Origin of the sequence: Corallococcus terminator (assembly GCF_049194865.1) — a bacterium.
Lineage (GTDB): Bacteria > Myxococcota > Myxococcia > Myxococcales > Myxococcaceae > Myxococcus > Myxococcus terminator_A.
The window spans coordinates 1-41828 of record NZ_JBLZWL010000100.1; the positions used below are offsets into that span (position 1 = coordinate 1).

The 41828-nt window shown below is 67.6% G+C and carries 28 protein-coding genes; 13 read left to right on the top strand and 15 right to left on the bottom strand.

What is annotated here, in order from left to right; genetic code table 11:
* Positions 1 to 909 (top strand): lamin tail domain-containing protein (locus tag ACN469_RS30575; RefSeq protein WP_498773564.1); only part of this gene is annotated, 909 nt, incomplete at its 5' end.
* Positions 910 to 1191: 282 nt separating this feature from the next.
* Here ACN469_RS30575 and ACN469_RS30580 read toward each other — a convergent pair.
* Entirely contained in the window at positions 1192 to 1437 is a 246-nt protein-coding gene (locus tag ACN469_RS30580) for a DUF1272 domain-containing protein (RefSeq protein WP_498773615.1), read from the bottom strand.
* Positions 1438 to 1603: 166 nt separating this feature from the next.
* Between ACN469_RS30580 and ACN469_RS30585 the strand changes: the two genes are divergently transcribed.
* Positions 1604 to 1894, top strand: a complete 291-nt coding sequence (locus ACN469_RS30585; protein ID WP_498773566.1) for a helix-turn-helix domain-containing protein — start codon at positions 1604 to 1606, stop codon at positions 1892 to 1894.
* A gap of 8 nt (positions 1895 to 1902) precedes the next feature.
* On the opposite strand, the gene ACN469_RS30590 is transcribed toward ACN469_RS30585, so the two are convergent.
* Positions 1903 to 2451 (bottom strand): hypothetical protein, encoded by a 549-nt coding sequence (locus ACN469_RS30590; RefSeq protein WP_498773568.1) that lies wholly within the window; start codon positions 2449 to 2451, stop codon positions 1903 to 1905.
* Positions 2452 to 2671: 220 nt separating this feature from the next.
* Positions 2672 to 3184, bottom strand: a complete 513-nt coding sequence (locus ACN469_RS30595) for a hypothetical protein (protein ID WP_498773570.1) — start codon at positions 3182 to 3184, stop codon at positions 2672 to 2674.
* Between the two features lie 593 nt (positions 3185 to 3777).
* On the opposite strand from ACN469_RS30595, the gene ACN469_RS30600 reads away from it, so the two are divergent.
* Entirely contained in the window at positions 3778 to 8607 is a 4830-nt protein-coding gene (locus ACN469_RS30600) for a lamin tail domain-containing protein (RefSeq protein ID WP_498773572.1), read from the top strand.
* 57 nt (positions 8608 to 8664) lie between these two features.
* Here ACN469_RS30600 and ACN469_RS30605 read toward each other — a convergent pair whose 3' ends face one another.
* Positions 8665 to 10134, bottom strand: a complete 1470-nt coding sequence (locus ACN469_RS30605) for a hypothetical protein (RefSeq protein WP_498773574.1) — start codon at positions 10132 to 10134, stop codon at positions 8665 to 8667.
* Between the two features lie 32 nt (positions 10135 to 10166).
* On the bottom strand, positions 10167 to 10484 hold the full coding sequence (locus ACN469_RS30610) for a hypothetical protein (RefSeq protein ID WP_498773576.1): 318 nt from the start codon (positions 10482 to 10484) through the stop codon (positions 10167 to 10169).
* Positions 10485 to 10717: 233 nt separating this feature from the next.
* Here ACN469_RS30610 and ACN469_RS30615 point away from each other — a divergent pair, with 233 nt between their 5' ends.
* Positions 10718 to 12529, top strand: a complete 1812-nt coding sequence (locus tag ACN469_RS30615) for a dermokine domain-containing protein (protein ID WP_498773578.1) — start codon at positions 10718 to 10720, stop codon at positions 12527 to 12529.
* A gap of 130 nt (positions 12530 to 12659) precedes the next feature.
* Here ACN469_RS30615 and ACN469_RS30620 read toward each other — a convergent pair whose 3' ends face one another.
* Entirely contained in the window at positions 12660 to 13067 is a 408-nt protein-coding gene (locus tag ACN469_RS30620) for a MarR family winged helix-turn-helix transcriptional regulator (RefSeq protein WP_498773580.1), read from the bottom strand.
* Between the two features lie 93 nt (positions 13068 to 13160).
* Here ACN469_RS30620 and ACN469_RS30625 point away from each other — a divergent pair, with 93 nt between their 5' ends.
* Positions 13161 to 14246 carry an aldo/keto reductase gene (locus tag ACN469_RS30625; RefSeq protein ID WP_498773581.1) on the top strand — a complete coding sequence of 362 codons (1086 nt, stop codon included), beginning with the start codon at positions 13161 to 13163 and terminating at the stop codon, positions 14244 to 14246.
* A gap of 49 nt (positions 14247 to 14295) precedes the next feature.
* Here ACN469_RS30625 and ACN469_RS30630 read toward each other — a convergent pair whose 3' ends face one another.
* Positions 14296 to 14814: a DUF2780 domain-containing protein gene (locus ACN469_RS30630; RefSeq protein ID WP_498773583.1), complete on the bottom strand. Its 519-nt coding sequence runs from the start codon at positions 14812 to 14814 to the stop codon at positions 14296 to 14298.
* A gap of 203 nt (positions 14815 to 15017) precedes the next feature.
* On the opposite strand from ACN469_RS30630, the gene ACN469_RS30635 reads away from it, so the two are divergent.
* Positions 15018 to 15896, top strand: coding sequence for a hypothetical protein (locus ACN469_RS30635; RefSeq protein ID WP_498773585.1), 879 nt, complete (start codon positions 15018 to 15020; stop codon positions 15894 to 15896).
* Here ACN469_RS30635 and ACN469_RS30640 read toward each other — a convergent pair.
* From ACN469_RS30640 to ACN469_RS30650, 3 genes are all read right to left on the bottom strand, one after another.
* Complete coding sequence (locus tag ACN469_RS30640; RefSeq protein WP_498773587.1) at positions 15883 to 17565, bottom strand: LVIVD repeat-containing protein; 1683 nt, start codon at positions 17563 to 17565, stop codon at positions 15883 to 15885. The two genes, ACN469_RS30635 and ACN469_RS30640, sit on opposite strands and share 14 nt — an antisense overlap.
* A 241-nt stretch (positions 17566 to 17806) precedes the next feature.
* Positions 17807 to 19912: a hypothetical protein gene (locus tag ACN469_RS30645; RefSeq protein ID WP_498773589.1), complete on the bottom strand. Its 2106-nt coding sequence runs from the start codon at positions 19910 to 19912 to the stop codon at positions 17807 to 17809.
* 379 nt (positions 19913 to 20291) lie between these two features.
* A complete protein-coding gene (locus ACN469_RS30650) occupies positions 20292 to 21212 on the bottom strand; it encodes an alpha/beta fold hydrolase (protein ID WP_498773617.1) in 921 nt (306 codons plus the stop codon).
* Positions 21213 to 21947: 735 nt separating this feature from the next.
* On the opposite strand from ACN469_RS30650, the gene ACN469_RS30655 reads away from it, so the two are divergent.
* Both ACN469_RS30655 and ACN469_RS30660 read left to right on the top strand, forming a co-directional pair.
* A complete protein-coding gene (locus ACN469_RS30655; RefSeq protein ID WP_498773591.1) occupies positions 21948 to 22595 on the top strand; it encodes a hypothetical protein in 648 nt (215 codons plus the stop codon).
* A gap of 26 nt (positions 22596 to 22621) precedes the next feature.
* Positions 22622 to 23614: a hypothetical protein gene (locus ACN469_RS30660; protein WP_498773593.1), complete on the top strand. Its 993-nt coding sequence runs from the start codon at positions 22622 to 22624 to the stop codon at positions 23612 to 23614.
* Positions 23615 to 23674: 60 nt separating this feature from the next.
* Here the strand turns inward: ACN469_RS30660 and ACN469_RS30665 are convergent, their stop codons facing one another.
* Positions 23675 to 25192 carry a beta propeller repeat protein gene (locus ACN469_RS30665; protein WP_498773595.1) on the bottom strand — a complete coding sequence of 506 codons (1518 nt, stop codon included), beginning with the start codon at positions 25190 to 25192 and terminating at the stop codon, positions 23675 to 23677.
* A 707-nt stretch (positions 25193 to 25899) separates the two neighbouring features.
* Between ACN469_RS30665 and ACN469_RS30670 the strand changes: the two genes are divergently transcribed.
* From ACN469_RS30670 to ACN469_RS30685, 4 genes are all read left to right on the top strand, one after another.
* The gene (locus ACN469_RS30670) at positions 25900 to 27759 is read left to right on the top strand and encodes a Hint domain-containing protein (protein ID WP_498773597.1); all 1860 of its coding nucleotides are present in this window, start codon (positions 25900 to 25902) and stop codon (positions 27757 to 27759) included.
* A gap of 531 nt (positions 27760 to 28290) precedes the next feature.
* Positions 28291 to 29127: a MopE-related protein gene (locus ACN469_RS30675; RefSeq protein WP_498773599.1), complete on the top strand. Its 837-nt coding sequence runs from the start codon at positions 28291 to 28293 to the stop codon at positions 29125 to 29127.
* 103 nt (positions 29128 to 29230) lie between these two features.
* Positions 29231 to 35461 (top strand): RHS repeat-associated core domain-containing protein, encoded by a 6231-nt coding sequence (locus ACN469_RS30680; protein WP_498773601.1) that lies wholly within the window; start codon positions 29231 to 29233, stop codon positions 35459 to 35461.
* A gap of 9 nt (positions 35462 to 35470) precedes the next feature.
* Positions 35471 to 35971 (top strand): hypothetical protein, encoded by a 501-nt coding sequence (locus tag ACN469_RS30685; RefSeq protein ID WP_498773603.1) that lies wholly within the window; start codon positions 35471 to 35473, stop codon positions 35969 to 35971.
* Between the two features lie 72 nt (positions 35972 to 36043).
* Here ACN469_RS30685 and ACN469_RS30690 read toward each other — a convergent pair whose 3' ends face one another.
* The 3 genes from ACN469_RS30690 to ACN469_RS30700 all read right to left on the bottom strand — a co-directional run bounded on the left by ACN469_RS30690 (position 36044) and on the right by ACN469_RS30700 (position 39686).
* Entirely contained in the window at positions 36044 to 36739 is a 696-nt protein-coding gene (locus tag ACN469_RS30690; RefSeq protein ID WP_498773605.1) for a hypothetical protein, read from the bottom strand.
* A gap of 58 nt (positions 36740 to 36797) precedes the next feature.
* A complete protein-coding gene (locus tag ACN469_RS30695) occupies positions 36798 to 38663 on the bottom strand; it encodes a S8 family serine peptidase (protein WP_498773607.1) in 1866 nt (621 codons plus the stop codon).
* A gap of 291 nt (positions 38664 to 38954) precedes the next feature.
* The gene (locus ACN469_RS30700) at positions 38955 to 39686 is read right to left on the bottom strand and encodes a hypothetical protein (protein WP_498773609.1); all 732 of its coding nucleotides are present in this window, start codon (positions 39684 to 39686) and stop codon (positions 38955 to 38957) included.
* A 192-nt stretch (positions 39687 to 39878) separates the two neighbouring features.
* On the opposite strand from ACN469_RS30700, the gene ACN469_RS30705 reads away from it, so the two are divergent.
* Positions 39879 to 41279 carry a hypothetical protein gene (locus ACN469_RS30705; protein ID WP_498773611.1) on the top strand — a complete coding sequence of 467 codons (1401 nt, stop codon included), beginning with the start codon at positions 39879 to 39881 and terminating at the stop codon, positions 41277 to 41279.
* 71 nt (positions 41280 to 41350) lie between these two features.
* Here the strand turns inward: ACN469_RS30705 and ACN469_RS30710 are convergent.
* On the bottom strand, positions 41351 to 41828 hold a 478-nt coding region (locus ACN469_RS30710; RefSeq protein ID WP_498773613.1), incomplete at its 5' end, for a Vps62-related protein.

Sequence of the window (41828 nt, forward strand, 5' to 3'; positions counted from 1 at the left end):
CCGCCGCCCGCGATGCTCCGCGCGCTGACGCCTTCGACGTCGACGGTGTTCTTCAACACGACGCAGTCGTTCACGGTGACGTTGGATCGACCCGCTCCGGCGGGAGGAGCCTCGGTGGACGTGGCGCTGACGCCTGCCTCGAACCTGGGCTCGCTGTCCTCCGCGACGGTGGCCATTGCCGCGGGCCAGACGAGCGGCCAGGTGGTGTTCACGGCGGGCCAGACGGCCGGCGGCATCCGGCTGACGGCGACGTACGGAGGCGACGAGCTATCGGCGGAGCTGACCGTGACGAGTCGCCCGGCCATCGGCCACCTGGTCATCAACGAGGTGGACTACGACCAGCTCAACACGGACACGAAGGAGTTCGTCGAAATCTACAACCCGACAGGTGGCCCCGTGTCCCTGGCGAACACGTTCCTGGTGTTCGTCAATGGCGGGGTCAATCCTCCGGCGAGCTACCAGAAGCTCGACCTCGCGGAGGTCGGCACGCTGGGCGCGGGTGAGTTCCTGGTGGTGGGCCCGGCAGCGGTCGTCGGTCCGTTGGCGGGTCGTCCCGGGGTGAAGACGCTCCAACGAGGGACCACGGACTTCATCCAGAACGGCGGCAGCGCGACGAGCCCCGCGGCGGACGCCGTGGCGCTCTACGACGGGGTCCAGGACGTGCTCATCGACTCGCTCTCCTACGAAGGCACCATCACCCAGGCCACCATCGCGGGGTCCGCCAAGAAGTTCGACATGCAGGAGGGCACCACGAGCACGGCGGCGGTGGCGGACAGCAACGCGGTAGAGGGCTCGGTGTGTCGCGATGCACAGAGTACGGACGCCGACGACAACGGGGTGGACTTCAAGTTCACCACCACCGTGACGCCGGGCGCGGTCAACGCCCTCTCCTCGGCTCCCGCGCCGTGATGCACGCGCGGCCCTCGCGCCGCGTGACGGGATGAAGCAGTCAAACGGGCGGCTCCTGGAAGGTCAGGAGCCGCCCGAGGCCGTCCCGTGCCGCAGCTCAATCGAACCAGAACCGAGGAGCGCGCGCGCCGAGTCTTCGGAGGCACATCGGACAATGGCCGAGGCGGCGCGGCAGTAGATGCTGAAGCCGCCGGCGCACCTGGGGCAGCGTCCAGGGAATCCTCCTCCGGGGGAAAGTGCTCGACGGAGCACGAGGAAACCATGGGCCGCCATCTCGTCGATTCAGTCCACGGGATGCGGAGCACACCCTTGCGGCTTGAACACGCGCTGCGTGGACGGAGGGTATGCCGCGAGCTTGCTGGCGGGCCGACGCGGGCGCGTCGTGAGCTCGCCGCCGCAGTTGGGGCAGATGCCCTTCAATCGCTCCGTCGCGCAGCTCACGCAGAACGTGCACTCGAAGGTGCAGATGCGGGCCTCCGTCGAGTCGGGTGGCAGGTCGCGATCACAGCACTCACAGCCTGGACGCATTTGCAGCACGGAGCCTCCTTGGATGCTGGTCCGAAAAAACCACGGCGCGCTCGCTGCGCGCAATCTTCTCGGTGAACTGGAGATCATCTCAAGTCCAGCCTCGGCCTAGAGCGCCGAACAGGTTAGGTCACGCGGCGAGCTGGTAACGCGCGGCGACCTCGAGGTTTTGGGCGAGCGGATCCGCGAGCTGGGAAAAGCGGGCGGCCTGACACAAGAGCAAGCGGCCGACTTCGCGAAGCTGTCGGCCAAGCACTGGCAGGACCTTGAGGGCGGCCGGAGCAACCCCACGCTGTCGTCGCTCGTTGCAGTGGTGCGCGCTCTCTCCCGGTTCGTTTGCACGTCCGAAAGAGAGCAGCCGGATGCTCGGTGTCGATGGGTCAGCGCGTCGAACCTTCGGCAGCAGCACACGGAAATCTCGCGAGATTTCACGTCCCGACTTCCGGCGAAGAGCGAGTAATCGGTCGCCTACTCCGAACCGAAGACCTGCGCGAGATAGTGCTTCGAGAACGCCGTCCAGTCAGGACTGTCGAAGAATGCTGCCTCGACCCAGTGGTGTATGAAACGCATGGCAAAGCCGCGCTGCAAATAGTCCTCGACGCCCACGGGCAGCGGCCTGATCTCTCCGACTCCGTCGAGGGGCACGCAATGCAGCCGGTCGAGGACCCGGCCCGATTCCATTTCGAGGCAGACCGCGAACTCGCCCTCGCAGTAATCGAAGGGCGCGAGGCGGTCGAGCAACTCACGCGCCTCCGGAAAGGAGCCGTACGGGTCGAGTAGTTCCGCTCCACGTCGGCCGTCGATGCCGTCGACGCATGTGGAAACAGGGAGGACGTTCGCCTCTCCCCCAACGATGTCGATCTCGCGGTCGAGGTACTCGATTGCGGCGCCTTGTTGCAAGCGCCATCGGATCTGCATGGAATCAGCCTGCCCGTAGAAGCGCTCGAGTGCCGCGGGCAGTGTCAGAGTCTGTCGTACGCGGGCGAGATCGGCGCCATTGTGGCCATACGAGAGCACGCACCTACCAGCTTTCGCCACCGAGGAAGCCGCGAGGGGCGCGATGCAAGCATGGTATCGGTCCGAGACCGGATTATCGCTCATCGATGGATGATACGCGAGGAGACGCGTTTGTCGCGCTGCGACCCAACGGCGCCATTCCGTTCACCGCGACGAGCCTGTGTCAGGGCGTCGTTTCGACGGTCGTCCCGGGCTCGATCCCCTCCCGCAAGCGATCGAATTACTGGAGCAAGGCCTTGATGGCGTAGCCGAATCCGGCAAGCCCCGAGCCGAAGAACAGGACCATCAGCAACCACATGCCCAACAAGGACAGCCTCTCCCGCCAGCTCATGGGAGCATCCGACGGATCGAGCGCGTCCGCCTCGGTGACGGGATATCGCGGCGTATCCGTCAAGGCGTCGACCACGAAGGCCTGGTAGGCGACCACCCCATAGCCGCCCTTCCACCGGTTGAGATACACCTCCATGACCCTTGCCGTTGCCAGGACGTCGGCCGCCGTCGGGAGGAACCCGCTCGGCGGCCCCGAGTAGCCCCCCTCCCCGACGCAATTCACCTCGAAGGTGACGCTCGAGGAGAGCACGGCAGGGTCGCCTCGGAACACCCGTGCGACCCTCCCTTCCACCACCGCCTCACCTGGCATGACGGACGGCAGCACGACACGGTCGACCTCGACTTGAACATGCAGGTCCGCGTCCAGCAGGTCGCGGGCGTAATAGTAGAAAGGCACGGCCATCGCCCCAGCCTATCGCAAGATGCAACATCGCCTGGAGGATCCATCCAGACGATGTGTTCGATTCGTTGATCGCCAAGCTCCGTGAGCGAGGGCTCCAGCACTGGACCGACCCGCGTGGCCATCGCTCCGGAGAGATCAACACCCATGATGGCGGCCGAGGCGTCTATTTCCAGGACCCCTCGGGCCATTTCATGGAAGCGATTACGGTCCCCTACGGAGGCTGGTGAGGGATTCTCCGCCCGCGTGGTTGTCATTCCAGGCCTCGATAAATCTCCTCGACCCGGGCGAGTCCGGCACCACCCACTTCGTCCCGATGTGCCCTCCCCCCAGTCTGCGCGTCACAAACGAGGAATCGCAGGACTCCAGTTGAGCCGCAATGTTCCGGTCCCACGGTCGTTGGCGCGGTGAATGTCTGCTAGAAAGCAGAGGAACCCCGCCCGGGCAGTCGCTGCCACGCGGGGGCGGCCCGCAGGACGGAGTCCTTCATGTCCCCACGTTTCGAAGTGCTCACCCGCTGTCTGGGATTGAGCGTGCTGTGTCTAGGTCTGTCACTGGGCTGTAGCGATTCCGGGAGTTCACCGCGGCCTCCCCCCGTGGTGGAAGCCCCAGTGGACGCGGCGGCCTCCTCGGTGGCGGTTGACAAGCCCACGGGAGTGCTCGCCAACGGCACGGAGCAGGCCGCCGTCACGGTGACGGTGGTGAACAAGGACGGCGCGCGGATGGCCGGGCGCGCGGTGACGGTGACGGTGGAGGGCGAGGGAGCGTCCATCGCGGTGGCTCCGGGGCAGACGGGAAGCACCGGTGAGGCACGGGCGCAGGTGATATCGACGGCTCCAGGCGTGAAGACGGTGAGGGCCTCGGTGCGGGACGTGAACGGTCAGTCGGTTCCGCTCACCGCCACCGCCACCGTGGAGTTCGTCGCGGTCGTCCCCACGGCCTCACGGCTCGCGTTCCGACAGGCCCTGCCGGATGGCGTGGCCGGTGTCCCGCTCGCCGGCCTGGAGGTCGTCCTCCAGGATTCCAACGGAGCCCCCGTCTCCAACGGCACCGCGGAGATCACCCTGTCCTTGGCCTCCGTCGGTGTCGTCTTCCCGGAGGGTCAGCTGACGGTGACGGCGGTGGACGGCGTGGCCCTCTTTCCGGAGGTGGTGCTGAAGAAGGCGGGCGACAACTACCAGCTCGTCGCGAACGCCCCGGGGTTCGAGCCGGCCACGAGCTCCTCCTTCAAGGTGAACCCCGGCGCTCCGGCGGCCGTGGGGCTGAGCACGCTGCCGGAGTCAGCGGTGGCGGGCGTGGCGCAGGACCTCCAGGTGACGGTGCAGGACGCGTACTTCAACACGGTGACGAGCTACACGGGCACGGTGGCGCTGACGTCCACGGACGCGGCCGCGAGCCTGCCCGCCGCGCATGCGTACACCACCTCGGACGCGGGACGGTTCACCTTCGAGGGCATCACCTTCAAGACCGCTGGGAGCCAGCGGTTGATGATGGACGACGGTACGAGCGCCATCTCGTTCACCTTGCATGTGAATGTGAGCGCCGGGCCCCCCGCCCTCCTCGCCTTCACCCAGCAGCCCACGCGCGTGTCGACGCGCGCGGCCCTCGGTGACGTGCAAGTCACCTTGAAGGACGCCTTCGGCAACACGGCCCGGGTGAGCGCGCCGACGGTGAGCCTGTCGCTGCCTCAAGCAGCCTTCACGCTGTCTGGCACGACGGCGGTGGCGCCGGTGGACGGCGTCGCGACGTTCAACACGCTGAGCGTTGCGGGCCATGGAGTCACTCGCCTGACCGCCTCCGCGGACGGACTGTCGGGCGCGAGCAGCGCGGACCTCACCGTGGTGGATGACGTGGCGCCCGCGAAGCCGGTGCTGACGCAGACGGCGTCGACGGAGACGGGCCTCACCGTGCAGTGGACGGGCGTGGGCGATGACGGCACCCAAGGGCCTCTGACGGCGCAGGAGCTGCGCTACGCCACGACGCCCATCGACTCGGACGCTGCCTTCGAGGCCGGCACGCTGGTGGCCACCGAGAGTCCGGTGCCTCCCGGTACCGTGCAGAGCGCGACGCTGACGGGGCTCGCGGCGGGCGCCACATACCATGTGGCGCTGAAGGTGACGGACAAGCAGGGCAACACCGCTCGGTCGGACAGCCTGACGGTGTCCACGGCCCATCCGCAGGTGACGCAGCTGGCGTTCGTGACGCAGCCGGCGGACGGCACGGCGGGCACGGCGCTCGCGGACGTGCGCGTGGCGCTCCTGGATGCACGAGGCGACGTCGTCACCACGGCCACCTCCGCGGTGACGCTGGCCTTGACGGACCAGGCCTTCTTCCCGGCGGTGACGGCGTCGGCCGTCAACGGCGTGGCCACCTTCCAGGGGCTGCGCATCGACACGGCGGACGCGTTCACGTTCACCGCCACGGCGGGCGCATTCAGCCAGCAGAGCCAGTCCTTCACCGTGCGCTCGGGGCCGGTGTCGACGCTGGTGCTGTGGCAATTCTCTTCGCCGGTGGACGCGGGCCAGGCGCTCGAAGCGGGCGTGTCGCTGACGGATGCCTTCGGCAACCTCGCGCGGGACTACGTCGGGACGGTGCACTTCACGTCCACGGACGCCCAGGCGGTGCTTCCTCCGGACACGACGTTCACCGCGGATGACCATGGCCAGAAGTTCATCACCGGGCTGGTGTTCAAGACGGCGGGGACGCAGTCCCTCACCGCCACGGACACCGTCACGGCGGCCCTCACCGCCACGGTGGACGCGGAAGTTCGCTCCATCGCCGCCGCGTCCTTCGAGGTCATCGCGGGCACGGGGCCGTTCGCCGCGGGCCAGTCGCTGAGCTACGAGCTGGTGGCGCGCGACACCTACGGCAACGTCGCGACGGGCTACGCCTCCACGGTGACGTTCTCGTCCACGGATGGGCAGGCGGTGCTCCCCGGCGCCTACACGTTCACCCTGGCGGATGCGGGTCGGCACGTGTTCAGCGTGGAGCCGCGCACCGCAGGTGACCAGGAGGTCGTCGCAGAGGACGTGGTGACCGCGACCCTGAGGGGCACGCACACGTATTCCATCACCCCGGCCGCCCTCGACTCCCTGGCGTTCGCCTCCGCGCCCACGACGGGCACGGTGCGGCAGGCCCTGGTGGAGGTGCAGGTGGCGCTGAGGGATGTGTATGGCAACACCGTGACCGACGCCACGACCGACGTGACGCTGTCGCTCGCGAGCGGAAGCTTCTCTCAGGGCTCGCCCACGCGCACCCCGGTGGACGGCGTGGCGAGCTTCACCGGCCTCGTCGTGGTGGATGAAGGCACGTATCGGTTCGAGGCCAACGGGGGCAGCCTGCCGACCGCCACCTCCGCCGACCTGGTCATCTCCGACACGGTGGCGCCGGCCGTCGCGAACGGCTTCGCGGCCACCGCGCTGTCTGACTCCAGCATCCGCCTGAACTGGGCGGCCCCTGGCGACGACGGAGACCTGGGCACCGCGACGCGGTACGAGCTCCGGTACTCCACGGAGGACATCACCGAGGCCACCTTCGAGGCCGCCACGGTGGTGACGGGCGTGAGCGCGCCCCAGGCACCGGGCACGGCGGAGTCCTTCACCGTCTCCGGCCTGGAGGTGGGCACGACGTACTTCTTCGCCCTGAAGACGTTCGACGGCGCGGGCAACGGCAGTGCCCTGGCCACCGCGAGCACCAGCACCACGAACCCGTGCGACGACTACGTGTGCACGCCGCCGGCCCCGACCTGCGCGGAGGACGGCACGTCCCTGGAGGTGTACTCGTCGGTGTGCGTGGTGGTCTCAGGCGATCCGACCTGCGAGGTCGGGGAGGCGGAGCTGGAGGCCTGTCCCGGCGCGGACGCCGTCTGCCACGCTGGCGCGTGCGCCACTGCGCCGCATCCAGGCGCGGGGGAGCTGGCCATCTCGGAGGTGATGCACTCGCCGTCCGCTGGCACCACGGAGTACATCGAGCTGACCAACACCAGCGCGAAGCTGCTGGACCTGAATGGATTGTCGGTGAGCTTCGTGGACGGCGTGGGCGCGACCACGTCCTTCACGGTGAACCATGGACACGCGCTGGTGGTCGACCCGGGCGCGCGGGTGGTGCTCGCGCAGAACGCGAACTTCGGGACGAACGGCGGCGTGTACGCGAACGACGCGTACGGCACGAACCTGCACCTGGACAACACCGGGTCCATCACCTTCATGCAGGGGAGCATCACGGTGGCCAGCCTCCAGTACACCAACGCCTTCCCGCAGACGGTCGGCCGCGCGATGAGCCTTGCGTCCAGCATCGTGGGCACGGCGGGCACGTCCAAGCCCTGGTACTGGTGTGATTCGTCCGGCGTCCTCGCGGGTGGCGACCGGGGCACGCCCCACGAGCCCAACGACGAGTGCGGAATGAACGTCGAGAAGCCGCTGAACTACTGCGCCATCCAGTACCCGAAGACGTTCCCGACCGGGGATGGCAACTACCCGTCGAGCATCCTCGCCTTCGACCCGTATGACATCTTCAGCCAGTTCTACAGCTTCGATGTCACGACGCGGAACCAGACGGGCAACGACGCCTATCCGCGCATCGAGGCGCAGCTGGGCTATGGCACGGATTCGGCCGACCCCGCGGGCTGGACGTGGAAGTCGGCGGACTTCAACGCGAGCTACAACCCGGCCAGCTCCAACAACGACGAGCTGAAGGCCGCGCTGAGCATCCCCACCGCGGGCACGTACCGCTACGGCTTCCGCTACCGTTTCACGGACGCGGGCGCGCCGTGGACGTACTGCGACCAGAACGGGGTGGCGGTGCCCCCCGCTGGCACCTACGGCTCCGTGACGGTGCTCGCGGGGCCGCAGACTGACCACGTCGTCATCAGCGAGTTCAGCGGCGGCATGACCGCGAACGCGCGCGATGAGTTCGTGGAGCTCTACAACCCGACGAGCGCGGCGGTGGACCTGTCCGGCTGGCAGCTCAGCTACAGGTCCGCCGCAGGGCCGAACTACAGCACGACGTACACCATCCCCGCCGGCAGGAGCATTCCGTCCCACGGCTACTTCCTGCTCGTTGGCACGGCCTACTCGGGGGCGGTCGCCGCTGACGCGACCCACAACATCGACGCGGCGTCGTCCACGACCGGTGGCGGCCACATCCGCCTCCAGCGCCTGTCGGGGACGGTCTACGTCGACGTGGACCGCATCGGCTACGGCACCGGGAACGCGCCCGAGGGCACCGCCGCGCCCTCACACCCGGCCTCCGGTGGAAGCTTGGAGCGAAAGGCCGTCGTCACCTCCACCAACACCACCATGGCCGTGGGCGGCACGCACGCCACGCGCGGCAACGGGCAGGATACCGAAAACAACAGCGCGGACTTCGTGACCCGCGCGACGCGGCAGCCGCAGAACTCCGCGAGCCCGGTCGAGTTCTTCCACTGATAGCGAGGACCGGAGGTGCCCTGGACTCCAGGGCACCTCCGCGTCTCCCCGCGCAAGCTACAGCCCCATCAGGAACACCTCATCCAGGTGATAATCCTGATTGCCCATCACCGGGTAGAACTCCAACCGGATGACGGACAGAGGCTGCGCGTTGAAGTCCCACGCGAAGGCGTCCCGAAAAGGCGCGAAGGACGTCCCCACCTCGAGGTAGCGCGCGCGGGACGTCAGGTGCGTGCCGTTCTGTGCAAACAGGTGGACCACCATGGTCAGACCTGCCGCCGAGTCCGCCTTGAGCGCCGCGCCATAGCGCACCGTCTGGACGCCAGCTCCGTTCAGAGAGGTCACGTTCGCGTCGTGGTAGACGCTGTTGGAGGAACAGGTCCCGGCGCACGAGAACGCCAGCGACACGTTGTTCGCCGTGTGATGGCCGGACCGGAAGGCCCAGTTCGTCACCGTCTGGGGGCTGAAGCGATTCCACCCCAGCTCCAACACCGAGTTGGCGAAGGTTCCGCCCTTCACCAGGTTCTGCGTGCGGCTGAGCTGCGGCGTGGGCAGAAAGAGCACGGGCTCCAGGGGGAAGGGCTGCGGGATGACGTAGGTACTGTCCCGGCAGTCCAGGCGATAGAAGGTCTGGCCGCTGAACACCGTGCTCGTCGCACCATTGCAATTGAGGTTCACCAACGGCGCGCAGCCCGTGCCGCCGCACTGGTCCGAACGCTTCCACGCCTCCCAACGCGTGAAGCCATACTGCTTCGTGAAGTAGAAGACCTCGAACGACGTCGCGTTGTTGCTGCCGGTGCCCGCGAAGTGGTGCGACGTGATGGTCGGCATGGACTTGCCCGACGAGTAGACGAGGTCCTGCACGAGGTAGTCCCAGGCCGCGTGCGCCGAGTTGAACGACCCTGGACAGCGATCGTTCGTGGTGATGTTGAGCCTGTGCGTGACGTTGCCCTGGACGCCTCGCGTGAGGTTCGTGGGAAAAAGAATCCACCCGTCCTCGTTCCATGAGGGGTCCTGCGTGCCAAGGGGACAGCCCGACCGCCAGAAGGTCTGATTGTTGATTCCCGGATCGCTGGTCCCCACGAACGAGACGTAGGTGCCATTCATCTCCGCGACGTCGTAGCCGTCACGGAACACCGGCGTGCAGTTGCCGCTCGTGCAGCGATCGAAGTCCCGGAAGGCCGTTCCCACGTCGTCGCCTCCAAACTCCTTCGCGACGACCACGCGGGGATTCGGATCCCCGGCATTGGGCGAGCGCACGGGGAACGAGAACACGGATTGGTATACCGCCCCGTTCACCAGGCTCTTGTCTGTGCGCAGGTACGGCACCGCCTCCCCCGGTCGCAGGTCGCGGTGCGAGGGACAGGTGTAGGGATCGCCCGCGATGGGTTGATCCGCCCCATCCACGCAGACGTCCTGGATGAGGAAGTCACGAACCTCGGGAGTCACAGCGAGAGCGGACGGGACACCCACCAGTGAGGACAGGACGGTGAGCACGGCTGCGAACGGAGGCTTGAATCGCGACATGGGGAGTCTCCAGCGGAAGACGGCGACTCGGGTCAGTGGGCGGTGTAGCTGGCGAACTCGCCCGGCCTGAAGGTGCGCAGCGTGCCCAGGCCGACCGCCTGACCGGTGCAGTCCGCGCTCCGGTACGCGATGACCTGCTGGACGTTGCTCCAACCCACGAGCGAGTCCGCGTCAGCGGGGAACGCCGTGCAGCTCCCATCCGGGTTGGGCACGTTCGCGACCAGCGTGGCGAAGTTCCCCGCGTAGAACGAGAGTCCGGTCTCGTTCGCGCTGAACGAGGTCTGTGCGGCGGTCGCGGTGAAGGCGGCGCAGGCGAGCGCCACGGCGGCGAGTGCGAGCTTCGAACGCATATCTGCTTCTCCATGAAAACCAGGAAACGCCGATTTGCATCCTGACCCAGCCGGGTGGGAGGTTCAATCGAGGGTGACTCCCTCGGACTGGTTCCGCGTCACGCACAACTCGGGTCATCCACGACCCTGACTTGCACGGATTTTCGCGAAAGATCCATCCTCCTTACTCGTCCGTACACAGTCCGCCGGCAGCGCGGCTTCACGTGTACTGGCAGCAACACCCGAGGGGGCACATGACGTTCCAGGTTTCCGGCGCACGCATCCGACCTGCATCTTCAACGCGAACCCAGGCCACTTCGGAGACGCAGACGACTCCTGCGTCGAAGCCCGTCACACGGGACGCAACTCGCCCCGCCACGCGAGGCTCCGTCGAGCCGAGCCCCGACAGCTTCACGCCTCGGCAGTCGACCTCCCGCAAGCTGGACCTCACGGGAGGCCCCCAGGCGGTGACGTTCCCCATCGCCCCGAAGCAGACCGAGAGCGCTCGCTACGTCGACGTCCCCGTCTTCCCGAGTGACACCGAGTGGGACGTGGTCCGGCGCGCGCTGCCCATGCTGGCGAAGCAGGCCGGGCTGAGCCCCGAGGGCCAGAAGGTGTTCGCCGAGACGTGGGCGGCGAAGCTGCACCAGCGCGGGGAGACCCGCATCTATTCCAACAAGACGGGCGACGCCCTCAGCCAGGGCGACTTCAAGTCCAACATCAAGGAGAACGCGCCAGGCGCTACCAGCACGCCCGCCGGCAGCGTGGGGACCTACAAGCTGGAGTTCACCCCCGGCAAGCATGGGGCGATGTTCGCGGACCTGCGGCAGCTGCGGCACAACGAAGAGCTGACCCAGGGCATCGAAGACCCGAAGCTTCGCGGCAACGTCCTGCTCGAGCTCAATCGGTTGACGGTGGGCGCAGGTGACGACAAGGCACAGGCCGCGCAGAACCTGTGGGCGCTGGCGGAGACGGGCAAGCCCGAGGCGGACAAGGTCTACGGCGCCATCAAGACCCTGGCGGGCAGCGAGTCGCAGAAGTCCAACGCCGCGGTGAAGCTGGCCGAGCTGCGGCTCGACTTCGACCGGCAGCAACAGTTCATCGGGCCGCGCGACGAGGCGGGCGACAACGCGCGGATGAGCGCGCGCATCGACGACGTGGCGCGACTGGCGGACAAGCGCGACACCACCACCACCGGAGCCTCGCAGGGCCGGCCTGACCGCACCGAGGCCGCCTGGGTGAACAAGCAGGCCTCCATCATGCTCAAGGGGCTCGGCGACACGCGGGGCGCGCTGCACCGCGAGATGGTGGGCCGCTTCTACGAGATGGGACCGGAGGAGCGCGCGCGGTTCGAGAGTCCGAGCCTGGTGAAGACGGTTCCCCGGTGGGCTCCATCCGACACGCCGAGCATGCGGGCGACGACGCCCCAGGAGCAGGCGCTGCGCAAGTTCGAGCAGCAGAACGGCCCGTCCCCCATTCCCAAGAAGGACTTGGGAGAGGACCCGCAGAAGCTGGAGTTCACCAAGCCGAGCTACACGCTCAACGAGAAGACGGGGGAGCTGGTGCCGTCGGCGTCGACCCGCTTCGCGCTGGACAGCGCGCTGAGGACGGAGGGCACGGCGACCGTCACGATGAACCACCACCTCAGCGAGAAGGGCGTGAAGAAGAATCCCAATCTGCCCTACTCGCGGACCATGAAGGAGACGCGGAAGCTTCCCTTCGAGAGTCCGGTGCTCAATCCCGGCACGGTGGGCCGGATGAGGACCACGTCGGCGGGCGTCGGAGCCATCGAGGAGTTCAACAAGTGGGGCTCCTTCCTGGGAGACCTCTACAACGACACCACGGCGAAGAAGGTCGCCGACCGGGCCCGTCTGGAGAAGTCCGCCAACGACGCGCTGAACTTCCCCGTCCCGCCGCGTCCCGAGGAGCTCGCGGGGCTCCGGCCGAAAATCGAGCAGCTCTACGGGAAGGAGCAGGCTCCCTCGGTGATGCGCAAGCTGGAGGAGCTGAGCGTCGCGCTCTACGGACGCGAGCCCCCCACTCCCACGAACCCCGTGCGGAGATAGGTCGGAAGCCTTCGTCCACTCGGCGAGGTGAAGCGCTTCATCACGCGGCTTGATGTCGCCAAGGAGCCTTCCCCTCCCGAGCCACTCCACCAGGTTCGGGACTTGCCCCACCGCCCGCTCCCCTGCAAGGTCAACTCATCTTCTCGAGGAGGACTCGCAGCTCCGCCTGCTGTGCGGCGCTCAGGCGCCCGAGCCTCTCGCCGAACGCCTCGGAGAGCAGCGCGGTCCCCTGCTGCATCACCTTGCGGCCAGCCGGGGTGAGCTGCAGCCGGTGCCGCCGCAGGTCCGCGGTGTCAATTTCACGGCGCAGGAAGCCCGCGGCCTCGAGCCGCTTCACGTACAGCGTCACCGACGGCTTGGGAATGCAGAGGGACGCCGCCAGCTCGGCTGGGTAGGGGTGCGCGTCCACCTCCGCGAGCACGAACAACTCCTTCGTCTCGAGCCCCAGCGCGGTGATGTCGGAGGCGACACTGGAAATCACCGCCATCAACAGCCGGTGGTTGAGCGACCAGATTCTCGCCGGGTCGATTTTCGACATGGCTCCTTGCGCGGAAATTGGTACAGCATTAAACCAATTCCATCTTGAACTAATTCGCCGTCCTCACAATGTAGCACGCCCCAGGAGCCCTCCATGCCGCTCAACCACTACGTGACGCTCGGCCGCTCAGGCCTGCGCGTGAGCCCGCTGTGCCTCGGTGCCATGACTTTCGGTGAAGACCTCGGCTGGGGGTCCAGCGTCGAGGAATCCCAGCACATCATCGACCGGTACATCGAGCTCGGCGGCAACTTCATCGACACCGCGAACTTCTACACGAAGAGCCACTCCGAGAAGATCATCGGCGACCATGTCGGACGCCACCCGGCGCGGCGAGACAGGCTCGTGATTGCGACGAAGTTCAGCGGGAACCTCTATCCGGGGGACCCGAACGGCGGCGGCTCGGGCCGCAAGGCCATCATCTCGGCGTGCGACAACTCGCTCCGCCGCTTGCAGACCGACTACATCGACCTCTACTGGCTGCACAACTGGGACATCCACACGCCCATCGAGGAGACGATGGCCGCGCTCGAGGAGCTGGTTCGGGCCGGAAAGGTCCGCTACCTCGGCGTCTCGGACACGCCCGCGTGGAAGATTGCCCAGGCCAACGTGATGGCGCACTTCCGGGGCTGGTCCTCCTTCGTCGGCTTGCAGATTGAGTACTCCCTGCTCGAGCGCAGCGTCGAACAGGAGCTGGTGCCCATGGCCCTGGAGCTGGGGCTCGGCATCACCCCGTGGTCGCCGCTCAAGAGCGGCGCGCTCAGCGGCAAGTACACCCGCGCGAACGCCGGCAAGCAGAAGGGTGACCGAGGCGCCTTCATCGAGTCGTACCTGAACGAGAAGACCTACACCCTCGTCGACGCGCTCGAAGTCATCGCGCGCGAGAATGAGACCTCCGTGGCGCGCGTGGCGCTGGCCTGGGTGCGGGCACAGCCGGGAGTGAGCTCGACCATCATCGGCGCGCGCCGGCTGTCGCAGTTGGAGGACAACGTGGGGGCCCTCGAGGTGAAGTTGACCGCCGAGCAGCTCGGCCGCCTCGACACGCTCACGAAGCCGACCTTCGGCTTCCCCCAGAGCATGCAGCCCATCTTCCCCGCCATCCACAATGGAGGCACGACGGTGAACGGCGTCTTCGCGGAGCCGTCCCCCTTCGGCGTGGTGAAGGGCGAAAAGCCCTACTGAGACACCACCGGGGCGAGGTGCCAGCGCACCTCGCCACCGGCGCCAATGCTCAGCGACCGCCGAGCAAGCCGCCCAGCATTCCACCCAGCCCGCCACCGGAGCCGCCGCCACTGGCGCCACCGGTGAGCAGGGGGAGGACGGAGAGGACCTTGCCGACGAGCGCGGGGTCCAGTCGCGACTTGAGGAAGTCGAGCAGCAGCGGCGCGACGAGGGTGGCCTTGCTGGCGTCGAGGTTGAAGCGACCGAGCAGCGAGACGACGGCGGCCACTTCAGCCCCTTGCGCCGCGGCGCCCCCCAGCGCGCCCATCAGCCCTCCCGCGCCGCCGCCCTGCCCTCCCATGAGCCCACCGAGCGCGCCCATCAGCCCGCCGCCTTCGGCTTCAGCGGGAGGCGCGGCCTGCTGCCACGTGTCCATCTCCGGGATGGCCTGGCCCAGCTGGTTCGCGGTGTCCGGACCGAGCTTCTCCTTCACCGTCCCCTGCACCAGCTTCAGCAGGCCGCCCGCGAGCCCCTGCGCCTGGGTGCCATCGACTCCGAGCTGCTGCGAAAGCTGTCCGATGAGGTCCATGCCGTGTCCCTTCGTGTCTGTGTGGAGAGGCCTTCTAGCCGGCCCGGCGCCGCGCGAGTAGCGACCTTTGAGAAGATGCACCGTCCGCGCGGCATCCCCCCATCGACCGATGCCTGCTCCCGCAACCCGGCGCGCACCAGCATGACAATCCCTACAAATGCATGAGGCCTCGCACTTCATGCTCCATCCAAAAGGAAACTGTCATGCTCAAGCGTCTCGCCACGGCGTTGCCGAAGTCCGTCCCGAACGTGCGGCCCTACTCCACCCGGCCGCCCACGCAGGTGCACGCGCCTGGCTCGCCCACGAAGAGCCCCGCTCAAATCGCGCAGGAGCTCCGGGCACGCAACAACAGTCACGACTTGATGAGCGACATCATGGGCGCCGAGGACCGCCGGCACGGGGGCAACAACCTGCACGCGCCCCGGCTGCGTCCGGATGTCCTGCTCTCGCGGCGGGACAACCACCCCTTCAAGTCCATCCAGCCTGAGTTCGGGACGCACAAGGCGGCCATCGACGCGAAGGGCACGCTGCTGCCCGTGGACAAGGACGGCGCGACGCCCGTGGCGCTGCACGTCGACGGCAAGCAGGAGTACAAGGAGAAGAGCCCCTTCACGTCCTTCAGTGGCCTGCGGACGGGTGTGGACGGGACGGCGCCCCACCAGCTCGTCGACAAGCCGATGTATGGGAAGAACCTCATCGTCACCAATCCCTCGCGGGAGCCCCAGGGCGGTGTGGTGCTGGACCAGTTCGACATCCAGCGCGACATCCGGACCCACCCGGACAGCGCCCTGGACGAGACGGCCGTGCTGCGCAGCCAGCCCCGTCCCCAGCCGCTCTGGCAGCCCACCGCCGAGGAGCGGGCGCTGATGCCTTCAGTGGGCGTGGACCCCACGCAGTCCAGCTTCAGCTACCGGGAGCGCGCCATGGTGAACACGGCGAGGGACCAGGAGTACCTCGTCAAGGGCCCCATCCGGGAGTTCACGCTCCAGGTGCCGGGCAAGGATGGGGCGCTCCAGACGCTGTCCAAGGATGAGCTGCTCGAGCGGGCCCGGCGGGAGCACGGAGCCGCTACAACTCGTTGACGATGACGAGCCCGCGCGCCGAGTCCGCGACGTACACATAGCCGTCATCGGGGATGCGGACTCCGAATGCACCCTCGAAGAGACCATGCCCGCGGCCCGGGTCCGTCTCCCGGAAGGTGTTGAAGTGGGCGACCTGCCTGGGCTGGGTGGGGTTCGAGACATCCAGCACCCGCAGGCCATCGTGGTACCAGGCGACGTAGAGCAGGTGGCCACGCAAGAGCAGGTTGTGCATGGACACGGTGGGCCGCATGCGGTGGGTAGCGATGAGCGAAATGTTCGCCGGGTCGGTGACGTCGAGCACGCGCACGTGAGAGCCATTGAACTCGCCCCCCTCGAAGGCGATGGTGCGGCCCGCGAAGGTGCCCACCGCGCTGAGGTGCGCGTAGCTGAGCGAGTCTGGCCGGACGTAGGTCCCCAGGTGGCGCACGTCATTCAAGTCGGTGATGTCCATGATGGAGTAGCCCGACTCCGCGTTGCTGACGTAGAGGCGGCCCTGGTAGGTGAAGACATCGTGGGGGCCACTGCTGATGCCTCCCGGTGTCGGCGTGACAATCTGGAGCAGCGTGGGCTCCAGGGGCTTGGTGACGTCGTAGACATAGGTGCCCGTGCCGGGAGCGTTGGCATAGAGCCGGTCTCCGTCGACGAGCACGGTGTGGACGGTATTGGGGCCCTCGGCTCGGCGCACGAACAAGGGATTGGCCGGGTCGCTGATGTCGAAGATGACGAGTCCGGAGGAGTTGCTGGCGATGTAGAGCGCGTCGCCCTTGGCCCAGACGCCGTTCCAGGAGGTGTCGCCAGGGAGGCTCACCGTCTTCTTGAGGACGGGGTTGCGCCGGTCCCTCACGTCGAAGACGCTGAGCCCGCCCACCCGAGGCGGAGCATCCAGCGAGACGACGTACGCGTGCTCCTTGGCGACGAAGAGGTCCACGGCCCTGCCGACAGGGGTGGTTGCCTCCGACACGAGCGCGAGGCCCCCGGAAGACTCGCCCTCTCCCGCCACCCAGGTCATGCGTTGGGCCACGAAGGTACCGACTGTCTTGCCGAACCGCGCGTCGCTGGAGCAGGACACGTAGCAGCCGGTGATGACCCCGGGCGCGGGGACATGGCAGCCGGCGAGCGCGGTGGTGGTGAGCATGTTCCCCGAGGGAATCGCGAGGCTGCGTCTTCCCACGACGAAGAACGTACCGCCCTCCGTCACGCGGGCGAGGAGCGGCCCGCCGTACATCGCATCCGGCGTGCCGTCGGAGTGGAGCCGGAAGCCGACGGCGGCGCGGGAGATGAGGGGGGAGGTGGGGCGGTCGGGGCGGACACGCAGCTCCCCTCGGAGGTTGACCTGGAAGATGCCCTGGCCCTCCACGCCGGAGAGCGCTCCGGCGGAGCAGCTGGACAGGTCGAAGGCCGTGAGGCTCTCACAGAGGAGCGGGTCCAGGCTCTCGGGATTGATGAACTGGCACGCGTCATGGCGGCCGGTCTCCACGATGTCGCCCAGGTCCTCGATGGGGGTCGACGTGCCGTCCCACGGCGGGGGCCCGGCGTCCGGAGTGCCCGCATCGACAGACGGGCCGGCGTCGCTGCTGGGGGCGGAGGATTCGCCGCAGGCGGAGAGAAGAATCGGGAGCAGGACGCGGAGATAGCGCCATGCGCCCGGTGAGCGCGGATGAGTCTTCATGCGGAGCCTCGGTGATGAAGCCACCCGCGAAGGCGCCGGTGGTCATCCCGGATACGACGAGGGAGGCTCCATGTTCCCCGGCAAGCCACCGATGCTTGCCGGATGGAGACGGAACCCCTGCCGACTCACCGGGCGGACCCCACCTCGAGGCTCGTTGGTCCTACCCTTGCAACTCACAACCTCAAAGACACCCATCCCGAGGATGACGGCCCGCCCCGGGACCGAGGAGCGGGCCTTCGCGTCACTTCACCTCGACGCCCGGCATCTGGCCGAGGCCCAGGTCAATCCACCCCGGCATGTTGTAGCTGGCCGTCGTGCCGTCGGTCCGGGTGGCCAATGGGTTCTGGTCCACGTGGCCCGCGGTGCCCAGGCTCATGAAGAGCGCCGTGGGCATCGACGCAGGCGTCGCCTCCATCAGCGTCATCGTGGTGACCGGCACATCGGGCAGGTAGTCGTGCGTCGCGTCGAAGTCGCGATAGGCGGTGAGCCAGGCCTCGTGGCTGTAGCCTGGATCACCCGGCGTCATCGCCAGCGTCGCGAAGGGCTCGCCCTCGGCCTTGAGCTTCTGACGCGCGGCGGCGAGCGCCGCGGGGTCGCTGGAGTTCGCGAAGGAGCCCACCACCATGTCCTGCGCCTGCCGGGCGGCGACGTTCTGCACGTTCGCCAGCCCCTCCGCGCCCGTCACGGTGATGGTGGTGTACTGGGTGCTGTCGTACTGGAGGATGTCCATGGTCATCCCCTCGAACTTCCGCGAGCCGTCCGGGTTCAGCGAGAACTGGATTTCGAAGGTGTTGTCGGTGCCCGCGACCTTGCCCTCGGCCGTCACCGTCGTCTGGCCATTCACCGTCGTCGCCGTCTGCGTCAGGCTCTCATCCCAGAACTGGTGCTCGAAGCCGACGAACTTCGTCAGGTGCAGCTCCGCGCTGAGCGAGCCCTCCTCCGACCAGGTCTGCTGGGTGCGCACGTCCAGGACGCCCGGGCCCGTCTGTGTGGGGAGCGTGCCATCCCGGACGAAGGTCTCGTAGGCCGCCTTCCCCTCGGTCGTGCTCAGGTCGAACTCCACGCTCGCGGAGTTGCCCTCCGTGTAGCTGTGCTCCGAGCCGATGCCGCCCCCCACCTTGTGTCCCTTGACGGTGAACTCCAGGCCCAGCTCCAGCTTCGACGTGAGCGTCTCCTCCGGGCCCACCGTCACGCGCACCGTGGTGTCTCCCGTGCGCTCCACCGCCACCGACTGGGTCTTCTCCTTGCCGTTCTCTCCGCTGAGCTTCAGGGGCCCGATGGACAGACCGTTCGACGTCGTCACGAAGTCGGAGGCATCCATGACGAGCTTGCTGCCCGGCGGCAGCGCCAGCGGGTCGCTCAGGGTGGGGACCTGGAAGCCGCCCGGGTTCATGACGAGCTCGCCAATCTCCCCCTCGGTGAGCGCGAGCTGGAAGCTGACCGACTTCTTGCTCCCGGTCTCCCCGCCAAGCTCCGCGCCGAACGGGCCCACCGTGCCGGCCTCGACTCCCGCGCCGGCCTTGACGCCGCCGGTGGCGTCGAAGGTGACGGTGATGAGGTGCCGACCGTCCGCGGTGGGCTCGGTGGGATTCCAGCTCAGCTTCACCTCCGTCTCCGCGTAGGCGCCGCCGCTGATGGTGCCCTTCAGCTCGCCCTTCTCCTTCTCCCCCTCGAGCGGCTTGAACTCGGCCTTGATGCCCACCTCGATGGTGCCGTCGGTGGAGATGACGATGGACGGCGTCAGGTCCACCGGCTCCTTCTTCTTCGCCGGCTCCGCCGCGCCCGTCGTCGCCGCCGCGTCGTCCGCCACCGAGCGAGCCGCCGCGCCCGTCAGGCCGAAGCCGTGGATGAGCGCCTCGCGCGCGGGCCCCGGCGGCACGGACAGGATGCGCGCCAGCTGCGCGTCCGGCACGGCCACCGGCTGGCCGTAGGACGCGTGCGACGCCTTCCACTCGGCGAGGTTCGCGTACGTCTTGCCGGGCTCGTTCGGGTCGACGATGGCACCACCGGGCTTGCGCACCAGCGCGTGGCCCACGCTGTCGCGCGAGTCACTCAGCAGCAGCACCTGGTCCCCCGGCTTCGACAGCGTGTTGGCCTTCTCCAGGCAGTTGGCCTTGCCGTCCCCCAGCACCTCCGTGCGCAGCGTGCTCGCCGGCCCCGCGCCGCCCGACAGGTCCATCGAAGGACGCCGACCCGACTGGAAGCTGCTGCGCCCCGAGTGGCCCGCGGGCTCCTGCTTCGGCGCCGGGGGAGGAGGAGGCGGCGGCGGTGGAGGAGGCGCGGCGGCGACGGTCGGCTGAGGCACGGCGGAAGGCGTCTGGGCGGCGGCGCGGCGAATCGGGGCCATGGACTCTCACTCCTGGGAAGCGGGCGCGGTCAAAAACCAATTGACCAATTTGTTTTAGCGGATTCTCTGCCCGTCCGGGTGAAAGTTGCTACCAGTGGTCAATTTTACAGCAGGAGCGGACGAACCCAGGGTTCGCAGCCTGTCCCAGAGGGAGTCTTCACCGACCCATGGGGGGGGACGGCCGACAACGACTCGTCGCGCAGCGGCGCCTGCTTCGTGCCTGCCACCGCCCCATGGCGCTGGGCTCGGACAAGCACCCGCAGGTCGACTCGACGCGCACGTTCGTCGACGAACCCGGGGCTTCTGGAACATTGATTCCGAGCTGGCGGGTCCGCCGGGCACGCTGACTCCAGCGCCTCGGCAGACCCGTCCGCGTGGCTCAGGGGTGATGCCGGCACTGACCGAGGAAGCGGACCACTTCCGCGTGGAACCACTTCGCCGAGTCCAGCATCAGCCAGTGACTGGAGTGCGGCGCCACGGAGCGGGACAGGTCGGCCCGCTGGCCCACGAGCGTCTCCGGGCCGGTGGCCGCCACCAGCGCGTGGGTGGGGCCCTTGAACTGCTCGAAGGCCGCGTCCGGGTCATGAGCGAGGAGCGACTCCAGGTTCCCGGCGATGGCCTCGCGACGCGAGGTACGCATCGTCTTCATCACCAGCACGCGCGTGGAATCCTTCGCGGCGAGGAGCTGGGGGGTGAGCCAGTGCTCGTGGAAGGCGCCGTACTTCGCGGCGCTGAAGTTGTCGAGCCAGGCCTCCGCTTCGGCCTTTGGCATGCGGCGCAGGTCTCCAGGTGCTTCGACATACAGCAGCCCGGCCAGCCGCTCGGGGTAGTACGCGGCGAAGGCGCCGGCCACCGCGGCGCCGAAGCCGTGTCCCACCAGGACGAACTTCTCGGGGGTCAGCGCGTCGGCGACCGCGGCGACGTCCTCCACCGCCGCCTCCACGCCGAAGGGGCCACGGGGGCCGCTGCTCTCGCCCAGCCCGCGAAGGTCGAAGGCCACGGTGTGCGTGGCGAGGCCTGATTGCGTCTCGGCCCAGTGCGTCCGGTCCGCGCCGACATCGTGCACGAAGAGGGCGGGGATACCTCCGTCCCCCTCGACTGTCGCCATCAGCCGACCCGCGGGGCCGTCGACCGACACCATCCTGGCTTCCTTGTGCTTCATAGGCTTGGCTCCCGGCCCCTGGTACGGGCACTGCCCGTCCACCCACCGCGCCATCCGGAGCGCCGGGGCCATCACCGGGCGAGTCTGCCCTACTTCCCTCCGGAGCGCCCCACGGTCCGCGACCTCGCGCCAGGACATGTCCGCCACTGCATCCCTCCTGGGGCGACAGGCGAGCACGCGAAAGGACCGTGACACGGCGGGACTTGCGCTCCCCTGCCCCGGATTGCTCGCGCAGGCGCGGCGTGCAGTCCCCTGACGACATTCATTGAGCACCGTCGTCGGCGCGTGGCCGTGCAGGTTCGCGAACTGGCAGGTCAGGCGCACAGCCTCCATCGACGAACTGAAAGAGAAGCTGGGAGCCGCGCCGCTCACGGGACGCGCGCTCGCGGGGAACACGGGCAAGCGGGCTCACGTTGCCCCCACTTCCCGCGCTGTTCTTCGACGGATACGGACTGGGCTTCATCACGAAGCTGGCCCCGCGGAGTGGGTGTAGCGGTCGCTGACGCATGGAAAGGCGCAGCCGATGCGCCATGAGGACACCTCGGGTCGGCGCACGACGGTGTCGGCGTAGCGCGAAGGTGGGGTCCTCCGACGTGTGTCTTCCAATGCATTCCCAGACGCGCGGCGGACTGGAACGAGACCGCCTGACGAGTAACGGCCCGTGCTACAGACCACCGACGCTTGTGACCTGAAGCGACACACCTCCTGTCAGGTCCCAAACACTCCCGCCCCGCAAACACTCGCGGACTTCCACGCACTCCGGGCCAGACCAGACAGACCAAAGCAAACCGGCATGTTCCGTGCTGCGGCAGACATCCGCATTCCGACAATTCCTGTCGGAGTGTGAATCTCCACACCCAAGGAATGCGCCACATGCTCTCCTTCCCCGACCGAGGCACTCGTGGCCTCGTCCCGCTCCTGCTGCGCGCGCTGGCCCTCCCCGCCCTCCTGCTCTTGGGGCTGCTGCTGACTTCGCCGGCCTGGGCCGCCAAGGACGCGGCGGACGGTCCGGTCGCCACCATCAAGGACGTCGTGCACCTGAGCGAGGAACTGCACCAGGCCATCACCCAGCTCGAGGCGGAGGCCGGCGAAGGCGCGGCGTTCGACCTGGTCGAGCAGGTGAGCGAACACTTCCCGCACCTGCGCGGCGAGGCGTACAGCCATGCCCACCAGCTCTCGAGCTTCTGGCCCTTCCCAGGCTCTGGCCCCTGCGAGTGCGCGTGGCAGACCGTGGCTGCCCATAACCCAGGCGCCCTGGGCTACGGCATCAACATCGCGGGCCCGGATGGCACTGTCGGAGGATGGAACGGGACGGGCGCGAAGCACTCACTGACCGCCATCGCTGGGACGGTCATCATCCATGGCGCGAGCCAGTTGTCGCTCCAGCTGAACCGGACGCCGGCCTCCACGCCTCGCGCGCGATATCCCGTGGCCCCTGCGCGGAAGGACGGGGCGCACCTCTTCCCGGGCTCGGGGGAACCCCGTACCCTGATTGTGTATGACCAAGGCCCCCCTCGATAATCCCTGGCAGTCCTCGGGGGTGTGCCATGTCACGAATGAACTGGGCCAGCGCGCTGTCGCTGGGTTGGAGTGTCCTTTTGCTGTCCGCGTGCGAGCAGCCCGCGGCGCATGCGGTTCCATTGGAACCAGAGGTGGCGACCACCGCCTCGGCCCTGGGCGTCTCCTCGTCATACATTGACTTGCGGATGCGCACGGGCACAGGCGTGTCGTCCGGGAGGACCTGCGGCTCGGGGAACGAGGTCGCGCCGAGCTGCGCCAGCGGCGCGTCCTCGGACCTCAACTTCCACTGGGTCGCGCCCTATGACGGAGCCTTCACCTTCTCCACCCGGGGCAACGGGACGACCTACGACACCGTCGTCCAGGTCACCCGCTGGGTGGACAGCCTGGTGCTTGGCTGCAACGACGACTTCGGGGGGACCTCTCAATCCTCCGTCACCGTGAGCCTGGGGAAGTCCCAGCAGATCCGCGTCTCCGTCGACGGGAAGGGCGCCTCCTGCGGCGCCTTCCAGTTGGACATCACCGGCGTCCCCTCGACCTGCGGCGCCTGCAATACCCCGCCGAGCGCGTGCCACGACCCCAATGGCTACTGCTACAACGCCGCCTGTCAGTACACCCTGAAGCCCTCGGGCGCGGCCTGCGACGATGGCAATGCCTGCACCACGCGAGACACCTGCGGCGCCAGCGGCACCTGCCAGGGCACCGCCATCGCCTGCAACGCCGCGCCGGGCCAGTGCTACTACGGGTCGGGCACCTGCTCGAACGGGACTTGCCAGTATACGCGCAAGCCCACGGGCGCCTTCTGCGAGGATGGAGATGACTGCACCACCGGAGATGCCTGCACCAGCTCCGGCTATTGCGCCTCGGGAACACGGGTGTGCTGCCCCAACAACACCTTCCCCTGCAACGGCTTCTGTTGCGACCAGGGCACCTACTGCTCGGGAGGTTACTGTGAGAGCTGCTCGTCGAACCCCACCATTTCCATGAGGTTCCCCACCTGCCACGAGCTGCCACAGAACTGAGCCCAGCGCTCCGGGCGCGGTCCAGCCATGGACCGCGCCTGGCAGGCCGAACGTGAAACCTCAGCGTCGGCGCAGCACCGCGCCTTGCTCACCGACGGTCCACGCCTCCGCGCGGGTGCTCCAGGTGCCCACCAGCCGCTGGGTGGTGCCGCTCGCCTGCCGCTGCCAGCGTGTCCCGTCGAAGTGCAGGAGCACGCCGTTGTCACCCACGGCCCACACGTCGTTGTTGGCCGCGCCCCAGACGTCCTTGAGCGCCGCGCCTTGCGCGCTGGTGGTGTCCGCGCGGAACACCGCGCCGTCGTAGTGTACCAGCAGCCCCTGGTCACCCACGGCCCACGCGCTGTCTGGGTCCACGCCCCACACGCCTCGCAGGGTGTATGCGGGCTCCACGGTGGTGGAGAGCCAATCCGCGCCGTTGTAGACCTCGAACGTTCCCCCCGCGCCCACCGCCCACGCGAACTCCGGCGTCAGCACCCACACGTCGTGCAGCTCCACGTCGCTCTTTCCGCCGTCCACCCAGCGTTGCCCCCGCCACAGCGCGCGCCTCCCCTCCGCTCCAATAATCCATATCTCCGTGGTGCTCGCACCATGGATGGAGCGGGCGACCAGGCCGTCCGGCAGCGCGAAGGCCTCCCACTTCTTCCCATTCCAGCGGTGCGCCTGGAGGCCCACCGCCCAGACCGCTTCAGGGCTTGCCGCCCAGGCGGCGACAATCGGTTCGGGCGGCGCCTCCATCGAGCGCCACGTCTGCCCATCCCACGAGAGCGCCGCACCCGTGGTACCTGCCTTTCCGAAGACCCAGACATGGTCCGACGCCGACCCGGTGATGACGCTCCAACTCGCGGAGGGCGCCAGGTCCCGCGTCAGTAGATTCCAGCCTCCAGCGTTCTTCACCAGCAGGCTCCCGCGCGTCCCGGAGACCCAGACGTGGTTCGCGTCCGTGCCGGAGATGGCGAGCAGGTCCTCCCGCGTTCCCGTGTCGACCACCGACACCGTCTGCCCGTTCCAGTGCAGCAACGTGCCCTGCTCGCCCACGAACCACACGTCGTCCGGTCCGCTGCCCCACACGCCGTGCAGACGGACGGCGCGGGGTGACTGGAGCGACACCCAGCCGGAGCCCGCCCAGCGCGCAATCGCGCCCGAGGTCGCCACCGCGAAGCCCGTGTCCTCGCCTGGCGCCACCCACAGCGCGGTGTAGACCTCACCCGCCGCTCCGGGGCCCGGCAACAGCCCCGCACCGCTCCAGCCCAGGCCTCGCCAGCGCGCCAGTCCCTGACCTCCCGCCAGCGCCCACACATCCCCCGACGCCCGGCCCCACAACGCCGACAGTGTCTGATTGACGAGCCCCTCCGCCGGCTGCCAACCGCTGGCCGTCAATCGCCACACCCGACCGTTGGGAGCCTGTGCGCTCGCGGCCTGCGTGAGCCAGCCCTCCGTCCCGGAGGACACACTCAGCCCGCTCACCTGCCCCGCATGCCCCAGCGCGACACGGCCCCAGCCCTGCCCATCCCACCGGGCCAGCTCCGCGGAGTCGCCGCCAATCCAGACGTCCTCCCGACCGGAGCCAGACAGCAGCAAGGGGTTGCCAGAGACTCCCGTCTCGCGGAGGTCCCATGTCTGACCACTCCAGCGCAGTGCGTGGTTTCCACTAGCAAACCAGACATCAGAAGAACCCGCGCTCCAGACGGCCTGAAGAGACTCTCCGGAAGGTATGGGATTATCCCAGCACCATTGGGCTGGCGTGCAGGCCCCCATGACGGTGGGAAGCGGTCCGCCATCCACGGGGTTTCCACCATCCGAACCACCGTCCGAGATGTTTCCACCGTCGGAGCCTGAGTCGGGTGTCGCACCATCGGGGTTTCCACCATCCGGCCCCGCGTCTTGCCGTGTGCTCGCGTCAGGAGGGTCGTTTTCCTCTCCTTCCGAGCAGTGCACCAGCGGCGTCGCGGCGAGCGCCACGAACAGCCAATTCATGGCCAGACGTCCTAAAACCGAGGGCCGATGTGAGCGTTGACCAACCGACGTTGCAAGCATGGGGTCTCCGGATAAACGGCAAACTTCATGAAAAACGGGCCCGGGTGCTATTGCCATTGAAAGTGTTAGCCATTCATTATGCCAGAAAATCAATTAAGTCTAAGATTTCGGTTTTGCCCGATATTTACATGGATTGTGAATGCGGGGCTCAGCGGCACCCGGTTCTACCTGTGCCGCCAGTCATCAGCACCGCCTCCGTCTCCAAATCCAAGAAGCCACGTCTGTCGTCGTACTGTCAAACCGGAGGAAGCATGTTCAAGGTAGGAATGAAGGTCGCGCGGATGCTGCCGTTTGCGGGAGTGATGCTGCTGACCGCGGGGTGGAGCAACACCCTGACTCCACCGAAGGAGGACCGGGCCAACGCCCAGCAACTGGTGGAGCGATATGACATCGCCACCCAGGAAGTGGGCGTGTATCAGATTGACCTGAACCTGGCGAATACCAGCGACTGGGACTTCCTGGTCGGACGGCTGACGTCCGCGGGGAAGAACGAGCGCAACGCGCCGGAGCTGTTCCGCCGCCTGGACTTCATGCGCGAGCGCGCGCTGACCCGGCAGGCCGCGGGGACTCAGCCACCGAGCCTGGCGGAAGGAGCGTGGTGCAACCACTTCCTCAAGTACAGCCAGAGCCCGGTCTACGCCAACGGCTACTCCACCTTCTTCCCCGTGGTGGAGGTGGCGTGCAAGGACGGCGCGGATTACGTCTACGCCGACCTCTTCAACTACGACACGAATGTGGCGGAGACCAACTCCATCCTGATCAACTCCGCCTCCGGCGAGGAGTACGGTGACGGGCGAGCCTTCGACGACGTCCGGGCCGTGGCGACCGTGGCCACCGGCAAGGGCCGCGTGCTGCGCATGGAGTCGCTGTTGATGGCGATTGGCGAGACGCTCGACCAGACGTCATACATCGTCGAGCGCGGCGCGGCGGTGAACGCGGCCCCGTCGCTGGAGCTCTCGCACCCCCGCAAGGTGCTCCTCAATTCACCCAACGCGGAAATCTATGCCTGCCAGCTTCGTGGCGGGGCTGACTGCGACTACTCGGTCGCGGGCTACCAGAACGGGACCCTGAGCCCCTATCCGCCCGTGCCCACGGGCGTCGCGGCGACCTACGCCACCAATCCGGGCCTGCTGAACCCCTCCGACTTCTGGAGCTTCGGCGCGCCGTACAACTACGAGAACCTCTACGTCCCCATCCGCGGCACGCTGAACGCCGGCGCGGAGGGAGGCTTCCAGTGCACCCTCGACAGCGTGACGGCCGCCCGCATCCAGCTCATCACCAATGAGTCCGGCCGCACCTGCCTCAACCAGACGGACTTCATCGGTTCGTTGGCGCTGGGTGGCAACCTGACGAACGTGAACGTGCTCACGAACATGAACCGCCTCTTCAACACCGCGGGGAGCGGGACCAGCCCGGCGGACTGCAAGGCGTCCACGGTGGTCAACGAGATGACGCGCTACATGATCAAGCTCACGGGCAAGGTGCGTTGCAACGGCACGCTGTTGCCGCTGCTCATCCTGTTCCCGAAGGCGACCTCGGGCGTCACGCCGAACATCTTCTTCCGCAACAGCTGCATGGCCTCTGGCACGCAGGTGAAGATGGCCGATGGCCGCGTGGTGCCGGTGGAAGAGGTGAAGCTGGGCGACAAGGTCCTCGCCAACGAGCAGGGCACGGCGCTGACCGTCACGGACGTCTCCCGCGGCAACGAGGTCAAGCCGATGCTGCGCCTGCGTGACGACGCGGGCCACGACGCGACGCTCACGGAGATGCACCCGGTCATCATGTCCACGGGCGAGGTCGTCGCCGCCAAGGACCTGCGGGTGAAGGACCAGGTCCGCACCGAGCAGGGCGTGGCCACGCTGACCTCCATCACCAAGGTCTCCCCCGAAGGCCAGCGCGTCTACAACCTGGCGCTGGGCACGGACACGGAGCTGCTGGCGGTGAAGAAGAACGGCCGCACCCTCTACGCGGGCGGCTTCCTCGTGGGCGACCTGCGCATGCAGGACGTGCTCACGCAGCCCAAGCGCGAGCAGGTCTCCATCCTCCAGCGCCTGCCCAAGGCGTGGCACAAGGACTTCCGCAACGGCATCAAGCCGACGGTGGTCCCCTGATGACCCCGGGCCCCGGGGCGCCGTGAGGTGACATGCGCCACGGCTCCCGCCGTGGCGCAAGGGGCTCAGGTTGGAAACGAGGGGTCGCCGAGGAATCGGCGGCCCCTTGGGTTCAGCGACGGTAGCGGGCGCGTTGCCAGGGAAAATCTCCCGGAACGACCCAGCTCCTCCCCTCCCTCCGTATTCACTCCAGGGGCCGACACGGATGCGCGCCTGCCCCGCGCGGAGTTTCTTCAGAAGCAGTGGTGAAAATCAGGGGCCGCCCCGTGTCACGACCTGACGCGGGAAACCTGAGGCGTCATCGACGCCCGTGAAAGTCAGTTGGACATGCGCCCCCTCTCCTCGTGTGGCCCTTTCCGTGGGGCCACCGCGGACGCCCTTTCGCGTCTGCTCCCGCTCGTCCTGCTCCTCCTGGCCGCGACCAGCATGGCGATGAGCGATCCCCTCGATGCGGGGTCCGAATCTCCCTGCGAGAACTGCTGCCCGAATCCGCCCTGTCCGCCGACGTACCCAGCCCCCAAGACGTGCACCATGCCCGCGGGCCCCGACCAGGGATGTTCGGGCCTGAGGTACTGGGATGGAGAGGGCTCCTTCGGCGAATGCGCCATCGCCGCGACCAGCAAGCGCTCCTGCTCGTGTTCGCCCAATGCGGGAACACAGGCGTGCCTGGGCAACGGCAACTTCGGGCTGTGTCAGAACAGCGGGACCGCCGCCGCCGAGGTCTGCAACGCCTGCGACGACAACAAGGATGGCGTCGTCGACAACATCGTCGCGCAGGCCTGCGCGGTGGGAAGCAAGGCGGGCGCCTGCGCCCAGGGCCGGACAGCCTGTTCGGCGGGCGCCCAGATTTGTCAGCAGGTCGTCTTCCCCGCGACCGAGACGTGTGACGGCGTGGACAGCGACTGTGACGGTGTCGGTGACACCGCGGAGTTCGGCACGCTGACCTGCGGAACGGGCGCCTGCGCCAACTCCGTGTCCGCCTGTCTCAACGGTGGCTGGCAGACGTGTCAGCCGCGTCCCGCCGCTCCCGAGGCGTGTGATGGCGTGGACAACGACTGCGACAACCAGACGGACGAAGGGCTCGGGACGCTGAGCTGCGGCCAGGGCCGCTGCGCGACGTCGGTGGCCTCCTGCATTGGAGGGGTCCCCCAGACGTGTGTCCCGCTGCTGGCGGAGACCGAGCGCTGTGACGGTCAGGACAATGACTGCGACCTCGACGTGGACGAAGGCAGCGTCTGCCGCTTCGACAACACGTCTTGTGGATGCACGCCCCTGACCGCGCTGCAGGCCTGTGCGCGTACGGAGTGCGGCTCCGCGCCTGACGGCTGCGGCGGAACCCACGCCTGCGGCGCCTGCCCGACGCCGTAGCGCTCCCACCCACCCTCCCGATTCCGTGCTCGGGGACGAGCGTGCTCGAGGAGCGCGCGTGGACCCCAGTGCCTTCTTTTTCCATCTCCTTCCAGGAACTTCCATGAAGCGCGCCTTCGCCTTCGCAGTGCTCTGGGTCTACGCCACGCAGCTGGTGGCGGCCTGTAGCAGTCCAACTCCTCCTCGGGACGAACGTCCCGCCTCCGCCGTGATTCGCGACAGCCTGGTGTTCCCGCCCCCCACCGTGGCGCTGGACACCGTGCTGCCCACGCAGGTCGACGACGACGACAAGGCAGCCGGCTCCACCGTCCCCAAGGCCTGGGTGTCCTCCACCGGAGCGGTTCGCTACACCTTCCCCTTCTGGAATCCCCCGGGCCGGGCGGGCGTGGAGCCCCGCCTCTCGCTGACCTACAGCAGCGACGCGGGCAACGGCGTCGCCGGCATGGGCTGGAGCCTCAACGGCCTGGCGCGCATCTCCCGCTGTCGCAAGACGGTGGCCATCGACGGCGTGGCGGAGAAGCTGCTCTTCGATGCGAATGACCGCTTCTGCCTGGACGGTCAGCGACTGATGGTCGTCGCCGGCACGTACGGCGCGGATGGCGCGGAGTACCGCACGGAGAACGACGTCTACGCGCGCATCGTGTCGGTGGGCACGGGCGTCAATGGCCCCGCCACCTTCAAGATGTACACGAAGGACGGCCTCATCCTCACGCTGGGCGGCGATAACAGCGCCACGTTCCAGCAGACCGTCGCGGGCTCGGTCCGCGCGCTGACGTGGTCGCTGGCGCGCGTCGAGGACCGCAGCGGCAACTTCCTGACGGTCCACTACAACATCCCCACCACCTCCGACGAGCAGGTGCCGGTGGAGATCCGCTACACGGGGTCCACCGTCGCAGGGGCACCTCCCCCGCTCGGGAGCGTCAAGTTCCTCTATGAGCTGCGCAAGGACGTGATGGGCAGCTACGCGAGTGGCTTCGCCCAGCAGCTTCGCCGCCGCCTGCGGCGGGTGGAGATGTGGGGTCCCACGGGACAGGGACAGGACACCACCATCCTGCGCGCCTATGTCCTGGCCTACAGCTACGACGGCCTGCCCACGGCCCTGGATGGCTCCACCACGGGAAGCAGCGTCCTGGACCATGTGACCGAGTGTGACGGCGGCGCACGCTGCCGCAACCCGTTCACGTTCACGTATGCGCCGTCCGCCCAGAAGCCCTGGGCCCAGGGGGCGTGGGACTACACCGAGTCCACGGACACGCTGTATCCGGGCGCCTACTCCGACATGCAGTCGTTCCTGGCCGCGGACGTCAACGCGGATGGGTTCGATGACCTCGTCTACCGCAAGCGGGTGAGCACCTTCGTGGTGGCGTGGTTCGCGCGCTACAGCAACGGCACCAGCTTCGGCGCCGAGCAGCAACTGCTGGGCTTCCCCCTGCCCGCGGCGCCCAACGAGGACACCAGCGACGCGCGCTTCACGGACTGGAGTGGAGACGGGATGGATGACTTCATGGTCTCCGTCCGCGACAGCGCGACCAACCGCCGCGTCATCCACCAGTTGAAGAGCTGGGGTGGCACCGGGTTCAGCCACGCACTCCAGGAGATGGAGCTGGGCCCGGCGCCGTACAGCTTCTGGACCCTGGACCTGAACGGAGACGGTCTCAAGGACTTGCTGCGCACCACCAGCGGCGTCATCAGCAACCCGAGCTCCGCGGGGCTCGGCTATCGCCTGGGGCCCATCGACAGCGGCGCGCCGCTGTCCCTGCAGCTGTCACCCAATGTCTTCCCTTCGATATCGGCGGGCTTCCCCATCGACCTGGACGGCTCCGGTCGCACGGGGTTGCTCGTGCCCCAGTGGACCTGGACGTCTGACGACTATCCAGTCGTCGTCCTGGATGGCAGCCACTACGACTTCGTGGGCATGAATGCCCAGGGAGGGCAAACCTGGACGACGACCGACCTCCTCCGGGAGGAGGTCGCGCACGAGCGCTACCTGTTCGTCGACGTGAACCGCGACGGCCTCACCGACCGCCTGTCCTATCCACAGGAGGGCGGGTACGTCCGGGTCCACCTCAACACGGGGGCGGGCTTCGCCACGCAGTTGCTCCAGTCCTTCCCGGATGAGGCGAAGATGGGGCCGGCCGTGGAGACCGTGAGGCCGCCCGAGGGCTGGGGCAACACGCGCAACTCCATCGACAACGGCGTGCGTGTCGCCGACATCAACGGCGACGGCCTGGCGGACCTGGTCCTGATGGACCGAGGCATCGCGACGACTCCCGGGCCTTTCGCGCGCACTCAAGCCCGGGTGCTGCTGTCTCGTGGGACGTCGTTCGTGCCCGCGCTGCTGCCCATGCCCATTGGCGCGGTGTCGACGGACCGGGGGATGTACCGCTCGCTCGCGATGGACGTGAATGGCGATGGCCTGACGGACTTCGTGCAGCCGGACAGCGGCACACAGACGCTGAAGGTCTGGATTCGCCAGGGCGTGAAGCCATACCTGATGCGGTCGGCCACGGACGCGCTCGGGTCGCGCGCGGAGTTCGACTACGCGCCCGTCACCAACGCGGCCGTGTATACGCAGAGCCAGACGTCCTGCTTCTTCCCGCTGACGTGCGTGCGCCAGGGCGCGTGGCTGGCTTCCGAGATGCGGGCCGACGCGGGCGACGGTCACCCGATGCGGCGTCTGACCTACCGCTATGAGGACGCGCGCTCGGACGCGGTGGGCAAGGGCCTGCTCGGGATGCGCAAGCGCACCGTGACGGACCACGCCACCGGGAGCATCACCCGGGAGACCTACACGTTCGGCACGCGCGTGGGTCAGCGGTATCCCCTGGCGCGCCAGCTCCTCTCCCGGCTCGTCCAGACGCCGGTGGCGGGAGGTAACACCCACGCACGAGAGGTCGAGTCGACGCCCGCGTATGTCGAGCGGCTGGCCTCCGATGGGACCCGCTACTTCTCGCTCTACACGGCGGCGCGGACCGAGCGCGAGTTCGTGATGGGACAACAGCCGCACCTCTGGTCGGTGACGCGGACGGTGGAGGACTTCGACGCGAACTTCGGCAACGTGAAGGCGGAGAAGTGGACCTGGTCCGACGGCTACGTGACGCGGCGTGACACGGTCTACGAGAATCGGACCGCGCCGTGGCTGGTGGGCCTGCCCACGCGCGTCACGGAGACCGCGACGACGGCGCAGAGCGTGTCGCGCTCTCGCGTGCAGTCCTCCACGTACGCTCCGGGAACGGGGCTCCTCACGGACGTCGTCGTCGAGCCGGACTCGACCGACGGGGACGTGTACCTGGCCACGCACCTCGACTACACGGAGGAGGGCCTGCGCAGCGGCGTGACGCTGCGAAACCTCGCCAACCAGACGCGGACCACGACGTTCGAATACGACGCGGCGACGCGCCTGTTCGTCTCCGCCATCGTCAATCCCGCGGGCCATCGAGACCAGTTCGCCTATCACCCGGGCCTCGGCGTGCTGGCCGCGCAGGTGGACGCCAATGGCGTGCAGCGGCGCTGGCAGTACGACTTGTTCGGGCGCGTCCGCTTCGAGGACGGTCCGACACTCTCGGATATCTCTTACGAATATCTGCCGGGACAGGTCCGGGCGACTGTCGCCGGAGGGGCGGAGACGACAGTCCTGCTGGACTCGTTGGGCCGCACGGTGAAGCAGCTGGGACAGGACTTCGCCGGCAATCCCACCGAGGAGAACCACGTCTACGACGGAGTCGGGAATCTGTCGGAGGTGCAGCATCCTTCTCCGGCGGGCGGAACGGCCATGGTGACGACGCGGTATCAGTACGATGCCCTGGGTCGGCTGACTCGGCTCACGCACCCGGATGAGACCTTCCAGCGGGTGGAATACTCCGGGCTGACGCGCACGGAGACGAACGAGCGGGGCCATGTCACCACCACGGAGGTGAACGGACGCGGGTGGACGCAGCGTGTTCGTGAGCCAAACCCGGCGGGCGGGCTGCTCGACACGACGTTCGCATATGGCCCATTCGGTGTGATGACGGCCACCGAGGCCGTGGGGCGCCAATCCACGCTGGAGTACGACGTGCGCGGCCGGCGCACGCGGCTCAGTGACGTGTCCAGCGGTGTCTCCCAGACGTCCTACAACGCGTTTGGCGACACACGGCGCATCGTGGACGCGGAGTTGGAAGAGCAGGTGTTCACGCACGACGCCCTGGGACGGGTGACCCAGGCTGTCACACCGCTCGGGCCGCACACGTACACGTGGGACACGGCGGCCCATGGCGTGGGCGAGCTGGCGAGCGCCACGAGCGCGGATGGGGTCACCACGGCCCATGTCTATGACTCGCTCGGCCGCGAATCCCAGTCGAGCACCCAGGTGGACGGCGCCACCTATACGTTCGACTACACCTACGACACCCATGGCCGGGCCTCGACCGTTGCCTATCCGGAGGTGCCGGGCGCCTCGCGGTTCCAGGTGCGGTATGGCTACACGCCGCGAGGAGAGTTGCTGGACGTGCGCGAAGTCGCGTCGCAGCACGTCTACTGGCAGGTGGGGGCCCGCACGCCGAGTGGCCACCTGCGCCACGCCATTCTGGGCAATGGCGTGGAGAGCCACTACCTCCACGACGACGTGGGAGCGGTGCGCCTGGTGGAGACGGGGCTGGGGACGTCGGACCTCCAGCGACTGCTCTACGACTACGACGCGGGAGGCAACGTCACCTCCCGCAATGACGGCGTCGCGGAGACCACGGAGGATTTCGGCTACGACAGCCTGGGGCGGATGACGCGCTGGTCGGTGTACCAGAACTGCCAGCGCTCCATCTTCGACTACGGCTTCTCGCCGGACGGCAACCTCACGAGCCGCACGACGGTGGAGGGGACGGCTCCGAGTGAGACCTTCGTCTACGGGCAGAACGGTGCGCCGCCGCATGCGGTCACCCAGGGCCCCCTGGGCTCCTACGGCTATGACGCGCGTGGCTTCCGCGTGTCCGCGCCCGGGAGCACGGTGGTGCAGTACACGACGGCGGGCCTGCCCCATCACATCCAGAAGGGGACGGACGCGCTGACGTTCCAGTACGACGCCTTCGCCTCGCGCGTGCGCAAGTCACGCTCGAACGGTGACTCCTCCATCACGGTGGAAGGCGCGCTGTACGAGAAGCAGGTGGAGGGCAACCTGACGCGCCACGTGTTCTCCGTGACGGCGGGTGGGCTGCCCGTGGCTCGGGTGATGCTGGAGAAGCTGGGGGCCGGGGCGATTGCGCGGAGCGTGGCGTACCTCCACCGGGATCCGCTGGGCAGCGTGGAGTCGCTGTCGAACGAACAGGGGGCGTTGATTGCGCGGATGAAGTTCGACCCCTTCGGTCGCCGGGTCTTCCCGCAGGCGCTCGCCAGGGCCGCCGCGCCTGTGCTGCTGAAGGGACCGCACGAGGGCTTCACGGGACAACAGCACGACGATGAGCTGGGGCTCATCGACATGAAGGGGCGCATCTACGACCCGGCGGTGGGGCGATTCCTCTCCCCGGACCCCTTCATCCAGTCTCCGGAGCAAAGCCAGTCACACAACCGCTACTCGTACGTGTGGAACAACCCGCTGCGACTGGTGGACCCGAGCGGGTTCATGGCGGCCGAGACGTGTACCGGCACCGGCCCCGATGACATCGAATGCGAGGGGTCCGTCGACGTGCTGGCTCCCTCGACCGGTGGCTCGGGCGACCCCACCATCTACGGGCCCTACATCGGGTGGCAGTTCGATACCTGGTACACGACGGGTCCTGATGGAAGGAACCGTCGCAGGGGGGCGACGATGGAGGCTCTCGAGAAGCTGTCCCCCCAGGGACTGCGGGCGTACTTCCGAGACAACACCGTGGATGGCCGCGTGCCGACGAACTTCGGCACCGATGAAGAGAGCGCGGCCGAGGAGGCGTTGAGCGACCAATCGCTGCTTGGCATGGCGGAGGTCATGAAGGTCTTGCTCAACGCCACGGGGGGGCAGGCCATGGCCGCGGTCCCCCCTCTCAAGGCAGGGGGCGTGGCTCTCGCCAACGCGAAGAGCGTCAAGCAATTCGGCCATACGTTCTCCAAACATGGAGCGGGGTCGAAGAAAGCAGGAAAATTGCTGGGGACCGCCAAGGGCACGGGAAGACCGCAAGGTCAGTGGACCGACGACAAGAAAGCGGCGGCGTTCCTGAGCCAGGTGAAAGTGGGCGGCCCCAATGGGCGCGCGGCGGCGACGCGGGTCGAGATTCCCAAAGGACTGGGAGAGGTCATCCGTCCGGACGGCACGACGGTTTCCGCGACACATGCCAAAGTCATTGGTAATAGAGCGGGAGGCATCAGGACGGCCTACCCGATCCTGCCCTAGAGAAACGCCATGAGATTCGCTCTGAACGTCGACCGTGTTCACGCCCTACCCGAGCTGGCTCCGCGCTACGACGAGGAGTTGGACGATGTGCGGTCCATCCTCGCTGACGTCTGCACGGCCCTTGCGGAAACGGGCACTGTGGACTTCGTGGTTTCGGGGTTTGGGCAGGAGCACTGGCCGGTCGACGTTCAGACGGACCTCGTGGTCTTCCTGGAGCAACTTTCCGAGGCGCTGACATCCATCGACGCGGAGGCTCCGTTCATTCTCGACTTCTACGAGCAGGGGCTTGAACGGAGCCTGCATTTCGAATTCCAATCCCATCACTACCTGGCTCGATGTGAGAGCCACACCGAGTGGCGGCCTGCTCCGATGGTTGAGTCCATTGGGAAGGACTCACTCCAGGAAATGCTCGGTGGTATCCGCCGAAGCTTCGTGAGGATGCTTGAACGACTTGCTCCACACGTGGCGTCGCATCCCTGGATGCGTGCTTGGGCAGGCGCGACACCGTAATGCCATGACTTGGAGGCTGGCCCCATCGAGGCCAGCCTCCAGGCTTCACACGCGACCTCCCGCCAACCCCGCTCAGAAATAGGGGGCGTACATCTCGGAGCGCTTCCAGAAGCTGGCGCTGTAGTTGAACGGCTCGTCCACGAAGTTGGTCACCGCGTACCAGGGCCGTCGCACGGTGTTGGGGTTCGCGAGCGGAATACCCGTGCCGGAGACCGAGGCGAGCAGCGCGAACGTGACGGGATTCTCCACCCTCGCCGACGCGCTGCACGTCGTCCCCGCGCACTCGACGAAGACAGAGACCCGGAGCTTCCACACGCCCGTCAGCGCTGACTTGTTGAACGACACGCAGTGGAGAATCTGAGACCCGTAGATGTCGCTCCACGCGAACTGCTCGATGGCGAACTCGACCTTCGTGTTGGAGGGGTCCAAGGGACAGCTCGGATGCGCGGCGGTGTCGATCCGCCCCAGCGCGATGCCGATACCTCCGTTCGGCGCCGTGGTGGTGAAGGCCCCGCTCGCGCCAAACGGCTGTCCGTTCGCGAAGGCGCTGATGGCGATGTGCTCACTACTGTTCTGCAGCAGCGTCGTCGCAGCGATGTCGACTTCGATGTAGTGCGTCTCCAGGACGGTGCCCGTCGGCTTCGTGGCCGCGACGCCCAGCTGCGACGCGCCACACAGGCCCGGCGCGCAGGGAGGCGTGAGGGAGAAGTCTTGAGCGGACGCGGACGCCCCCCAGGCCAACAGGGAGACGACAAGGGGCCGAATCACGGTGGAAGGTTTCCAGGTCATGGCGTTGCTCCGGTGGGTGGTTCACTCACGTCACCCATCAGGGCGCGACGAAGAGGCCCACGCTGACATCCGATTCGCAGTTCGAGAAGAACTTGTAGGAGATATAGGTCACCGGCGGTCCTCCCACCGGCGGGAGATAGAGGTCCATCCAGATGTTGCGGACCGTCGTCGCGAAGTGTGTCGGCCTGGGCATCGCGGGTGTGGCGTAGTCGTACTGGGTAATCACGCAGCCGCTCGCGGGCGCGCCCACCGAGTCGAAGCTCAGGTTGAACCGCCCGTTCGTCGGGAGTTGCAGCGTCGCCCCGACATGCTCCAGGAAGAACACCCGGGAGGTGATGCGCTCGCGGATGGCGAACTCAGCTCGCCCGAGGGCGCGCCCCTGGCCATTGCCGGGTGGGTTCAGGGTCGGCAGGGAGATGGCTTCGTTGACATGGTCCTTCGACTGGAGCGGGTACAGCTTGTTCCGGACAGCGAGTTCGATGGCCGAGGGCGTCGCAAGCCCCATCGACTCCGCGAGATATGCCGCCAGCCCCGCCACGAAGGGCGCCGCCATGGAGGTCCCGGACATGGGGGAGTAGAGGGTGGACACCGTCGTTCCGGACTGGGGAAAGGTGCCGAAGGTCGACGCAATCTTGTACCCAGGTGCCCAGGCCTCCACGCAGGCGCCGTAGTTGGAGCCCGGCTGGGACTGGGCGACGGTGCTCAGGTTGCGGATGCCGGCGATGCAGCCGACGGTGGGCCAGGTGTCACAGTGCATGGGCGTCAGGGGTTGACCCCGGTCATCGAGGGCGCCTGTCACGATGATGCCGTCCGTGATGGTCGCCGGGCCATAGGCATACCCACAGGCATTCTGGAAGTTGTTGCCCGCGGACTGCGCGATGAATGCGCCCTTGTACGTGCCGACGCTCTTGGCGACGACCTTCATGCGTGAGCCGGCGGAGCCCGTCGCCGCGAAGATGTTGTCCGACGAGGTCAAGGCATTGAAAGAGAGGTTGACGATGCCCACCTGTCCCCGCTGGGTGATGTCCATCATCACCCAGTCGAGCGCGGCGATGAAGCCCGCGGCGGTCGAGCCGCCATTCGAGCCGCCCCGGTTGCAGCGGTTCACCGCATCCAGGTTGCCGGTCCCCAGGACGGAGACGGACACCAGCGGGGCCCCCGGAGAGATACCGACGGTGCCCGTGGCGTTCTGACGAGCCCCGATGATGCCCGCGACGTGGGTCGCGTGCGCATAGCAGCCCACGAGTCCCTCGGCAGCGTTGTTGCCCATGGGCCACACCCGCTGCACGACATTGAGGTCCTCGTGATAGCCGATGCCAGTGTCGAGCACGTAGACCCTGACGCCACCACTGCTCGCGGGCGTGCTGAAGGCCACGGCGCGCTTCCCCCAGCTCTTCGTCTCCCCTCCCGAGGTGCTGTCGGTCCACAGCGGCCCGCTGAGGGACAGCTCGGTGTCGGGCGTGAGGCGCTCGACGCGTGGGTCCTCGCTCAGTGCCTTCACCTGGTCGGGGGTGAGGTAGGCCGTGAAGCCCAACCCCGCCCAGCTGGTCATCGACGTCGCGCGGAGGCCATGCGCGCGCTCCAGCTCCCGGACGAGGTGGCGGGCGGGGGTCTTCTGCCACGACGCAAAGCCATCCATCGGCGGCGAGAGCTTCGCGAAGGTGGCCTCCGAACCCGCGCGCAGGTCGATGAGGTAGTGCACATCCCCGGCCTCGTCGCGAATCCGCGTGTCGCGCTCGGCGACCTGGGGCACGCCGTGGGCATCGATAGGCACCAGCAGGTCATCCGTCACGAAGACGACGTCTTCGCGCGCGGCGGAGGTCGGTGTGAGGTCCTGCGCGAGTCCAGGTGCGGACACCAGGGACAACACGAGGGTCAGGGGCTTGAAGTCGAGCAGATGCAAGGAATCTCCGGGAGTCGTCAGGCCTCCTCCCTTGCATGTCAGCACGAGAGGAAGCTCTGGGTGGAGCGTCCCTTCTCATACGGCAGGCCCGAAATGGACAGAACCCCGTGCGGGGTGCTGTCGCCTACCACTCATTGACAAGAATGACGGGGTCTTCGTGGACCTGTCGGAGGCTCCTGCCTCTCTATTTGCATATCAACGTCTACGACGGCGACATGCCAGCTCGAACCTTGGAAGAGCTGCGGGAGGCCCGTGCCCGGATGAACACGGTCCAACAAGGGCTGGAGGGATTCAGGGAACGAAGCCCGCGTCAGACGTTCCAGCGTCGGCCTCTCCTCCATCGTGAGTGCCAGCATCCACAATCCCAGCATCGGCCGTCCCCGCATCGGCCCTCCCCGCATCAGCCGTGCCCGCATCAGCCGTTCCCGCGTCGGACGTCCCCGCATCAACTGGCCCGGCGTCCGTCCCCGCGTCGTTGCACCCGCTCGCGGTGCCGCCATCGCCCTTGAATTTGGGAGGGCACCCACAGGCCTTGAGCTGACACAACTCCCGGTACGTCACGCTCCCCGTCTCCCCTGGCGCCGGGTCCGGCACGTGGTCACTCGGCGAACCAATGGTGATGTCCTTGCACTGCTTGTCGAGCAAGCCAGCCTGGGCACACGCGATGAACTTGTCGTTCTTCTCGATGCTCCAGTCCTTCATGTTCAGCGCGATGTAGCCCGGGCAGTTCCGGTACTTGCAGATGTCTGAGTAGGTGTCGTTGCACCGCCCCAGGACCACGGTGTCGCAGGTGCTCGACGGCGGCGAGGAAGGACACTCCGGATTCGGCGTGCCCGGCGTCGACGCACTGTCCCACCACTTGCCCTTGCAGTCGTCCCGCGAGGGCACCGTGGGACACTTGATGCTGTCCGGACAGGTGGACAGGTCGATGGGCCCCTCCGACTGCCCCCACCCCGCCTCCTCATCCGACGCCTCGACCCCACTACATGCCACCAACCACGCCGAACCCCACAGCAATGCCACGGATAACAGCCTCCGGCCGCTGCTCTGACTCGCCGCGTATTTCACATTTTTCATGAAAGTCAGAATATCACCGGATACCTATGATTTGGGGGCATGTTGATGCGCTGTTCGAAGCCGTGGTGGGTCGTGGCCGTGCTCGTGATGGCACTGGCGGGTTGTCATGATGAGGAGGGTCCTCTTGACGAGGACTCCGTGGAGTCGACCTGGACCTGGGAGGTTCTGGAAGGCCGACGCCTGCGGACGTTCGACGAGTGGCTCGTCACGTCGGGAGTCACCTTGAGCGAAGCGCGGCAACGCCAGCTCGAGGAGACCGGGTACGTCTTCGAGGTGGTGCCTCGCGAGCTGCTCCCCATTCGCCATCGGGATGGAACCATCGAGGTGCCCCCGGACACCCACCAGGCCCTCGCGGCGATGAAGGGGATGGACCCCCTGAGCCGCTTCGAGGCCACGTGGCGACTGGGCCTGTTCGACCCGAGCGACCCTGTCCAGGCCGCCAATGCCCGCGACTTCCTCGCCGCGCATGCCGGGACGCGCGGCGGCAGGTCCGCCCTGAGCGGAGATGGCGGAGCGAGCGATGCGGGTGCGCCTGACTCGGGCCGCTCCCGGGATTCCGGCCCGTCCGACCCAGGGACCGCCGACTCGGGCGCGGATGCTGGGGGCGACGGCGGCTCGGATGGAGGAGGAGGAGGAGGAGGAGGAGGCGGCGGCGGCGGGGGTGGAGGCAGCGACGGCGGCGAGTCCGACTCTGGAACCGACGGAGGCCCGGACGCGGGCCCGGACGCCGGCCCGGATGCCGGCACGGACGCGGGGAGCGATGGCGGAACGACCCCGAGCTCCTGCAAGGTGACCTGCAACATCCTCACGAGCGTCCCCGGGGCGCCCGCGAGCAACGCCTGCGGTTGCACCAATGACTCGCCCAAGAAGCTGACCGACAACAAGGCCGCCGTCACCCACAGCGGCACCCTGACGGTGTCCTGCTCGTTCTCGTCGGACTGCACGGACGCCGCCAAGGCGCACGTCGTGGGGCCGTATGTGAACGGGACCTCTTCCTGCCAGGGCTCGGCGACCGTCGAGAGCATCAGCTCCACGGCGTCCTGGTCCGGAGGTGCGAACGGAAGCGCGAGCAAGACCGGATCCGGTGAAAAGGACTTCAGCCAGACCCTGGCCTTCACGGTGGGCTCGGCGGCCTCGGGCACCACCACCGCGGGAGCGTCCGCGGGTGTGAGCTCGAGCATCAAGGTGGAGGTGGACCCCGCCACCCTGAACCTGGGTGGCTCCGCGCAGCTCGACCGTCAGGCCAATGGGAACATCGCGGTGACCCGGCTCTACGAGAAGAGCTACACGACCGCGGCCCATGTCATCACCTTCACGAGCAAGGCCGGCGGCGACTTCTATCTGACGCGCTCGGATGGCAGCGCCAACGCCAACGTCAGCGTGGCGGCGGGAGGCTGCGCTTGCGCCGTCGAGGATGCGTGGTTCGACACGAACGTCGCCTCCGTGGCGAACCAGGCCACCGTCACCAAGGATACCGCCGCGCAGCAGTGCACCTGCTCGGACAGCAAGCCCTGCACGTGCAGCGTCACCGGTAAGTGAGCAGTCCCCGGTGAGCCGTGGCGGCGCGGAGCCCGAATGGGGCTCCGCGCCCGTTTCACGCCCAGGTGGGCCTACTCCAGCTCGCTGAAGTCAGGATGGGTGAAGCTCTTGTGCATCGGCCCCGCGGGACCGCCGTTGAGCACGCACTCCCCCGACTTCTCCGAGACGTAGGTATCGCATCCCGACTTGGCGTTGCCCCAGTCAGAGGAGATGTTGAGCCACGCCAGGGAGCCCGTGAAGGTGCCTTGCGGCTGCGAGGGGAAGATGACCGGGCGCTCCCACGTCTTCCAGGCCGTGCCCTGGTTGGTGATGTCCTTCAACGAGTCACCGTTGTAGAGGTCCATGTACTCATGCACGGCGGCGTCGGGGTAGAGGCCGTGGGAGCCCAGCGCCGAATAGGCTTCGGGGCGCAGGTCCACCATGGGGAGCGTCTTGCCACCGTAGGCGAAGACAGGTGCCTTCCCGTGCTGGCTCATGGTCACCGCGACCGGCCGGCCGTCGACGAACCTCACCGTGAGATGCTCCCAGTCACCCACGTGATTTCCGAGG

Excerpts from the sequence above, each read along its gene's own strand:
- ACN469_RS30580 (WP_498773615.1), bottom strand. The coding sequence starts at position 1,437 with ATGCGTCCAGGCTGTGAGTGCTGTGATCGCGACCTGCCACCCGACTCG.
- ACN469_RS30595 (WP_498773570.1), bottom strand. The coding sequence starts at position 3,184 with ATGGCCGTGCCTTTCTACTATTACGCCCGCGACCTGCTGGACGCGGAC.
- ACN469_RS30605 (WP_498773574.1), bottom strand. The coding sequence starts at position 10,134 with ATGTCGCGATTCAAGCCTCCGTTCGCAGCCGTGCTCACCGTCCTGTCC.
- ACN469_RS30610 (WP_498773576.1), bottom strand. The coding sequence starts at position 10,484 with ATGCGTTCGAAGCTCGCACTCGCCGCCGTGGCGCTCGCCTGCGCCGCC.
- ACN469_RS30615 (WP_498773578.1), top strand. The coding sequence starts at position 10,718 with ATGACGTTCCAGGTTTCCGGCGCACGCATCCGACCTGCATCTTCAACG.
- ACN469_RS30620 (WP_498773580.1), bottom strand. The coding sequence starts at position 13,067 with ATGTCGAAAATCGACCCGGCGAGAATCTGGTCGCTCAACCACCGGCTG.
- ACN469_RS30625 (WP_498773581.1), top strand. The coding sequence starts at position 13,161 with ATGCCGCTCAACCACTACGTGACGCTCGGCCGCTCAGGCCTGCGCGTG.
- ACN469_RS30630 (WP_498773583.1), bottom strand. The coding sequence starts at position 14,814 with ATGGACCTCATCGGACAGCTTTCGCAGCAGCTCGGAGTCGATGGCACC.
- ACN469_RS30635 (WP_498773585.1), top strand. The coding sequence starts at position 15,018 with ATGCTCAAGCGTCTCGCCACGGCGTTGCCGAAGTCCGTCCCGAACGTG.
- ACN469_RS30640 (WP_498773587.1), bottom strand. The coding sequence starts at position 17,565 with ATGAAGACTCATCCGCGCTCACCGGGCGCATGGCGCTATCTCCGCGTC.
- ACN469_RS30645 (WP_498773589.1), bottom strand. The coding sequence starts at position 19,912 with ATGGCCCCGATTCGCCGCGCCGCCGCCCAGACGCCTTCCGCCGTGCCT.
- ACN469_RS30650 (WP_498773617.1), bottom strand. The coding sequence starts at position 21,212 with ATGTCCTGGCGCGAGGTCGCGGACCGTGGGGCGCTCCGGAGGGAAGTA.
- ACN469_RS30655 (WP_498773591.1), top strand. The coding sequence starts at position 21,948 with ATGCTCTCCTTCCCCGACCGAGGCACTCGTGGCCTCGTCCCGCTCCTG.
- ACN469_RS30660 (WP_498773593.1), top strand. The coding sequence starts at position 22,622 with ATGTCACGAATGAACTGGGCCAGCGCGCTGTCGCTGGGTTGGAGTGTC.
- ACN469_RS30670 (WP_498773597.1), top strand. The coding sequence starts at position 25,900 with ATGTTCAAGGTAGGAATGAAGGTCGCGCGGATGCTGCCGTTTGCGGGA.
- ACN469_RS30675 (WP_498773599.1), top strand. The coding sequence starts at position 28,291 with ATGCCCGCGGGCCCCGACCAGGGATGTTCGGGCCTGAGGTACTGGGAT.
- ACN469_RS30680 (WP_498773601.1), top strand. The coding sequence starts at position 29,231 with ATGAAGCGCGCCTTCGCCTTCGCAGTGCTCTGGGTCTACGCCACGCAG.
- ACN469_RS30685 (WP_498773603.1), top strand. The coding sequence starts at position 35,471 with ATGAGATTCGCTCTGAACGTCGACCGTGTTCACGCCCTACCCGAGCTG.